Origin of the sequence: Streptomyces roseicoloratus (assembly GCF_004117935.1) — a bacterium.
In the GTDB taxonomy this organism is placed as follows: domain Bacteria; phylum Actinomycetota; class Actinomycetes; order Streptomycetales; family Streptomycetaceae; genus Streptomyces; species Streptomyces roseicoloratus.
The window spans coordinates 1-55687 of record NZ_SDOY01000135.1; the positions used below are offsets into that span (position 1 = coordinate 1).

The window sequence follows — 55687 nt, forward strand, 5'->3', positions numbered from 1 at the left end:
TATTGAGCCGGAACTGATGGGTTTCCTACTGGATCGTGTAGCGGACGTGGCGGGCGGCGAAGTAGCCGCAGACGATGTGGGGTTGCTTCTGGCGTCGCCGCAGGAAGCGGCGGGTCTCGTGGGCGAGGTCGTCGGCTGAGGTGGCTCGGGCCGCGTGGACGTGGTGCTTCAGATCGGCGTTCAACAGCTCGTCGGGATTCAGCTCGGGGCTGTATCCGGGCATCAGATGCAGTTCGACGCGCTCGGCGTTCTCGGCGAGCCAGGCCCGGACGGCTCTGCTGCGGTGGACCGGATGCCGGTCGGCGATCACGTGGACCTTGCGCCCGGCGTGCCGGGCGAGGCGGTCGAGGAACGCGCAGAACACCTGTGAGGTGAACTTGCCGGGAAAGACGGTGAACCACAGCGCCCCGCGGGAGGCGACGGCCGACATGACGTTGACCCTGAAACGGCGCCCGTTCACCCGCACCAGCGGGGTCTGCCCAGCCGGAGCCCACGAGCGTCCCGGCGGGGCAGTGTCCGAGCGCAGACCGCACTGATCAGCCCAGACCAGCTCGGCCTTCTCCCCGCTCGCCCGGGCCCGGATCGCCGGATACTCCTCCTGAAGCCACCGGCTGACCTCGTCGCCCTTCTGCCGGTAGGAGCGGCGGGCGGGCCGCTGCGGGGTGAAGCCGTGCCGGCGCAGCCACTTGCCCACACCCCGATCGGTCATCGACACCCCGCACACCAACCGGATGAGAGTCCGCACCGAGGCCCGGGTCCACATCACCCCGCTCTGCCCGAGGTCGGCCGGCGTGTAATCACGCATCGCCTGCAAGACCGCCCCACGGCCGGACTCGTCGATCAACTCACCCTTGCCTGCCCGAGGTTCACGCGCCGCCGCGAGCAGTGCCCGCCTCCCACCGGCGCGGCTGGCCCGCCACCACGTGCCCACCGACCGCTCGGAGACCCCGAACATCTCCGCCGCCTGGCCGTACGTCCGGACCCGCCCCGACTCCAGCGCGCTCACCACCCGCAACCGCAGATCCTCCTGCGCAGCGGGCGGCAGACGCCGCATATCCCCACCCTCGATCACACCCGATCAACGAGCAGGCAACCCATCAGTTCCGGCTCAATAAGTCTCCGGACTCACGTAGGCAAGTTCGGGGCCGAGGCCTGTCGCAATGAAAGTCGGCAGTCTTGTGATCCAGGTCTCAAAATCGCTTTCTCTTGAAGCGCAACCATTCCTGTTCCTGAGGGTGCCCCACGCTGACGAACAGGATGAAACGGTCCAACCCGCCGCGTCGACTGCAGGCGAGCAGGGCGTACTTGACCGGGCGTCATGGACCGGGCCACCCATGGGGCGCCCCGGTACTGAAGGGCTCGATCTGTCTACCTTCTCCGGTGGCCTGAACTCCGCCGCCGGGGGGATGCGGAATCCGCCCGCGCGATCGGCATGGCTGTCGCTGAGGGGGCGTTTCTGCGGCTTTCCTGCGTGATCGAATCGGCTTCCCGCGCCTTGGGTAGGGGCAATTTTCCAAGGGCGGGCATCGCGTGGAAATGCACCGGCCGAGCCGGGCTGAGTTGGACGACCCGGCCGCGATCCCAGTCGGACAGGTACTCTCCTGCGGCCTTCTTCCGAAGGCCGCATCAGCCGAAGTGCGACGAGCACAGTCACCAGTTGACGCCCGGATGGTTCTTGCGTACGGGCCTCCGGCCGAGCCACGGGTCCGGCCCCGGACCACCGTCAGGAGCCGGCGCCGGGCGACTTGCGGGCGGTCGACCGGCATCCGGTACCAGCGGCGACCACCGTCCCCGTGCCTGGCGTCAGCACCCCGGCTGCGGCCGGAATCCGGGCACCGGGCAGGTCCCCTTCGTGCCGCGTCGCACCCCTGGACGCACGCGGCCCCGTCCACCTGCGCACCTCTTATTTCGGCAACTCGTAGGGATTTCTGGTGACTTCTCGCGCCCGCTATCTCCTCGTCGCCGCCGTCGCACTCTCCTCGCTCGGCGCCTTCGGCGTCTATGCCTCGGCCGCCGACACCCCGCCCGCCGTGACCTGGCGGAGGGCCGACAGGCGGAGGTCGACGGCAACCCGATCCGCATCCCGTGGATGCGCGACGGCAAGCCGCCGGTGTGGATGCCGGCGTACGGACCCAAGGCCCTCGCCCTCGCGGGGCAGAAGGCCGGGGCTTCATCCTCCAGCTCGCCGAACCCCTTCCTCACCGAGTGGATGGTCAAGGCCGTCCGGCAGGCCGCCCGAGACGCCGGCCGCGACCCCGACGTCCTGACGATCTGCGTGGCCATGCTGTGGGGGAGGGTCCGCAGTGCGAACACGAACCGCAGGGGCGCGCGGTGGCCGACTTCAGCCGCCTGATCAGGGGCTGGTTCCGCGAGGCCGCGAAGTGGTGGCTGTCGGTTCAGCTGGCGACGGAGCGGTACGTGTGGTCATCGGTGAAGAGCCGGCTGGATCATCTCAAGGGGTTCCAGTGGTACATCGGCGAGGCGGGATGCAGCGGCACTCGAACGGCGCAGGGCGAGAACCTGGAGCTGCGTCGGCGCCTGGCACGTGACGAAACCGATGAGCGATGACGGCACGGGGCGAAGGTCAGCTCACGGACGCACTCCAGCCGTCTCCGGCCGCGACGCGCAGGGCGCCCTGGTGCAAGTCAAGGCTGCAGGCAGCAGTGGGCTTCCCCACCTGGACGAACGGGCCGGCTCCGCGGAACGCGCCGGTTCGGAGGTGGAAGGAGTTCGGCTCGGTGCAGCCGACGGTGCGCAGTCGCCAAGGTCCTGAAGAGTCCTCGTGGGCGCGAGGCGGCAGGGCGAGTTGGAGCTGTGCGGCGGCCGGACGCTCCGTCTGGTAGTCGGTGTGTGCCGCCGTCCAGGCGGCCATGACGAGAGCTGCCTGCGAAGGCGTACCGGACACGGGTGAGCCGTCGGCGAGGGAGGGGGGTATGCGTTCGGGAACCTGGGGTGCCTCGACGATGTCCGGCCGACCTTCGTGTTCCCTGAGGACGGCGGCGAGCCAGCGGGTGATGTCCGGGCCGCCTTGGCCGGCCCAGGCTCGGATCACGTCCTGGAAGGCCGCCTCACGGCGGCGGGCGCCGCGTTGTGACCCGGCAGCCAGGATCGCTTCGCCCGCTCCCGAGAAGGCCCGGCACAGGTCGCGCACAGGGACGCGATCCGCCCGTTCGGCATAGCGTACCGATCGCAGCTCCAACATGGCACGGTGGAGAAGCGCGGCGGCAGCGTGCGCGTCGGGGCCCAGGTCTCCGCCGGGCGGCCGACGTCGGCGACCCGACCGGCTGGTACGGGGAGGGATGACCGCGTCCGCGCGTCGACCGGCGGCCGACAGGTGCCAGGAACGGTCGTCGAGGCGGTACTCGCCACCGGCGGCGCGGAGCCGACCGCCCGGACCCAGGGAAATTCCGACCCCCCGCACTTCGGCGTCCAGGATTACTCCCCGCGTGTGCGAGAGGCCGAAGGAGATGTCGGTGATGCCATCCAGCCACACGTCCAGCAGAGCGGGCGGCGCGGGCTCATCGACAGCGAACTTACGGTCGACGACCAGCTGGAGAAAGGCCGTCAGGCAGGTACCGGCACGCTCCACCCGCAGGTGGCGGACGGACGCCGCCGCCAGATCGTAGTCGGGGACCAGCTCATCCACGTTCTGGCGCGTAAGCCGGTACTGCGGTGCCATGACGTGTCCGCGATAGTCGCGACCTGGCGTGTCCGGCCTGGCCGGTGGGAGGAGCGATTCGATGTCGTACCCGGCGATCGCGGCCTGCTCGGTCATCCATACGCGCCGCCGCTCTCCGAGACCGGCCATCCACTCCAGTACGGTCGCCGCCCTCCGCTCACGCTCGCCGGCTCTGGACGTGCCGGCGGCCCAGAACAGGGGAAACAGATTGTTGTCCCACACATCCGAGGCCGCGCGAATGGCTTCCCGGTCGAACAGGCGGGCGTCTGCCGCAGCCGCCGCCATCTGGTCCAGTGAGCGGTCCAGCAGTGCCGTCAGGACGGCCATGGCCGACGCGGGACGCATGGGCGGGCGCGGTACATCGGACGGTGGAAGGGCTGGTATGGCCACGTCGTGATCGTCGCACATCCTTCGATGGTGTGGTCGCGGTGAGGGGCAGGGTGCCGTCGACGATGAGCACGGTGTCCTTGGCGAACCGCTTGAGGGAGCGGATCGCGAGCATCGGCCGAGGTGGTCGATAGTCCGGGCCCGCCGTCGACGGCAACACCCCGACCAGCGGTACGAGCTGCCGCATGGTCAGGCTCATGCGCCGGCAGGCCGCCACAGCAGGGCCCGGTCCACCAGCGGTGGACTCCACGACCGACCCCCGCCCGTCAGACGGAGCCTGCAACGAATCATGTTTGAGCGGCAGGCATCCTGGACTCCGGTGCCCGAGTCTCGCGTGACCCGCTGGCGGGCGGCGACCCGGCTTCCTCCGCTGCCACAGGGTCCGCGTACGGTCTCCGCATGGTTGATCACAGACCCCCTTTGCCGTCGCTGTCCGACTTCGCGACCTGGGAGCCCGTGCTGCAGTTCATGCTGACCGGCGACACGGACCGGCGTGCTGCCCGGCCAGCTCGCGTGGCAGGACGCATCGGCCGGCACGGCTCCAGTCTCGCCCATCGTGGAACGAGGGGGCCCTCGGCGCGGATCGCGGTGGAGCACATTCGGGGGGCGCTCGCGCGCGGCGGGGTGGAGGAGATCGCGTTTCGGGCGGAAGTCCAGCCGAGCGGAAGGACCGTGCTTGGCCTGGTCTGGCCGAGTCCGGTCGTGGAACCGGCTGTCGGGTACCCAGACCTGGGAGTGCTTCTTCTGGCTGATGGAGCCATTCCTGAGCCCTGGCGCCGTGGTCCCGTTCCGGTGCCAGGGGCGGTGTCGGCACCATCGGCGGATCTCGAGTTGCTGGAGCGGACGCTCCGTGAGCGGCTGCCCGGCGCCGTTGGCGCGGCCGAAGAGGAGATCGCTGCCGCGGAAGCGCGCCTCGGCGTCACGTTGTCCGACGAGCTCAAGGTGCTTTACCGGGTGACACGAGTGGACTACGACGACGACTTCGAGGAGGCGGACCGCGCCGGTGCCGCGGTCGGCTGCGAGCTCTCCGGGCTGGACCACTTGTACGCCGTCGACGGGGCGGTCCGCCACCCGAGTTGGGACTTGAGCGCGACGCGCGCGGTCAATAGGGCGCCGGACGCAGCGGTGCAGGGCTTGGCCGGCTCGTCGGGCTGGATCGTCTTCGGAAGCAACGGCGGCGACGAGTTCGCGGTCGATATGACGCCCGGCCCGGGCGGATACCTCGGGCAGGTCATCCTGGTCGATCACGAGCAGAGCCTCGGTGCCGACCTCGTGGCTGATTCCCTCACCGACTTCGTTCTGGGCCGGCTGCGGGACGAACGCGGTGACCGCCGCGGAGATCAGCTTCCTGCCGCGGCCAGGGTCGGAGCCGGTCACCTTGAGAGCATCCAGGCCGCCGCCCACGCAGCCCTGGAGGTTCTGTCCATCGAGGCCTGGAACGGCGCACCGCTCAGCCTCGCACCCGTCGCCGGACTTCCCTGCCTGCGCACCCTCACCGCCTGGCCCGGAACCCTGGCCGACCCTCTGGAGGTCGCCGGGCTCACCGGACTTGAGTTCCTGGAACTCGGCGCGCAGGAATGGCGCATCCTTCTCGACGCCGGAGCCGTACCTCGTACCTTGAAGGCCGCCGCCATCAAGGTGAGGGACCAGGATCACCTGCCCGTCGTGGCCCTCGCCAACGAGATCCTGGCTCTCTGGGATCGACCTTCGATCATTCAAACGCACCTCGAAGGAGACCTCGGCCCTGCAGCCTGACCGAGATCGGGTCCGGGCTCGTCTCCACCGGGTCATCCTCGACGAGCCGGGTGGCCGCGGCCAGCTGGACTGGTCGAGATGCGCAATTGACTCCGTGAGCCTTCGAGTTGCAACGGAGGGCAGCTGACCGGACCGAATCCGACCGATCGGGGGAAGCTGGGATCGAGAATTCACCTGGTGACAGACAGAAACGGTCTGCCCTTGTCGCTGGGCACCTCCGGCGCGCACCCGCACGACAACCAGATCCTGGAGCCGTTGATCCGAGGCGTTCCGCCAATCCGCTCCCGCCGCGGACCGCGACGCCGACGCACCGTCAAGCTCCACGCCGACAAGGGATACGACGACGAAGCCCTCCGGCGGTGGCTTCGCCGCCGGGGCATCACGCCACGGATCGCCAGGAAGGGGGCAAGTCCTCCCAGTGGCTCGGCCGGCATCGTTGGGTCGTGGAACGGACCGTGTCCTGGCTGGCCGGATGCCGACGGCTCCACCGGCGTGAGGAGCGCAAGGCCGAGCACTTCCTCGGATTCGTCGGCATCGCCGCCGCGTTCATCTGCTTCCGGCGCCTTGCGGCAGCCTGACCACGAGTCAGAAGGGAGGGTGTAGATCGCCTCGGCCATCCGTGTGGGGCCCCTGGTCCCAGGGCTCCTCCCAGAGAGGCTCTGAGCCTGGGGGAGTGTGGCCCCATGCTTCAAGGGCCCTCCAGGCGATGCGACGGTTGATGACGACGCTGCTGGTCCCGAGGATGCGGCGCGCATGCGCCGCGAGGTGATCGCGGTGCGCGGCGAGTGCGGCGTGTTCGGCGAGGACAAGAACGGCGATGACAGCGGCTTCGCGCACATCCTCGTGACCGTCCTGAAGGAACGGTGTGACAGCCCGATAGAGCATCGGGCGCAGTTCCCGGAAGGCCGCCATGGTGGTGCCGGGCGCGAGGAAGCCAGGGCAGTGTTCGTGGCACCCCACGGGCCCCGGTCGCATCGGGAGCTCTGACGGCTCTGGAGTATCAGGAGGTCACCGTGCGGCGGGCTCGTACCACCAACACCAACGAGTGATCAAGTGACCAGTGCTGACGGTGGGGACCTCGAAGACGTTGAGCGCCGCCGCTCCGGATAAAGGGATCGAGTGCCCAGACGGCTCCATGAGTACGGTCGGTGCCCGCGAGGCTACCGCCACCTGCACTGTGGAAGGCCAGGATGAGCGAAGGGCATCGGTCCGGCGCTCGAGCGGACGGTGGCTCACCCCGGTTCCCACGGCCCGTCACCAAGAAATCGGGACGGCTGCGACGCCGTGATCACACCAGCCACGACCGGAGCCTCACACGGTTCTCGCCGTGGCTGGTCTGTTGATCACTTGCTGGACAGGCGAAGGCCGCCGGACCAGGTATCACACCGGACGCGGCCGGAGCCGAAGGTGATCTCCAGTGCGATCCGCCCGCTGTCCGGGGCAGTCTCTTCGCTGACTGCCAGCACCGTCTCGCCGAGGTGATCCGCGAACGGGGTCTCGCCGCTGATAGGCGCCACCTTGATGCGGCCTGACTCGGCCATGTCGTATCCCTCGAAGGGGCTCGACGTCTCCACGATCAGGCACCAGTCCGAACCGGTCGTGATGCGAGTGGCGACCGCTTCGCTGTCGATCAGCCACACGTCCAGCGGGCCGGACGGAGCCTCTGACTCGTACAAGTGCCACGAGGCGACCACTTGCTCAAGACGGCATCCGACCAGGTAATCAGGACGCACACCGATCCCGTGCAACGGGCACTCGCTTCCCCTCTTCGACTCCACGCGTCGACCGTACCGTCAGACAAACCCCCAGCTGAGTGAGTCCGATGTTCGTGCTGGTCGCGACCATGACGAAGGGCGCCCGTTGGTCAGTGTGTGAAAACAAACCTGGACGCCCTTTTGGCGGCACTGTACGTGTTCATCGACGACCATGTGGCGCCTTGTCGCCGGATCGGGCGACCCCCGAAACTCACGGACGCCGAACTGCTGTGCCAGGCGATCGCCCAGGTCCTGCTCGGCTTCCCCTCGGCCCGGCACTGGATCCGCTTCGCCCACGCCCGCCTCGGCCGCCTGTTCCGCTACCTGCCCCAGCAGTCCGCCTACAACAAGCGGCTCAACGCCGCAGGTCCGCTGATCAGCCGCGTGATCGAGGCGCTGGCCCGGCAGGTGCCGACCTGGAACGACGACCTGCGGCTGATCGACTCCACCCCACTGCCCTGGGAGGCCTCCCGCGAGACCGTCAAACGCTCCGACCTGGCAGGGCACTGTGGCTACGGCTACTGCCGCAGCCACTCCCGCTTCTTCTGGGGCTTCCGGCTCTACCTGGTCACCACCGCGGAAGGCATGCCCGTCACCTGGTGCCTGGCCAACCCCAAGACCGGCGAGCGGGAGGTGGCGGCCGCGCTGCTGGAACGCGACCACCACCTCGTCCGCCACGGGCAGGTGATCCTCGCCGACAAAGGCTTCGCCGGGAAGGAGTTCGAAGCCTTCGTCGCCGAGCGGCTGGGTTGGGCGCTCCTGTGCAACGACGAAGTTCCTGGTCGGCGGTGTCATGACCGAGATCCACCGAGCCCGGTCTGCCGTTCTCGACCGGGAGCCTGGTCAAGCCGGCCGACTTCCCGGTCGCCGAGGGGGTGTCGACGACATCGGTCTCGAGGCCTGCGCCTCGCGCTCCGCGAGGAAGGCGTCACCTTTCCGGTGGGCTGATCATGATGCACGCGGAGAACGGCGTCGCGATCGACGTCGTCCTCGTCGACAGGTCCTGGTCCGTGGCGAGACCGACCCCCGCTACCACGGCGAGGTCCGCGAGGCCCTGTTCGAGGCCGGGGCCACCCACCCTGCGACCCAGCTCACACGGGTCGCGGACTCATGTGTCGTGGTCGCCAAGGGTACGGCTGCCCCACCCGATGAGGTCAGGCGCGCCATACCTCGGCCGTGGCGACGAACGCCGACGACGACGGGCGGTCCGGCGTTCCTCCCCGGCTGATCTCGCCGGGCAGCGTGTGGCCGTCGACGGTGGCTCGGGCGCGTCCGCACGGGCCGATCACCAGGCTCAGGCTGTGTTCCACGCTGCCCAGCGGGAACCGGTCGGTGGCGAAGGCGCGCCGGTCGAGCACCTCGGCCATGCGCACGTCGATGCCTCCGCCCCAGGCGTGCAGCCCGGACGCGAGGTCGAGCCGGATCCGGACCGCCGACCGGTGGAACCGGGGTGCGGACCAGGGCAGACCCTCGAGTTCGGGGAAGTGACGGACGAACCGATCGGCCAGCCAGAGCGTGAGGTGCGGGTCCTCGCCGACGGCCCTCACGCCGTCCGGCCGCCAGAGCACGACGGCGTTCCCCGCTCCATGGGTGGACCAGTCCACCTGCCACGTGGAGATGTAGGCCGTGCAGGCGCCCGACGGGTCGAAGAGCTGGAGGCCGGGGTTGGCACCGACCAGGATCGGCTTCCGCAGGGCCGGCTCCTTGCCCGGGGCGTCGCCGGCCGCCGACGCCGGAGCGGCAGTGGCCAGGAGGCCCATCGCGCCGAGGGCGGTGCCCATGCGCATGACGCCGCGTCGGCTGACGGGGGCGGAGGGGCGGTCGCGGTCGGAGTCGAAAGGCGTTCGGTCGGTGCGCAAGGCGCCTCCTCGGTCGTGGTGACACGGTCGCGGATCACCATCCGGTGGGGGCGGCGGTGACCGCCATGGATTCGAGCCCCTTCGAATCCATCGGCCCGCGTCCCGGCGGCGGTGGGACACTCGCGGCATGGCGATGAGGGTGCAGCTGGACGCACGGGCTTGGAGCAGGTCGCGGTTCGCCACGTCCCCGGCCATGGAGGTTCTCGGCGTGCTGCGCCACCGCGGCCGGCATCCGGCCGCCCACGCACGGGAGTGGCACGCCCGTGCCCGGCGGGCACTCCCGCCGGGACAGCTGGCGCTGCTGGAAGCCCTGGTGCCCGCCGATCACAGCTACGCGCCGGACTTCCTGACACCCGTGCCGCGCCACGGCGAGTCGATGCCGGAGGTGGCCGCCCGCATCGCCGCGACCCCGGCCGAGGAGGTCGACTACCAGCTCGACATCGCGATCCGTGGCCGGCGCGTATGGCCCCACGTCCTGGCGCAGCATCCGAGCGAGGAGGCTTACGAGCGCTGGCGACGCCCGCTGCCTCCGGCGCTCGCGCGGGTGGCGCGCGACGGCGGCGCCGCCGTCGCGACCGCTGCCGCCACGGCCATGGCGACCTTGTTCGCGTCCGTACTGGCGCCGGACTGGTCGAGGGTCCGCGCGGTCCTGGACGCCGACATCGGCAACCGTGCCGACCGGATGGCCGCACACGGCGCGGCGGCGGTCCTCGACGATCTCGGCGAGCGGATGCGGTGGACGGGCACCGAACTCGTGCTGGAGCGCACCTACTCCGGTGTCATCGACTGGGCCGACGAAGGCGTGCTCTTCGTGCCGGCCACGACGCACGTCGGACCGGTGCTGTTCGCCGCCGAACGTCCGCACACGCCGGTGCTCGTCTACCGGGCGCGCGGCATCGGCGCTCTCGGGGAGCGCCCGTCGGGCGTGGCGGAACCGGCCCTGACGGGACTCGTGGGCGTGACCAGGGCCGCGCTGCTGACCACGCTCGACCAGCCCGCGTCCACGGGTGAGTTGAGCCGGAGGACCGGCTGGAGCAGCGCGACCGTCTCGTACCACCTCGGCATCCTGCTACGGGCGGGACTGGTCGACCGCTCCCGCCGCGGCCGCGTCGTCCGCTACGCGAGGACCGGCCTCGGGACGGCGCTCGCGTCGTCATCGCCGTCCGGGGACGACGCCGATTCCCTGTCCCGGGCGGGCCGGTGACGCGGGCCCGGTGCCTCCGGGCGGGCCGGCGTTGCGGGTCAAGTGTCTCTGGGCGGGCCGGTACGCGGATCCGGTGACGCGGATCCGGTGCTTCCGGGTGGGCCGGGCGGGCCGGGCGGGCGCGGCGGGCCGGCGTCGCGGGTCGGTGCCTCCGCGCGCTCCGGGCCGGCCGGCCGGTCGGCGCAGGCCCCCCGCGCGTCCCTCCCGCATCGGGCCGGCAGGAGCTCTGCGGCGCTGACGCGCACCGTCCGGACTTGCCGCTCCGGGCCGCGCCGCTCCTCCCGTCGCGCACCGTCCGGCCTGGACCCCGAACAGCGCGATGGCCTAGCCTCGCAGGCATCGAGAAGCGGTTCAGCGTCGATCACTTCGGGTCCCTTCAGCCTGCCCGGAAGGTGTTCGAGACCCCGTAACTCGCCTCCCACGGTGTCGTTTTGCGTGTACACAACGCAACGAAGGCGGTCGTCAATGTCCGGCACGCAGTCCTCCGACTACACCCAGCGGCTCGCGCGGCTCGAGACCTCGGGGATCAGGCGGTTCCTCCCCACGCAGGCTCCCTATCGATGGAACCTGAAGAGGCTCGGCCTGGGGCGGGTGATCGACATCGGCTGCGGTCTGGGGCGCAATCTGCTGAACTGCTCTCCCGACAGCGTGGGCGTCGACCACAACGCGACCTCCGTGGCCACCTGTCGTGAGCGAGGTCTGACCGCCTACACGCCGGACGAACTGGCCGAGGCGCCGGACTGCGGCCCCGGGTCCTTCGACAGCCTGCTCTGCGCGCACGTCCTGGAGCACATGGACGAGACCCTCGGGAACACGATCCTGGAGCAGTACCTGCCGCTGGTGAAGCCGGGCGGCTCGGTCGTCCTGATCTGCCCGCAGGAGGCCGGCTACAAGACCGACGCCACGCACGTGCGCTTCGTCGACTTCGACGGCATGCGCACCCACGCCGAGAAGGTCGGACTCACCGTCGGCCGCGTCTACTCCTTCCCGTTCTCCCGGCCGGTCGGCAAGGTCTTCCCGTACAACGAGTTCGTCGTGGTCGCCCGCACCCCCTTGGACGCCTGACCGGCCCCCGCATCCCGCCCAGTCGCCCGACACCCCCGAGGAGAGGCCTGACCGGCCCCGGCACCGGCCCCCCGGCCCGCCTCCCCGCTCAGGGGCGGCGCTTCGGTCGCCAGCCGGGCACGTGCTCCGTCGTGGCGCGCTCCCAGGCGGCCACGCCGCCGGCCAGCGGCCAGGCGCGGGTGATCCTGGGGGCCCGTTCGACGGCCAGCAGTTCCGCCGCGAGCTGCCGGCTCACCGTACTCGCCTTCACGCCGGCCAGCGGGCCGGGCCGCAGGGCGGCCATCCGCTCCTCGTACGCCCGCAGCGGCAGCTCCGACCACATCGCGACATGGCCGGCGTCCACCGCCCCGGACAGCAGCAGGACGGTCGGACGCCCGCCCTCGGCGAGCGCCGCGACCAGCCGATCGTGGCCGTCGAGGACGACCGGGCTCTGGAGCCCGCTGATCCACCACAGCACGACGGGCGGCAGCAGGCCCTCACGGTACTGCCGCCGGTACGCCTTCACGCGCGGCGCGTCCGGGGCGGACAGCGCCCGCAGCGGCAGCAGGTCGCGGGCGTCCTCGTCCGGGTCGCCGTAGCCGAACCAGGTGAGATGGCCCCGGTCGGTGTCGTGGGGGAGGAGCTTGGCCCAGTGGGACTCCACGAACCAGTCCGGGGTCATCGGGGCCAGGTGCCAGTCGCCCTCGTGCAGCGGTCCCTCGGCGGCCCCGCACAGCTCCTCCCGCGCGTGCGCGGCCCAGCGGTCGGTCCACGCCTCGGAACCCGGCGGGGCGAAGTCCGCGAAGGCGCGGGCCGTGGCGGCGCGCACCGGTGCCAGCGGGGAGACGTACGTCCCGGTCCTGGCGTAGTGCACGCCGTGGTGCGTGACCCGCTGCCGCGCGAACAGCACCGGCCGCTCGCCCTGCACCAGGACCAGCCGCCCACCGTCCGCGCTCTCCATCCGCAGCCCGGGCCGCACCGGGTGATCCACAGCGATCCGCATGCCGTCAGCCTACGGGCCGCGCCACGCGCCCCTGCCCCGGGCGACGAGGAGGTCCGACCGGAGGAAGCGGGCCGACCGGAGGAAGACGACCGACTGGACGAAGAGGACCGACCGGAGGAAGCGGGCCGGGCGGAGAGACGGAGCGGCCGGGCGAGGAAGAGGGCCGGCCGGAGGGACCGGCCGGCCGGAGAGACGGACCCTGCGCGGGCACGCTCGCTACGGCATCCGGACCCTGCGCGGGCACGCCCGCTACGGCACCCGGGCCGTCCACTCCCGCGTCGCGAACTTGGACTCCGCCAGGTTCTCGGCCAGGGCCAGCTCCTCGTCCGTGACCCGGCCCTCCGTCAGGCCGTAGCGGTCGCGGAACGAGGCGATCATGCGCTCGATGACCGCCTCGCGCGGCAGGCCGGTCTGCCGGCGCAGCGGGTCGACCCGCTTCTTCGCGCTCGTGGTGCCCTTGTCGGAGAGCTTCTCGCGGCCGATCCGCAGGACCTCGGTCATCTTGTCGGCGTCGATGTCGTACGCCATCGTCACGTGGTGCAGCACCGCGCCCCCGCCCGCGACCACGCGCTTCTGGGCGGCGCCCGCGATCTTGCCGGCGTCGGTGGCGATGTCGTTCAGCGGCTGGTACCAGGCCTTCACGCCCATGTCGCCGAGCGCGCCGAGCACCCAGTCGTCCAGATAGGCGTAGCTGTCGGTGAAGGAGAGGCCCTGGACGAGGGCGCCGGGAACCGACAGCGAGTACGTGATCGTGTTGCCCGGCTCGATGAACATGGCGCCGCCGCCGCTGATCCGGCGGACCACCTCGATGCCGTGCCGCGCTGCCGCCTCCGGGTCCACCTCGTTGCGCAGCGACTGGAAGCTCCCGATCACCACGGCGGGCGCGGCCCACTCCCACACCCGCAGCGTCGGCGGGCGCCGGCCCGCGGCCACCTCGGCCGTCAGCACCTCGTCGAGCGCCATGTGCAGCGCGGGGGAGCGCGGCGGCTCGTGGACCAGCTGCCAGTCGTAGTCCGTCCAGTCCGTGGCGTGCGCGAGCGCCCGCCGGACCGCGACCCCGATGCCCTCCGTGGTCAGGCCGAACATCTCCGTGCCGGGCGGCAGCGCCTGGTCGATCCGGGCCGCGAGACCGGCGGCGTCGGTGTCCGCGGGGGCGCCTTCGAGGGCCCGGTCGACGGCCAGGATCGCCTCGTCGGGTTCGAGGAAGAAGTCGCCCGCGACCCGGACCCGGCGCAGCACGCCGTCCTCCACGTCGAGGTCGACGACGACCAGCTTGCCGCCCGGGACCTTGTACTCGCCGTGCACGAGCCCTCCCTGGAAGGTCGGTGGAGCTGACGGGTGACGGGGTCGACCCTTCCAAGATCACAGCGTACTCGTGTTCCGCGGGCCCCCGCCCGTCCTCACGCCGGTCGCCCCCGGGCCACCCGGGGGCCGCCGCGTTGTCGGAGGCGTGTGGTGGGATGGACACATGACGGAACGCAGCGTGACCGGAACCGGAGCCGACGACTTCCTCGCCCATGTCCTCGCCGGTGGCACCGGCGAGGTGGAGGAGGCGGTGCGCAAGGCCGCCGCCGCCGAGATCACGCCGCGCTTCCGGCAGCTCGCCGAGGACGACATCGTCGAGAAGAACGGGCCGCACGACCTGGTGACCGTCGCCGACCGGGCCGCCGAGGCCCACCTCACCGCCTCCCTCACGGCGTTGCTCCCCGGCTCGGTGGTGGTCGGCGAGGAGGCCGTGCACGCCGACCCCGCGGTCTACGAGGCACTCAAGGGCGACGCCCCGGTGTGGATCGTCGACCCGGTGGACGGCACCCGCCAGTTCGTCCACGGCGAGGCCGGATTCTGCACGCTCGTCGCCCTCGCCCGGCGCGGCGAGGTCCTCGCCTCCTGGACCTACGCCCCCGCCCTGGACCAGCTCGCCGTGGCGGTGCGCGGCCGCGGCGCCACCCTGAACGGCGAACCGATACGGTCGGGCGCGCCCGCGCCCGGTGCGGTCCTGGAGGTCGCCGTCTCCCACCCCGACTACACCACGCCGGACCAGAAGCGCGCCCTGCTCGGACTGACCGCGGAGGGCGTCCGCCCGCGTCCCTGCGGCTCGGCGGGCCTCGAGTACCTGGCCGTCGCCCGGGGCGGCCTCGACGCCGTCGCCTTCTCCTGGGAGTACGCCTGGGACCACGCCGCCGGACTGCTGCTGGTCGCGGAGGCCGGCGGCGCGGACCTCACCCTGACCGGCGAACGGTTCCGGATCACCGGTGGCAACACCCTGCCGTTCACGGCCGCCCGCGACGCGGCCACCGCCGCACGGATCCGGTCACTCCTCGGGGCGCGGTAAGTCCCGTACGGGGCCGGGAATATGCTGGGTTCCTGGCCCGCCGACCGAAGGAGTCCCAGGTGCCGTCGATGCTCGATGCCGTCGTCGTGGGTGCGGGGCCCAACGGACTGACCGCCGCCGTGGAGCTCGCCCGGCGCGGGTTCTCGGTCGCCGTGTTCGAGGCGAAGTCCACCGTCGGCGGCGGCGCCCGCACGGAGGAGCTCACGCTCCCCGGCTTCCGGCACGACCCCTGCTCGGCCGTGCACCCGCTCGGCGCCGCCTCGCCCGTGTTCAGGACCATGCCGCTCCAGCGGCACGGACTGGAGTGGCTGCATCCCGAGCTGCCCATGGCCCACCCCTGGGACGACGGCACCGCCGCGGTCCTCTCCCGCTCCGTCGCCGAGACCGCCGCCTCCTTCGGCCCGCGCGACGCCGGCACCTACCGGCGGCTCGTCGCTCCCTTCCTCGGCCGATGGGACAGCCTCGTCGCGGACTTCATGCAGCTTCCGCTCACCGCGCTGCCCCGCGACCCGGTCACCCTGGCCCGCTTCGGCCTGGCCGGACTCCCGCCCTCCACCTGGCTGATGCGCCGCTTCCGCGACGAGAAGGCCCGCGGCCTGTTCGCCGGGCTCGTCGGCCACGTCATCGCCCCGCTCGGCGGCATCGCCACCGGAGCCGTCGGCCTGGTCTTCGCACTCGCCGCGCACACGGGCGGCTGGCCGCTGCCCCGGGGCGGCTCCCAGTCGATCTCCGACGCCCTCGCCGCGTACCTGAAGGAACTCGGCGGCGCCGTCCACACCGACTTCGAGGTCAAGCGGCTCGACGACCTGCCGCCGGCCCGCGCCTACGTCTTCGACACCTCGCCCACCGCTCTGGCCCGGATCGCCGGACTCGGCTCCGCCTACGACGGCTACCGCTACGGCGCCAGCTGCTTCAAGATCGACTACGCGCTCTCGGGACCCGTCCCGTGGACCTCCGACGCCGCCCGCCGGGCCGGCACCGTCCAGGTCGGCCCCACCATGGGCGAGATCGCCACCGCCCTGAACCAGGCGTCCTCCGGCACCGCCCCCGACACCCCGTTCCTCATCACCGCCCAGCCCAGCCTCGTCGACCCCGGCCGCGCCCCCGACGGCAAGCACGTCTTCTGGGCCTACGGCCACGTCCCCAACGGCTGGCGCGGCGACCTCACCGAGGCCGTCGAGCGGCAGATCGAGCGCTTCGCGCCCGGCTTCCGCGACCTGATCCTCGCCCGTGCCACCGCCGGACCGCCCGAACTCGCCGAGCGCAACGCCAACTACGTGGGCGGCGACATCGCCTGCGGCGCCGCCGCAGGCCTCCAGCTCCTGCTCCGCCCGAAGCTCTCCCTCTTCCCCTACGGCACGCCCCACCCGGCCGTCTTCCTCTGCTCCTCCGCCACCCCGCCCGGCCCCGGCGTGCACGGCATGTCCGGCCACAACGCGGCCAAGGCGGTCTGGCGCCGGCTGCGGGTCCCCGCCGGAAACTGAGGTGTCGTCCGCCCCCGGCGGCGCGAGGATGGGGACATGACCACCCGACCCGAGATCGTGCTCGTCCGCGGCGACATCACCCGGCAGGACACCGACGTCATCGTCAACGCCGCCAACTCCTCCCTCCTCGGCGGAGGCGGCGTCGACGGGGCGATCCACCGGCGGGGCGGACCCGCCGTCCTCGACGCGTGCCGCACGCTCCGGGCCGGCCACTACGGCCGCGGCCTGCCGACCGGCCAGGCCGTCGCCACCACCGCCGGAAACCTCGCCGCCCGCTGGGTCGTCCACACCGTCGGCCCCGTCCACAGCACCCGGGAGGACCGCTCCGGGCTGCTCGCCTCCTGCTACCGCGAGTCCCTGCGGATCGCCGCCGAGCTGGGCGCCGGGACCGTCGCCTTCCCCGCGATCTCCACCGGCATCTACGGCTGGCCCATGGACGACGGGGCCCGCATCGCGATCCGCGCGGTCCGTGAGGCCGCGGCCGGGTCCGTACGGGAGGTCCGGTTCGTGCTCTTCGACCAGCCGGCGTACGACACCTTCGCGAAGGCCCTGGCCGAGGACGAGGCCACCGGACGTTGATGTCGTTTTCCCGCCAGCCCCGCCCGCCCGCGGTCACCGATCCTTGAGGCATGCACACCGACACCGAGCGCTGCGTGCGGGCCGTCCGTTCGAAGGACGCCCGCTTCGACGGCGTCTTCTTCACCGCCGTCCGCACCACTCGGATCTACTGCCGGCCCAGCTGCCCGGCCGTGCCGCCCAAGCCCGGGAACATGGAGTTCCACCCCACCGCGGCCGCCTGCCAGCGCGCCGGATTCCGGGCCTGCAAGCGCTGCCGGCCCGACACCAGCCCCGGATCGCCCCACTGGCACGTACGGGCCGACGCCGTCGCCCGCGCCGTGCGCCTGATCCAGGACGGGGTCGTCGACCGCGAGGGAGTGCCCGGCCTCGCCGCGCGGCTCGGCTACTCCACCCGGCAGATCGAGCGGCAGCTGCTCACCGAGCTCGGCGCCGGTCCGCTCGCGCTCGCCCGCGCCCAGCGGGCCCAGACCGCCCGGCTGCTCATCGAGACCACCGCCATGCCCATGGCGCGGATCGCCTTCGCGGCCGGATTCTCCTCGATCCGCACCTTCAACGACACCGTCCGCGAGGTCTTCGCCCTCACCCCCGGCGAGCTCCGCGCCCGCGCGAACGGCTCCGCCGGATCGCACCCACCCACCACCGCCACCACCCGTGCGACGGCCACCCCCGGCACCCTCACCCTCCGGCTGCCGTTCCGCGCCCCGCTCAACCCCTCCAACCTCTTCGGCCACCTGGCCGCCACCGCCGTCCCCGGCGTCGAGGAGTGGCGCGACGGCGCCTACCGCAGGACGCTCGCCCTCCCGTACGGGCACGGCATCGTCGCGCTCACACCGCGCCCCGACCACGTCCTCTGCCGGCTCTCGCTCACCGATCCCCGCGACCTCACCCTCGCCATCAGCCGCTGCCGCCGGCTCCTCGACCTCGACGCCGACCCCGTCGCCGTCGACGAGCAGCTGCGCGCCGACCCGCTCCTCGCACCGCTCGTCGACGCCGCGCCCGGCCGGCGGGTGCCGGGCACCGTCGACGCCGCCGAGTTCGCGGTACGGGCCGTCCTCGGCCAGCAGGTGTCCACGGCCGCCGCCCGCACCCACGCGGCCCGCCTCGTCTCCGCGCACGGCGTCCCCGTCGAGGACCCGGAGGGCGGCCTCACCCACCTCTTCCCGACGCCCGAGGCACTCGCCGGGATCGACCCGGCCACCCTCGCCCTGCCGCGCAGCCGCCGTACGACCCTGCTCACCCTGGCCACGGCCCTCGCCGACGGCAGTCTGGCCCTCGGACCCGGCAGCGACCGGGACGAGGCCCGCGCCAACCTCCTCGCCCTGCCCGGCTTCGGTCCCTGGACCACCGAGATCATCGCCATGCGGGCGCTCGGCGACCCCGACGCCTTCCTCCCCGGCGACCTCGGCGTCCGCCGAGCCGCCCAGGGCCTCGGGCTGCCCGCCACGCCCGCCGCGCTCACCGACCGGGCGGCACGCTGGCGCCCCTGGCGCGCGTACGCCGTGCAGTACCTGTGGGCCACCGACGACCACCCGATCAACCACCTGCCCGCGTAAGGAAGTCCCCATGCCCCCCACCGTCCGGCACACGGTCGTGGACAGCCCCTACGACGCGCTGACCCTGGTCGCCGTCGACGGGGTCCTCAGCCGCATCCACATGACCGGCCAGCGCCACCGCCCGCCGCAGGAGACCTTCGGCAGCCCCGACCCGCGGCCCTTCACCGAGGCCGTACGCCAGCTCGACGCGTACTTCGCCGGCGAACTCACCGAGTTCGACCTGCCGTTGCACCTCGTCGGCACCCCGTTCCAGCTCCGCGTCTGGGAGCGGCTGCGCCGCATCCCGTACGGGGAGACCCGGACGTACGGCGAACTCGCCGAGGCACTCGGCAGCCCCGGCGCGTCCCGTGCGGTCGGACTCGCCAACGGCAGGAACCCGGTGGGCATCGTCGTCCCCTGCCACCGCGTGATCGGCGCGGGCGGCGGGCTCACCGGCTACGGCGGCGGCCTCGACCGCAAGCGGCGTCTGCTGGCCTTCGAAGCGGGCGCCTCCGCCAACGCCCTCTTCTAGCGTGGGCGTTCGCGACCGGCGACTCGACCGGAAGGCGCGGCCCCGCCGTTCAGCGGAGACGTTCGAGCAGCGAGGGCAGCGCCGTGCCGATCGGCTCGCGCACGACCTCGTCCGCGATCGCGTCGTACGGCGTCGGCTCGGCGTTCACGATGATCAGCCGGGCGCCGTTCTCCGCCGCCATCCCGGCGAGCGAGGCCGCCGGCTGCACCTGGAGGCTGGTGCCGACCGCGACGAACACCTGCGCGGCCTTCGCGATGGACATCGCGTCGCCCAGCACCTTCGGATCGAGACGCTGCCCGAACATCACCGTCGCCGCCTTCAGGATGCCGCCGCACGTCCGGCACGCCGGGTCGTCCTCGCCGGCCGTCACCCGCTCCAGGGCCTCGTCCATCGACGAGCGGGCGTGACAGGCCGTGCACACCACCGACCGTGCCGAGCCGTGGAGTTCGAGCACCTTGCGCTCCGGCACACCGGCGGCCTGGTGCAGACCGTCGACGTTCTGGGTGATCACCCGCAGCGCGTTGCCGGTCTTCTCGTAGGCCGCGACGGCGTGGTGCGCGACGTTCGGCTCGGCGCGGAGGGCCGACAGGTCGAGCCGCATCCGCCACGAGCGGCGGCGGATCTCCGGGTCGGCCATGTAGGGCCCGTAGGTGACGAGCCGCTCGGCCTCGGGGTCACGGCGCCACATTCCGGCGGGTCCCCGGTAGTCGGGAATGCCCGAGTCCGTGGAGATGCCGGCACCGCTGAGAATCGCCACCATGGTCATGCCGCGAGGGTAGGCGGGCCGACGGGGCTCCCGCGAGGCGGTTTCCTGGTGCTAGGTTCGCCCGCATGGCCAAGGTCAGCATCTCCCTCGACGCCGAACTCGTGGTCGAGGTCATGGTCCTCGCCGGCATCGGCAACCCGCAGGACGCCGTCGAGACGGTCGTCCGCGACTACATCGCCCGCGGACACCGCACCGAGGCCCGCACCGCCTCCCGCGACGAGTCCGTGCGCACCGGCCGCCTCGTCCCCCCTGAGCCCGAGCAGGGCTGAGCCCGCCCGGGCGGGCTCCCTCGGACCCCGGTCACGATCCACGAGCGACGGCCTACGCCCGCACCGGCCTGCCGTTCTCCAGCTCCACCGGGCCGCGGCCGTCCTTGAGCGCACCCAGGGCCGCGCTCACCCGCAGGGCCAAGCCGTTCGGCAGATGGGCGGACAGCTCCGACGGTTCCACCAGCTTCCAGGAGAGCAGCTCCTCCTCCTGGAGCCGGATCGCCGCGAGCCGCTCGCCGGACAGCACCCCGCCGTCGTACAGGTACGCCACGATCGGCGGACGGCCGGGGCCCGGCGCCCAGTCGACCACGAGCAGTGCGCCCGGCTCCACGTCGAGGCCGATCTCCTCGGCCGTCTCGCGCCGGGCGCCCGCGCGGGGCGTCTCGCCCGCGTCGGACTCGATCGTTCCGCCCGGCAGGGCCCAGCCCTCCCGGTAGTTCGGCTCGACGAGCAGGACGCGGCCGTCCGCGTCCCGGAAGAGGGTGGCGGCAGCGGCCAGGATCCGGGGGAGTCCCGCGATGTACGTGGCGTATTCGGAGGTCGTCATCCCGTCAGCGTAGCCAGCCGTACCGTCCGCTCCGCCAGCTCGCTGATCCGGGAGCCGTCGAAGCCCGCCACCGCGCTGCGCACCCGGTCCCGCAGCGGCTCGGACCATTGCGGCGGGATCGCCGCGGCCCCGCACAGCACCCCGGCCACGGACCCGGCCGTGGCGCCGTTGGAGTCGGTGTCCAGGCCGCCGCGTACGGTCAGCGCGATGGTGCGGGTGAAGTCGCCCTCGCCGTACAGCAGTCCGGCGGTGAGCACCGCCGCGTTCGGGACCGTGTGGATCCAGCCGAGGGAGCCGGTCTGCCGGGACAGCTCGGCCAGCGCCTCGGACCACTCCACGCCCGCCTCGTGCAGCGCCATGGTGTGCCGCACGGTCCTGGCGAGGCGGCTGCCCGCCGGGACGCGTTCCAGCGCGACGGACAGCGCGGAGCGCACGTCGGGCGCCGTGAACGCGGCGGCGACCAGGGCCGCCGCCCACATCGCGCCGTACACCCCGTTGCCCGTGTGGGAGAGCACCGCGTCGCGCCGGGCCAGCGACGCGGCCCGGCGGGGGTCGCCCGGCGAGGTCCAGCCGTACACGTCCGCCCTGATCAGGGCGCCGATCCACTCCTGGTACGGGTTGTCGTAGGTGGCGGTCAGCGGAGGCTTCAGACCGTTGGCGAGGTTGCGGTAGGCCACCCGCTCCGCCGTGAACGTCTGCAGGTACGGCAGCCGCAGCAGCCAGTGCTCGCCGACCTGTTCGGTGCTGAACGCGAAGCCGCGGGTCTCCAGGAGGTGCAGGCCCAGGATCGTGTAGTCGATGTCGTCGTCCCGGCAGCTGCCGTTGACCCGGCCGCGCACGCACTGCGGCCACTCGGGGCGCAGCTCGAAGCCGTCGGCGCCGGCGGCGGGAGGCGGAGGCAGGTAGTCGGTCAGCGGCAGGGCGTCGGTCAACCGCAGATAGGAGTCGATCCGCTCGGGCGTCCAGTGGTCGCCGCGTTCGACCGGCTTGCCGAGCATGTTCCCGGCGATCCGCCCCGTCCACCCGCCGAGGATCCGGTCGGCGAGTTCACTGTGCTTCAGCTGCCCCATGGGTCCGGTCTAGCCGACCGGGCGCCGGGCCGCGCGCCGACCCGCCCACCGGGCCCGTGCGATCACTCGCCCTCCGCCCGGCCGGCGTCCGCCGGCGGACGCTCGCCGGCGGACACCTCCCCGACGGGACCGCCGCCGGCGGGCACCTCCCCGACGCGACCGCCGCCGCCGGACACCGGAGCGCTCACCGGTCGCCGCTCCCGCCGCGTTCCCGCTCCTCGTCGCCCTCGGAGCGCCAGCGCTCCGCCGCGCGGCGGAGCCGGTGGTGGCGGGCGGGCCCCTGCCCGCCGACCGCGTCGCCGACCATCGCCCGCACCGCGTCCCCCATGCCGTGCAGCGCGTGGTGCCGGGCCGGGCCCGCGCCCGGGTCGGCGCGCAGCTCCTTCAGGAGGGCCCAGCACAGGCCCAGCATGACGAGCACGAAGGGCAGCGCCACCAGGATCGTCGCCGTCTGCAGCGAGTTCAGACCACCGGCGACGAGCAGGACGGCGGCGACGGCGGCCATCAGGACGCCCCAGACGACCACCAGCCAGGTCGACGGGTGCAGCGCGCCGCGGCTGGTCAGCGAGCCCATCACCAGCGAGGCCGAGTCCGCGCTGGTGACGAAGTACGTCATCACCAGCAGCATCGCGACGTACGAGGTGACCGTGCCGATCGGCAGGGCGTCCAGCATCGCGAAGAGCGAGGCCTCCGCGCCGTCCTTCACCGCGCCCGCCAGGTCGGCCGCGCCCGTCGACTCGAGCCTGATCGCCGTGCCGCCCATGACGCAGAACCAGAAGACCGTGGCACCGGAGGGCACGAGCAGCACCCCGACGAGGAACTCGCGGACGGTGCGGCCCCGGGAGATCCGCGCGATGAAGGTGCCGACGAACGGAGCCCAGGACAGCCACCACGCCCAGTAGAAGATCGTCCAGGCGCCGAGCCACTCCGGGTCCGAGAAGGCGCCCGTGCGGCTGGCCATCGGCAGCAGCTGGTGCAGATAGCCGCCCACCGAGGCCGGGATCGTGTCCAGGACGTACACGGTCGGGCCGAACAGGAACACGAACACCATCAGCGCGGCCGCGAGCGCGATGTTCAGCGTGGACAGCCACTTCACGCCCCGGTGCAGCCCCGAGAACGCCGAGAGGACGAAGGCCGCGGAGAGCGACACGATGATGATCAACTCGGTGCTCGTGGAGGCCTCCACGCCCAGGGTGATGTCGAGGCCCTCCGCCACCTGGAGCGCTCCGAGACCCAGGCTGGTCGCCGTGCCGAAGACCGTCGCGAACACCGCGAGCAGGTCGATCGCCTTGCCCGGCCAGGACCGCGCCCTGCGCTCGCCCATCAGCGGCACGAACGCCGCGCTCAGCGTGTTGCCGCGGCCCTTGCGGAAGCCCGCGTAGGCGAGGGCGAGGCCCGCCGTGCCGTAGATGGCCCACGGGGTGAGGGTCCAGTGGAAGAACGAGTACTCCATCGCGGTCCGGGCCGCGGCGCCGGTCCCCGGCTCGATCCCGGAAGCGGGCGGCGGGCTCAGATAGTGCTGCAGCGGTTCGCCGACGCCGTAGAACATCAGGCCGATGCCCATGCCCGCGCTGAACATCATCGCGATCCACGCCAGGTTGGTGAACTCGGGCTCCGAGTCGTCCGCGCCGAGCCTGATCCGGCCGAACCGGCTCAGCGCGATCACCACGCACAGGACGAGGAAGACGTCCGCCGCCGTCACGAACAGCCAGGCGAAGTTGTCGAGGACCCAGCCCAGGGCCGTGTCCGAGGCGTCGTCGAAGGAGTCCTTGCCGAGCGCCGCCCAGGCCACCACGGCCACGACGGCGGCCATGCCGACGCCGATGACCTTCCGGTCCGGCCCGGGGTCCGGCGCGCTGCTCGGTCCGGAGGTTCGATCGATCGGTTCCGTGCTCATGTGGCCCCACTATGGTGCGGAATATCGCCTTATCAGGGGGTGGCACGCCGTCTTGCCCTACGGATAGGGTCGGCCTCGGCGCGACTGCCTGTTCGAAAGCAAGGGATGCAAGGTGACGGACGGAGCAGTAACTGAGGTCGCACGCGTGCTCGTCGCGGCCGACAAGTTCAAGGGTTCGCTCACGGCCGTACAGGTCGCGGAGCGGGTCACAGCAGGGCTGCGACGGGTCGTCCCGGAGCTCGAGGTGGAGACGCTGCCCGTCGCCGACGGCGGCGACGGCACCGTGGCGGCGGCCGTCGCGGCCGGGTTCGAGCGGCGAGAGGTCACCGTGACCGGCCCGGTCGGCGACACCGTCACGGCCGCGTTCGCGCTGCGCGGGACCACCGCGGTCGTCGAGATGGCCGAAGCCTCCGGCCTCCAGCTGCTGCCCGCCGGGGTCTTCGCCCCGCTCACCGCCACCACGTACGGCTCCGGAGAGCTGCTGCGCGCCGCCCTCGACGCGGGCGCCACCTCGATCGTCTTCGGTGTCGGCGGCAGCGCCACGACCGACGGCGGCGCCGGCATGCTGGCCGCGCTCGGCGCGCGTTTCCTCGACGCCGACGGCGAGCCGGTCGGCCCCGGCGGCGGAGCCCTCGCCGGGCTCGCCTCCGCCGACCTGTCGGGGCTGGACCCGCGCTTCGCCGACGTCGAGCTCGTCCTCGCCAGCGACGTGGACAACCCGCTGACCGGCCCGAAGGGCTGCGCCGCGGTGTACGGCCCGCAGAAGGGCGCCTCCCCGGAGGACGTCGAGACCCTCGACGCGGCCCTCGCCCACTACGCGCGCGTCCTGGAGAAGGCGATCGGCCCCCAGGCCGCCGAGCTCGCCGCGTCCCCGGGCGCGGGCGGCGCGGGCGGCATCGGCTACGGCGCGCTGCTCATCGGCGCGAGCTTCCGCCCCGGGATCGAGCTGATGCTGGACGTGCTGGGCTTCGCCCCGGCCCTGGAGCGCGCCACCCTGGTCATCACCGGCGAGGGCTCCCTCGACGAGCAGACCCTGCACGGCAAGGCCCCGGCGGGCGTCGCCGCGGCCGCCCGCGCGGCCGGCAAGGACGTCGTCGCGGTCTGCGGCCGCCTCGCGCTGGCCCCGGAGGCCCTGGGCGCCGCCGGCATCCGCCGCGCCTACCCGCTCTCCGCCCTGGAGCCGGACCCGGCGAAGTCCATCCCGAACGCGGGCCCGCTCCTGGAGCGGGTCGCCTCGGACATCGCCCGGGACTTCCTGTCGTAGCCCCCGCCGGGGGCGCGGCGACATCCTGCCGTAACACGCCGGTGCGAGCCTCGGGCACATGAACGACGCTCGCACCGAAGAGATCGAAGAGATCGAAGAGCACAAAGAGATCGAGAAGATCGAGAAGATCAAGAAGATCGACGAGATCGAAGAGCACGACGGGCCGCCGGGCCGTGCGCGCACGGCCCGGATCCGGCGTCTGACGCCCCAGGAGGTCCGCGAGCGGGCCTCTAGCGGGCTGGACGCGCTCCTGGTGGACGCGGTCGCCGGCGGGGCCTCCGTCGGCTTCCTGGCGCCTCTGGAACCCGCGGAGGCCGCCGCCTGGTGGACCGGGGTCGCGGACGGCCGGGAGGTCTGGGCCGCGTACGGCGCCGGGGGCGAGGTCCTGGGCGCCGTGACCCTGGTCCGCGACACCAGGGCGAACGGGCGGCACCGCGGCGAGATCGCCCGCCTCGTGGTCCACCGCGACGCCCGCGGCCGGGGCCTCGGCGCCCGGCTGCTCGCCGCCGCGGAGGCGCACGCCGCCGCGACCGGCCTCCGGCTCCTCGTCCTCGACACCGAGACCGGCAGCCCCGCCGAGCGGCTGTACCGCACGGCCGGGTGGACCGCCGCGGGTGTCATCCCCGACTTCGCCGCCGACCCGGGCGGCACCCTGCGCCCCACGACCCTGTACTACAAGCGGCTCGGCGCCGTCTGAGCCGCCCTCCGCGCGCACGCGAAGGGCCCCGGACGCTTCCCGCGTCCGGGGCCCTTCCCGTATGTCGTGCGTACCGCTACGGCAGCTGCGCCGCCTGCGCCTGTCGCGCCTCCCGGCTCTCGCGCCGGTTGTCGCGGAAGGTGTTCACCCGACGGGCCGTCGCGAAGAGGGGGATCACGGCGCCCATCACCACCTGCAGGGCGCAGCCGGTCTGGAGCAGGAAGGCTCCGCCCGGCGCGTCGAAGGCCCAGGCCGCCAGCATGCCCATCGCGCCGATGATCCAGCTGAGCATCGCCACCGCGAGGATGCCCCGCGGCTTCGGGTACTCGACCCGGCTCACCATCAGCCACGCGACCCCGATGATCGCGAGCAGCGTCGGGATGAACGGCAGCTCCAGGAGCACGATCGAGACGACCGTGAGCGCGCCGAAGGGGCTCGGCATGCCCTGGAACATGCCGTCCTTCATCGTCACGCAGGAGAACCGCGCGAGCCTGAGCACCACGGCCAGCAGCACCACGATCGCGGCCACCGCCGAGACCTTCTGCTGCGCGCCGGGCGTGACCATGCCGTACACGAGGACGAAGTAGGCCGGAGCCAGACCGAAGCTGATCAGGTCCGACAGGTTGTCCAGCTCGGCGCCCATCGGGGACGAGCGCAGCTTGCGCGCCACGATGCCGTCGAACAGGTCGAAGATCGCCGCGGCCAGCATGAGGATCACGGCGGTGGCGGCGCTGTTGCGCGCCATGCCGGTCTCCGTGCTGCCCGTGAGGTGCGGGATGAGGATGCCCGTGGTGGTGAAGTACACCGCCATGAAGCCGCACGTGGCGTTACCGAGGGTGAGGGCGTCCGCTATGGACAGCCTCATCGACAGCGGCATCTCCTCGGCGTCGTCGACGCCGTCCTCGTCCGCCTCGGCGACCCATTCGGCCGCCCGTGTGTCGGGATCAATCACGGTCAATGCGAGTCACCCCCGCGGTCGTGGGCTGACCGACCTCGACCGCGACCTCGACACCCTCCGGCAGGTAGATGTCGACACGCGAACCGAAGCGGATCAGTCCGATCCGGTCACCCTGCTCGACCTTCGTCCCCTGCGGGATGTACGGCACGATCCGCCGCGCCACGGCACCCGCGATCTGGACCATCTCGATGTCACCGAGCTCGGTGTCGAAGTGCCAGACAACGCGCTCGTTGTTCTCGCTCTCCTTGTTGAACGCCGGCACGAAGCCGCCGGGGACGTGCTCCACGGACGTCACCGTGCCGGCCAGCGGCGCGCGGTTGACGTGGACGTTCAGCGGGCTCATGAAGATGGCGACGCGGGTGCGTCCGTCCTTCCACGGCATGATGCTCTGCACCACGCCGTCGGCGGGCGAGATGACCCGGCCCTGAGCGATCTCCCGCTCGGGGTCGCGGAAGAACCACAGCATGCCGGCCGCGAGAGCGGTGGCCGGCACGGCGACGGCCTTGGCGGCGGTCGACTTGCGGGCGCGCGCCAGGCTCAGCGCCGCGGTGGCGACGGTCGGCAGAAGCCACGGCGATGCTCCGCGTGCGATGCGTGCGCCCTTGAGGCTGTCGCGGTGTGCAGAGGTTTGGCTGTGGGGCATGGATGACCTTCGTAGCGGATGATGCCGCACGGGCAACGGGGGACGGCGGCTTTCCGGCGATGCTATCGGTTGCGGGCCGCAACTGGGCAAGCCAGAAGCCGAGTCGGAGGCCGGAAGCCGAACACAGGGTGTGATCTTCTTCGCGGCCAAACCGACTCAAATGCCGCAATCAACCCTGGAAGCGGTACTCCTCGAGCAGCCGACGACCAATGATCATTTTCTGGATCTCGGCGGTACCTTCGCCGATGAGCAGCATCGGCGCCTCGCGGTAGAGACGCTCGATCTCGTACTCCTTGGAGAAGCCGTATCCGCCGTGGATGCGGAAGGCGTCCTCGACGACCTCCTTGCAGTATTCGGACGCGAGGTACTTCGCCATCCCTGCTTCGAGGTCGTTTCGTTCCCCGGAGTCCTTTTTGCGTGCTGCGTTCACCATCATGGCATGAGCGGCCTCGACCTTGGTAGCCATCTCGGCCAGCTTGAACTGAATCGCCTGGTGCTGGGCGATCGGCTTTCCGAAAGTGTGACGCTGTTGGGCATACTGGACGCCCAGCTCGAAGGCACGCTGCGCGACGCCGCAACCACGGGCCGCCACGTTGACGCGGCCGACCTCCACGCCGTCCATCATTTGGTAAAACCCTCGGCCGGTGACCCCGCCGAGGACGCGATTGGCCGGAATGCGCAGTCCGTCCATGATGAGTTCGGTCGTGTCGACGCCCTTGTAACCCATCTTGTCGATCTTGCCGGGGATGGTGAGGCCGGGGCGGACCTCTCCGAAGCCGGGCTCCTTCTCGACGAGGAAGGTCGTCATCGACTTGTGCGGGGCGGTGCCCTCGGGGTGTCCTTCGTCACTTCGGACGAGAACGGCGACCAGCGTTGACGTGCCACCGTTCGTCAGCCACATCTTCTGGCCGTTCAGGACGTACTCGTCGCCGTCCTTCACCGCCTTCGACGTGATCGCCGACACATCCGAGCCGAGACCCGGCTCCGACATCGAGAAGGCACCGCGCACCTCGCCGGCCGCCATCCGCGGAAGGAAGTACTCCTTCTGCTCCTGGGTGCCGTGCTGCTTCAGCATGTACGCGACGATGAAGTGGGTGTTGATGATGCCGGACACCGACATCCAGCCGCGGGCGATCTCCTCCACGCACAGCGCGTAGGTGAGCAGGGACTCACCCAGGCCGCCGTACTCCTCGGGGATCATCAGACCGAAGACGCCGAGCTCCTTGAGCCCGTCGACGATCTGCTGGGGGTACTCGTCGCGGTGCTCGAGCTCCGTGGCGACCGGGATGATCTCCTTGTCCACGAAGTCGCGGACCGTGGAGAGGATCTCCTGCTGGACGTCGGTCAGACCGTGGGTCTGGGCGAGTCGCGCCATGACTACTTCCCCTGTTCCTTCAGCTCCGGCCGGCCGGGCTGTTCGCCGCCGCGCGCGTCGATGTACTCGGCGGTCGGGACCATGACCTTGCGGCGGAAGACGCACACCAGGGTGCCGTCCTGCTTGTAGCCCTTGGTCTCGACGTAGACGATGCCGCGGTCGCTCTTCGACTTCGACGGCGTCTTGTCGAGGACGGTGGTCTCGCCGTAGATGGTGTCGCCGTGGAAGGTCGGCGCCACGTGCCGCAGCGACTCGATCTCCAGGTTGGCGATGGCCTTGCCGGAGACGTCCGGCACGGACATGCCGAGCAGCAGCGAGTAGATGTAGTTGCCGACGACGACGTTCTTCTTGAAGTCCGTCGTGTTCTCCGCGTAATTCACGTCCATGTGAAGCGGGTGGTGGTTCATCGTCAGCAGACAGAAGAGGTGGTCGTCGTACTCGGTGACCGTCTTTCCGGGCCAGTGCTTGTAGACGGCGCCGATCTCGAACTCTTCGTAGGTGCGGCCGAACTGCATCGGACTCAGGCCTCCGGGATCTCGAACTTGCTGGTGCGCTGCATGCCGGCGGCGCGGCCCTTGCCGGAGATGACCAGGGCCATCTTGCGGGAGGCCTCGTCGATCATCTCGTCGCCGAGCATCGCGGAGCCCTTCTTCCCGCCGGCCTCGGACGTGTAGTAGTCGTACGCGTCGAGGATCAGCTCGGCGTGGTCGAAGTCCTCCTGCGAGGGCGAGAAGATCTCGTTCGCCGCGGCGACCTGGTCCGGGTGCAGCACCCACTTGCCGTCGAAGCCGAGGGCGGCGGCGCGCTGCGCGACGGCCTTGTAGCCCTCCGGGTTGCGGATCTGCAGGTAGGGGCCGTCGATCGCCTGGAGGTTGTTGGCGCGGGCGGCCATCAGGATGCTCATCAGGATGTGGTGGTACGCGTCCGCCGGGTAGCCGGGCGGCTGCTCGCCGACGACCAGCGACTTCATGTTGATGGAGGCCATGAAGTCGGCCGGGCCGAAGATGATCGTCTCGACGCGCTGCGAGGCCTGGGCGATCGCGTTGACGTTGACGAGGCCCTGGGCGTTCTCGATCTGCGCCTCGATGCCGATCTTGCCGACCTCGAAGCCCATGGTCTTCTCGATCTGGGTCAGGAGCAGGTCGAGCGCGACGATCTGCTGGGCGTCCTGGACCTTCGGCAGCATGATGCAGTCGAGGTTCTGGCCGGCGCCCTCGACCACCGTGACGACGTCGCGGTAGGTCCAGTGGGTCGTCCAGTCGTTGACCCGCACGACCCGGGTCTTGCCGGTCCAGTCGCCCTCGTTGAGGAACTTCACGATGGTGTGCCGGGCCTCCGGCTTGGCCAGCGGCGCGCAGGCGTCCTCGAGGTCCAGGAAGACCTGGTCGGCCGCCAGGCCCTGGGCCTTCTCCAGGAACCGCGGGTTGGAGCCGGGCACCGCGAGGCACGAACGACGCGGGCGCAGGCGGTTCACGGGGGAAGCGGGCGTGCTGGTCATGCGGGGACCTCCGTACTTTCAAGGGGGCTGAGCTGGTTGGCTTTGCGGATCTCGTCGACGATACGGCCGATGATCCCGGTGATGCCGAAGTCCTTCGGGGTGAAGACGGCGGCCACGCCCGCCGCCCTGAGCTCCTCGGCGTCCGCGTTCGGGATGATCCCGCCCACGACGACCGGGATGTCCGCCGCGCCGGCCGTCCGCAGGCGGTCGAGGACGTCCGGTACGAGCTGGGCGTGCGAGCCGGAGAGGATCGACAGGCCGACCGCGTGCACGTCCTCCTCCAGGGCCGCGTCCACGATCTGCTCCGGCGTCAGCCGGATGCCCTGGTAGACCACCTCGAACCCGGCGTCGCGGGCCCGCACGGCGATCTGCTCGGCGCCGTTGGAGTGGCCGTCCAGGCCCGGCTTGCCGACCAGGAAGCGCAGCTTGCCCACGCCCAGGTCCTGCGCGGTGCGGTCCACCTTGCGGCGGACCTCGGCGAGCGGCGAGCCCGCCTCGGCCGGGACGGCCACCGGGGCGGAGGAGACACCGGTCGGGGCCCGGAACTCGCCGAAGACCTCGCGCAGCGCCCCGGCCCACTCGCCGGTGGTGACGCCGGCGCGGGCGCACTCGAGGGTGGCCTCCATGAGGTTGTCGGTGCCCTTGGCGGCCTCCTTCAGCCGCTCCAGGGCCTTGCAGGGCCGCGGATGGTTGAAGGGCGGCTGGTAACGGGTGTCGCGCCAGTTCTTCAGGGCGGACACGACACGGGCCTCGACCGCCGGGTCGACCGTCTGGATGGCGGTGTCCAGGTCGGCGGTGAGCGGGTTGGGCTCGGTCGTCTCGAAGATGTTGACGCCGACGATCTTCTCCTCGCCCGACTCGATCCGGGCGCGGCGCTCGGCGTGCGAGGAGACCAGCTGGGCCTTGAGGTAGCCGGACTCGACGGCGGCCATGGCGCCGCCCATCTCCTGGATCCGGTCGATCTCCGCCAGGCACTCGGTGACCAGGGAGTCCACCTTGGCCTCGATGACGTGCGAGCCGGCGAAGATGTCCTCGTACTCCAGGAGGTCGGACTCGTGCGCGAGCACCTGCTGGATGCGCAGCGACCACTGCTGGTCCCAGGGGCGCGGCAGGCCGAGCGCCTCGTTCCAGGCCGGCAGCTGGACGGCACGCGCGCGGGCGTCCTTCGACAGCGTGACGGCCAGCATCTCGAGGACGATCCGCTGGACGTTGTTCTCCGGCTGGGCCTCGGTCAGGCCGAGCGAGTTGACCTGGACGCCGTAGCGGAAGCGCCGCTGCTTGGCGTTCTCGATCCCGTACCGCTCGAGCGTGATCTTGTCCCAGATGCGGCCGAAGGCGCGCATCTTGCACATCTCCTCGACGAAGCGGACGCCCGCGTTCACGAAGAAGGAGATACGGGCGACGACCTCGCCGAAGCGCTCCTCGGGCACCTGACCCGAGTCGCGCACCGCGTCGAGCACCGCGATCGCGGTGGACATCGCGTACGAGATCTCCTGGACCGGAGTGGCGCCCGCCTCCTGCAGGTGGTAGCTGCAGATGTTGATCGGGTTCCACTTCGGGATGTGGTTGACCGTGTACGCGATCATGTCCGTCGTGAGGCGGAGCGAGGGGCCGGGCGGGAAGACGTGCGTCCCGCGCGACAGGTACTCCTTCACGATGTCGTTCTGGGTGGTGCCCTGGAGCCGGGTGATGTCCGCACCCTGCTCCTCGGCGACCACCTGGTAGAGCGCCAGCAGCCACATGGCGGTGGCGTTGATGGTCATCGAGGTGTTCATCTGCTCCAGGGGGATGTCCTGGAACAGCCGCCGCATGTCACCGACGTGCGAGACGGGAACCCCGACGCGGCCGACCTCGCCACGGGCGAGGATGTGGTCCGGGTCGTAGCCGGTCTGCGTGGGCAGGTCGAACGCGACCGAGAGGCCGGTCTGGCCCTTGGCGAGGTTACGCCGGTAGAGCTCGTTCGACGCCTCGGCGGTCGAGTGACCGGCGTAGGTCCGCATGAGCCACGGCCGATCCTTCTGACGCTCTGTCATCTATGGTCCCTGGGTCAGAGGTTGCGGTGTCAGATGTTGCGGAAGCGGTTGATGGCGTCGATGTGCCGGGCGCGCATCTCCGGGTTCCGCACGCCGAGGCCCTCCTGCGGGGCGAGCGCGAGCACGCCGACCTTGCCCTGGTGCAGGTTGCGGTGGACGTCGTAGGCGGCCTGGCCGGTCTCCTCCAGGGAGTAGACCTTGGACAGGGTGGGGTGGATCTTGCCCTTGGCGATCAGACGGTTGGCCTCCCACGCCTCGCGGTAGTTGGCGAAGTGCGAGCCGATGATGCGCTTCAGCGACATCCACAGGTAGCGGTTGTCGTACTGGTGCATGTAGCCCGAGGTCGAGGCGCAGGTGGTGATGGTGCCGCCCTTGCGGGTGACGTAGACCGAGGCGCCGAAGGTCTCGCGCCCGGGGTGCTCGAAGACGATGTCGATGTCCTCGCCGCCGGTGAGCTCGCGGATCTTGGAGCCGAAGCGCTTCCACTCCCGCGGGTCCTGGGTGTTCTCGTCCTTCCAGAACTTGTAGCCCTCGGCGTTGCGGTCGATGACCGCCTCGGCGCCCATGGACCGGCAGATGTCGGCCTTCTCGGGGGAGGAGACGACACAGATCGGGTTGGCGCCGCCGGCCAGCGCGAACTGGGTGGCGTACGAGCCGAGGCCGCCGCTCGCGCCCCAGATCAGGACGTTGTCGCCCTGCTTCATCCCGGCGCCGTTGCGGGAGACCAGCTGGCGGTACGCGGTGGAGTTCACCAGGCCGGGGGCCGCGGCCTCCTCCCAGCTCAGGTGGTCCGGCTTGGGCATCAGCTGGTTGGACTTGACCAGGGCGATCTCGGCCAGGCCGCCGAAGTTGGTCTCGAAGCCCCAGATGCGCTGCTCGGGGTCGAGCATCGTGTCGTTGTGGCCGTCCGAGGACTCCAGCTCCACGCTCAGGCAGTGCGCGACGACCTCGTCGCCGGGCTGCCAGGCGTTGACGCCCGGGCCGGTGCGCAGGACGACGCCCGCGAGGTCGGAGCCGATGATGTGGTAGGGCAGGTCGTGGCGCTTGGTGAGCTCCGAGAGGCGGCCGTAGCGCTCCAGGAAGCCGAAGGTCGACACCGGCTCGAAGATCGAGGTCCACACCGAGTTGTAGTTCACGGAGCTGGCCATGACGGCGACGAGGGCCTCGCCCGGGCCGAGCTCGGGCAGCGGGACCTCGTCCAGGTGGAGCGACTTGCGCGGGTCCTTGTCGCGGCTGGCCACCCCGGTGAACATCTCCGCCTCGTCCTTGTGGACGGTCACGGCGCGGTACGACTCGGGGAGCTTGAGGTTGGCGAAGTCGGCCGAGGTGGAGTCGGGCGACTGGATCGCGTCCAGGATGTCCTTCACGGGATGCCTCCGGCGGTGCGGCGTCCGGGGGGACGCGCTGAGGGTTACGTCGGGGTGTGGTGCTGTGGAGGTGTGCCGTCGGTTCGGCGCGGTGGTGCTGTGGCGGCGCCGTGGTGGGGCGCAGGAGGTGCCTGTGACGCAGGCGTCCGGGCGCACGAGCAGGATCGCTTGTGGGGACAGCCGGCGCACGAGGTGATCTCTGCGCGCCGGCCGCCCGGACAGCATCAACGTATGGCACGCCGTGTCACCTGACAAGGCACTGCGTGCCAACAATTTCACTCAGATGCCATCTGCCGGTCACGGATGAGCGATGATCGATCGAAAATGCCCCTGAACTGGGCGTATACGCCGCCGGACGCGACGAGGGCCGCCCCCGGAATCCGGGGGCGACCCTCGTCGTGGAGCGGTGTCGCGGGCGGTCAGCCCTTCTTCAACGCCTCCTGGATGGTCCGCATCACCTCGTCGAGCGATGCGTCCGTTCGGGCGACGGCGACCACCACGTCACCCGTCGTGGAGGCGGTGGCGGCGGGGCCGGACGGGACGGCCGGAGCCGGGGCGGCCGGCTCGGAGGCGGCCGGACCGCCGGGCGCCGCCGGCCGGGCGCCTATGCCCGAGCCGAAGGTCTCCCGCACGATCGCGAAGGCGTGGTCCAGCTGCGCCTCCACGTCGCCCTGGCCGCCCGCACGCAGCCAGCGCCGCAGCACGTGGTTGTGCGCGGTGACCACCGCGGAGGCGGCCACCTCCGCGAGCAGCGGGTCGTCGTTGCCGTCGTGGTGGTCGCGCTCGTCGAAGTGACCGAGGAGATAGCGGGTGAACAGGCGCTCGTAGCGGGCCACCGAGGCGATCTCGCGCTCCCGCAGCGTCGGGACCTCGCGGGTGAGCCGGTACCGGGCCACGGAGACCGCGGGCGAGCCCGCGTACATCTTCATGACCTCCTTGATGCCCCGGCACACCGTGTCGAGCGGGTGCTCGTGCGGCGAGGCCGCGTTCAGCACCGCCTCGGCGCGCACCAGGGTGTCGTCGTGGTCCGGGAAGATCGCCTCTTCCTTGGAGCGGAAGTGCCGGAAGAAGGTCCGCCGGGCCACCCCGGCCGCCGCCGCGATCTCGTCGACGGTCGTGGCCTCGTAGCCCTTGGTGGCGAACAGCTCCATCGCCGCGGCGGCCAGCTCCCGGCGCATCTTCAGCCGCTGCGCGGCGGCGCGGGTCCCCGCCGAGCTCTCCGGGGAGTCGGGCGTGGACGTGGCACGGGGTGTCTTCGCGGCCTTGGACATGTCCCGAACGTACTGCATCGGAGCGGAAGTGTGCCCAGGTGGGGGAGGGGAGCCCGGCCCGGCACCCGCGGTGCCCGACGGGCTGAGCAGCCCTCCCCATCCCCCGTACGACCCGTCGGCGGCTTCAGCGGCGGGCATATTCGCGGAAGCCGCGCCCCGTCTTCCGGCCCAGGCAGCCCGCGGCCACCAGGTGCTCGAGCAGCGGAGCCGGGGCCAGACCCGGGTCGCGGAACTCGCGGTGCAGCACCTTCTCGATGGCGAGCGAGACGTCCAGGCCGACCACGTCCAGCAGTTCGAACGGACCCATCGGGTAGCCGCCGCCCAGCTTCATCGCGGTGTCGATGTCGTCCAGGGTCGCGTAGTGCTCCTGGACCATCTTGACCGCGTTGTTCAGGTACGGGAACAGCAGCGCGTTGACGATGAACCCGGCCCGGTCGCCGCAGTCCACGCCGTGCTTCCTGATCTTCGCCGTGACCTCGCGGACGGTCGCGTGGACGTCGTCCGAGGTCAGGACGGTGCGGACGATCTCCACCAGCTTCATGGCCGGCGCCGGGTTGAAGAAGTGCATCCCGATGACGTCCTGCGGGCGCGAGGTGGCCCGGGCGCAGGCGACGACGGGCAGCGAGGAGGTGGTGGTGGCGAGCACTGCGCCCGGCTTGCAGATCTTGTCCAGGCGGGCGAACAGGTCCTGCTTGATCTCCAGGTCCTCGGCGACCGCCTCGACCGCCAGGTCGACCTGGGCGAAGGCGTCGAGCGAGCCCGCCGGGAGGATCCGGGCCAGCGTCTCGTCGCGGGCCTCGCCGGTCATCCGGCCCTTGTCGACGGAGCGCGCCAGGGACTTGGCGATCCGCGCCTTGGCGGTGTCGGCCTTCTCCTGGGAGCGGGCCGCGAGGACGACCTCGTAACCGGCCTTCGCGAAGACCTCGGCGATGCCGGAGGCCATGGTGCCCGAGCCGGCCACGCCGACCGAACGGACCTCACGGCCGCCGCCGGCGGCGGACGAGTCCGCTGGGGTGAGCGCGTCGGGAACCACGGTGGCCGAGCCGGGGCCCTCGTAGGTGTAGAAGCCGCGGCCGGACTTCCGGCCCGTCAGGCCCGCCTCGCTGAGCTGCTTGAGGATCGGGGCCGGAGCGTGCAGCCGGTCCCGCGAGGAGGCGTACATCGCCTCCAGGACGGTACGGGCGGTGTCGATGCCGATCAGGTCGAGCAGCGCCAGCGGGCCCATCGGCAGGCCGCAGCCGAGCCGCATGGCCGCGTCGATGTCCTCACGGGAGGCGTACCTGGCCTCGTACATGGCGGCGGCCTGGTTGAGGTAGCCGAAGAGCAGCCCGTCGGCGACGAATCCGGGCCGGTCGCCGACCGCGACGGGCTCCTTGCCGAGTTCCTGCGCGAGCCGGGTGACGGCGTCGACGGCCCGCGGGTCGGTCAGCACCGAGGAGACCACCTCGACCAGCTTCATCGCCTGGACCGGGGTGAAGAAGTGCAGTCCGAGGACCCGCTCCGGGTGCGCGGAGTCGGCGGCGAGCCGGGTCACCGAGAGCGCGTTGGTGCCGGTGGCGATGATCGCGTCGGGCCGGACGATGCCGTCCAGGGCCCGGAAGACCTCCTGCTTGGTCTCGTACGCCTCGGGCACGACCTCGATCACGAGGTCGGCGTCGGCGGCGGCCTGGAGCTCGGAGTAGGTGCGGAACCGGGCGAGGACGTCCTGCCGCTCCTCCTCCGTGATCCGCTCACGGGCCACCGCACGGGCGGTGGAGGCCTCCAGGGCGGCGACGGCCTTGGCGGCCGCGGTCTCGTCGATGTCGATGCCGACGACCTCACGGCCGGCCCGTGCCAGGACATCGGCGATGCCCGTGCCCATGGTGCCGAGACCGACGACGGCGATGGTGGAGAGAGGGGTGTCCATCAGGGGACTCCTGGGAGGAAGAGTGACGACTGAAGGCAGCGCGCGGGAAAGGGAAAGGCGCGATGGGGCCCGGGGGCGATGGGAGCCCGCAGGGCACGGGAAATGAGGAGACGGACCCTGTCCCGGAGTCACGTCGGAAACTGCCGAACCGAACAGACACTCACGGCGGCTGCGTCACCAGGCCGTCGTGAGGAGTGCGGGGGGTGACCCGCTCACCTGAGATTAACCGCCCGGTAACGAGCACGCCAGTCCTGGGAAGTTGGGAAAGTGTGATCTGGATCGCGGATAGCCTCGGATTCATGGAAATCGCCGCGGAACTCGCCCGGGAACCCGAATTCTGCTCGATGATCGATCGTTTGCGGGAAGAGATCCGGAATGCAGAAGGGGTTGTTCCCCTCCTATTCGAAGAACTCGCCGGGCCGCTCGGCGCGGAGGAACTGCACGGCGTGCTGACCGCGCCGGCGCGGCCGCTCTGGGCCCGCGAGATCGCCGCCTTCCGGCTCGGCCTGGCGGGCGACCCGCGTGCCTTCGAGGCGCTCGTCCTCCTCCTCAACCACCGCGACCCGGAGCGCTGCGTCTCCGCCGCCCACGCCCTCACCCGCCTCGGCGACCCCCGTACCGCTCGGGCCGCCGCCGCGCTCGCCACGAACGAACTCCGCGTCGCCTACGCCCTGCTGCCCGTCCGGCTGCTCACCGGCCTGCGGGCACCGGAGAGCGTCCCCGCCCTCGTCACGGTCCTCCGGCGCAGACTCGCCCCCGGCGACCCGCACTGGCGAGTCGGCCTGGCCTGCGTCGAAGGGCTCGGCACCCTGGGCGACCCGGCCGCCCGCACCGTCCTGGAGGCGGCCCTGCCGCACCCGAGGTTCGGCGGAGCGGCCCGGGAGGCGCTGGGACGGCTGGGCGAACAGCCGTAGCCGGCGCCTCCCGGGGGAGCCGGGAGCCGGGGGCCGGACGGGCGTTCCTCCTGGGAGCGGGAGACGGACGGTTCCTCTTCCTGGGGCGCGGGGGCCGGACGGTCGCTCTTGCTGGGGCGCGGGGGCCGGACGGTCACTCCTCCTGGGGCGCGGGGGCCGGAGGGTCGCTCTTCCTGGGGCGCGGGGGGCCGGACGGGCGTCGGCGCACGGGCCCGGGAGTGGGCCGGGCGGTTGCAGCGGCGTCAGCGCACGTGGCCCAGCATCCCGTGGAGGGTGGCTCCGGCGTCCGGGGCGGTGCCGCGGGTCGCCGTGGTCTTGGCCTTGGCGGGCCCCGGTTCCGGCTCCGGCAGGGAATCGCAGACCGCGTCGGCCTCCGAGCCGTCCGCGCCGCGCGGCACCTTTCCGGTGGAGAGGTACGTGGCGAGGTGCTCGTCCATGCAGGGGTTCCCGGCGAGCGTCACACCGTGGTTGCCGCCGCCCTCCTCGACGACCAGGCTGGAGCCGCGGAGCATCCGGTGCAGGGCGACGCCGCCCTCGTACGGCGTGGCCGCGTCGTCGGTGGCCTGGAGCACGAGCACCGGGGGCAGCCGGTCGTTGGTGACGTCCGGCGGCGTCAGCGAGTCCACCGGCCAGAACGCGCACGGCGCGTTGTACCAGGCGTTGTTCCAGGTGGAGAACGGCGCCTTGGCGTGGGCGTCCCAGTTGTCCTTGCGCCAGACGTTCCAGTCCCGCGGCCAGGCCGCGTCCCGGCACTGGACGCTCGCGTAGACCGAGTAGCCGTTCTCGGCGGCGGTGTCCGCGGCGGCGAAGTCCTCGTAGGCCTTCACCAGCGGAGCGCCGTCCCGCTCGTTGACGTACGTCGAGAACGCGGCGGCGAGCTCCGGCCAGTAGCCGTTGTAGTAGCCGCCCGGCAGGAAGGTGTCCTCCAGTTCGCCGGGGCCGACCTTGCCGCTCGCGGGCTTCGCGCGCAGCTCCTCCCGCATCGCGTACCAGGCGGCCTCGACGGCCGCCGGGTCGGTGCCGAGCCGGTAGGCGTCGTCGTTGCGGGCCACCCAGGCGGCGAAGTCCTTGTGCCGCGTGTCGAACGCGTAGTCCTGGGCGAGGTTGTCCTCGTACCAGACGCCGTGCGGGTTGACGACGGAGTCCAGCGCCATGCGCCGCACCCGCTCCGGGAAGAGCCGTGCGTACACGGAGCCGAGGTAGGTGCCGTAGGAGTAGCCGAGGTAGCTGATCCGCGGTGCTCCGAGCGCCGCGCGGATCGCGTCCATGTCGCGGGCGGTCGAGACGGTGTCGATGTACGGCAGCACGTCGGCGTACTTGTCGCCGCAGGCCTTCGCGAAGGCCCGGGCACGCTCGACGCCGGTCCGCTCGTTGTCGGAACCGCGGGGCACGGAGTCGGGCCGTACGGGGTCGAAGTGGCCGGGGAGGCAGTTCAGGGCGGGTTCGCTCCTGCCGACGCCGCGCGGGTCGAAGCCGATGACGTCGTACTGCGCGGCCACCTTCCGGGGCAGCGCGGCGGCCACGTACCCGGCCATGCCGCGCCCGCTGCCGCCGGGGCCGCCCGGGTTGACCAGGAGCGGGCCCTGGGAGGTCTCGGCGGTGTGCGCGACACGGGTCAGCGCGAGCGTGATGCTCCGCCCGGCCGGGCGGGCATGGTCGAGCGGCACCTTCAGGGTGGCGCACTGGAGCTTCGGATACGCCTTGGTCGGACAGTCCTTCCAGGCGAGCGGGGCGGCGGGGCGGGCGGCCGGTTCGGTCGCGGCGGTGGCCGTGGCGGTGGCGGGCAGGACGGTGACCGTCCCGGCGACCAGCGCTCCAGCGGCGATCAGTACTCCTGCGCGGGGTCTCATACGGCGTCCGTGCCCCGTACGCGGCGCACCAGGACCGGTTTCGCCGAGAGTTGACCCGTTCGGAGGACGTGACGCACCGTCAAGGTAGTGGCGTTCAGAGGAGGGTGAGCTGCACGGGGCCGGGGTCGGGGCCGGGCGCCTGCGCGTGGTGGTCGGGCAGGGGTGTCCCGCGATGCGACCGCGGCTGGGACCGCGACGCCTCCCGGCGGCCGGGTCCTATGCCGAACTCGTCCGCGAACTCGTGCACCTGACGGGTGATCCGGCGCTGGTACCAGGTCGGCGCGTAGGCCCCGGCCGCGTACATCCGCTCGTAACGGCCGACGAGGCCGGGATGGTGGCGGCCCAGCCAGGACATGAACCATTCGCGGGCACCGGGCCGCAGGTGGAGCACGAGCGGGGTGACGGAGGTGGCGCCGGCCTCGGCGATGGCGCGCACCGTGGCGCGCAGCTGCTCGGGCCGGTCGCCGAGGAAGGGGATCACCGGGGCCATCAGCACCCCGCAGCCGATGCCGTGCCCGGCGAGCGTGCGCACGACGTCCAGGCGGCGCTCGGGCGCCGGGGTGCCGGGTTCCACGGTGCGCCACAGCTCGTGGTCGGTGAAGCCGACGGAGACGGAGACGCCGACCTCGGTGACGTCGGCGGCCTGCCGGATCAGGTCCAGGTCGCGCAGGATCAGCGTCCCCTTGGTGAGGATCGAGAACGGGTTGGCGTGGTCCCGCAGCGCCTCCAGGATCCCCGGCATGAGCCGGTAGCGGCCCTCCGCCCGCTGGTAGCAGTCGACGTTGGTGCCCATCGCGATGTGCGCGCCCTGCCAGCGAAGGGAGGCGAGCTGTGCGCGCAGCAGCTCCGGCGCGTTCACCTTGACCACGATCTGCGAGTCGAAGCCGATCCCGGTGTCGAGGTCCAGATAGCTGTGCGTCCTGCGGGCGAAGCAGTACACGCACGCGTGCGTGCAGCCGCGGTACGGGTTGACCGTCCACTCGAACGGCATGCGGGAGGCGCCCGGCACCCGGTTGACGATGGACCGGGCCCGTACCTCGTGGAACGTGACGCCGCGGAACTCCGGGGTGTCGAACGTACGGGTGGTGACCGCGTCCGTACCGAACAGCGCGATGTCGGCGGGAGCGGCGGAAGCGGGGGAGGCCGCGGGAGTGCCGGCCAGATGGTCCCAGCGCATGGACGCCTCCTCGGTGACGGGTGGAGGTCCAGATTAGAACACATGTTCCCTTGATCGCCGCAACCCGGATTTCCTCGCCCCGGCCCCCAGGTGATTGGCTGGGGTCACATCCCCGAGAGATCAAGCTGGAGGAAGTGCCATGGCGCAGGTCGAGGCCACGACGGAGCGGATCATCGCCGCCGACGCGGAGACGGTGTTCGACACCCTCGCCGACTACTCCGGGGCGCGCGCGAAGCTGCTCCCCGAGCACTTCAGCGAGTACGAGGTGCGCGAGGGCGGCGACGGCGAGGGCACCCTGGTCCACTGGAAGCTCCAGGCCACCAGCAAGCGCGTCCGCGACTGCCTCCTGGAGGTCACCGAGCCCACCGACGGGCAGCTGGTCGAGAAGGACCGCAACTCCTCCATGGTCACCACCTGGACCGTCACGCCGGCCGGCGAGGGCCGCTCCAAGGCCGTCGTCACCACCGTCTGGAACGGCGCCGGCGGCATCGGCGGCTTCTTCGAGCGGACCTTCGCGCCCAAGGGCCTCGCCCGCATCTACGACGCGGTGCTGGACAGGCTCGCCGCCGAGGTCGAGAAGAAGTAAGGCCCCGGAAAGCGGGGCCGGGAGGGCGCGCGGGGGTCCTCGACGAATCGGCGGATCCCTCACCGGTTCGGGTGGATTCCGCGCGGCCGGAAGCGGCCCGGAAAGGGCCCGGAAAGGGCCCGGAGAAGGCCCGGAAAGGGCCCGGAAGAAGGTGCCGGGGCGCCGGCGAGGCGCCCCGCACCGTGACTCAGGACGAGGCGGCGCCGCCGACGGGCGCGGCGGAGACGTCGTCGATCGCCGCGGAGTCGCCGATGGCCGCCGCATCGGCGCCGGTGGTCGCCGCGGAATCGCCGGTCGTCGTGGTCGCCTTGCGCAGGGCGCTGATGCAGGCGCCGATCGCCTCCTGCAGCGCTTCGAGGCGCTGCAGCATGTCCTCCTCGACGACGTCCTCTTCCAGGACCTCGTCGAGGGTCAGCTCCTCGAAGACCTTCGTCGCCTTCTGCAGGCTGTTGTAGAACTTCGTCCGGCGCTCCTGGACCCGCAGCCGCGGGTCCGCCTCGACGGCCCGGGCGACCATCGACCGCACGGTGTCGTAGGCCTCGCCGGCCCACTCGCCGGCCTCCTCCGAGTCGTCCAGCTCGTCGATCAGCGACAGGTGCCGCTCGGCCTCGGCGCGCAGCTCCGCCGGCGCCGCCACGGTCTGGCCCGCGGGCGTCCTGATCTGCCCGCCTTCGGCGATCTGCCGCACGTACTCGATCCGGTCCGCCGCCTTCGCCTCCTGCGCCACGGCCTTCTTCAGGTCGCCGGTGCGGGCGATGGCCCGGGCCATCTCGGTCTGCAGCGCCGGGTCCTCCTTCATGCGGTCGAGCAGCGCGCCCCGCGCCGCCTCCGCGGTGCCCGGGTCGGCGAGGATCGCGGCGCGCAGCGCGGTCGGGTTCTCCGCCACCTCCAGCGCCTTGGTCGCCTTGATGCCCTCGGCCTCGGCAGCCGCCGTGATCGCGTGGCCGCGCACGGAGGTCGCGCTGTTGCGGGAGGAGTAGTACGACAGCCAGACGTCGGCCTCCGGGAGCTCGATGTCCTCGCCCGGCCGCAGGGCCTCGAACTGCGGCACCAGACCGTCGTCGGCGGCCGCGTCCCAGGCCTTGTAGTAGCGCATGACCCGGTCGGGGGAGCAGCCGGCGAGCTCGGCGAAGGCCTTCGCCGAGATCTTCTCGGAGCCCTCGGCCTGCTGCCCGCCGGGACGCACGCTGCGGGCCACCTTCAGCGCGAAGGCCCAGCCGCCGGTCCGCGCGTACACCCCGAAGTCACGGGCGTCGCGCACCACGGCCTCGGCGACGGACTGCGCGGCGGGTTCGACCCACTCGCCGGTGTCGACGGGAGCGGGGATGCCGGACGGGGCGAACGAGGTGGTCACCGAGGGGTCTCCTGGGGTACGCGGGACGACGAAAACTGCGCCCGTCAGCCTATACGTACGTGATGAAAGGATTCGCCCGAATCACCGGTGTCCGGCGGCACCACCGGTCCACGCCTCCGACAGTTATCCACAGGGGTGGTGGGGGTCACGGGGCGGCGCGTACGGTGCCAGACATGAAGATCCTCATCAGCGCCGACATGGAAGGGGCCACGGGCGTGACCTGGCCCGCCGACGTGCTGCCCGGCACCCCGCAGTGGGAGCGGTGCCGCTCGATGTTCACCTCGGACGTGAACGCGGCGGTGCAGGGCTTCTTCGACGGCGGTGCCGACGAGGTGCTGATCAACGAGGCGCACTGGTCCATGCGCAATCTGCTCCTGGAGCGGCTCGACGAGCGGGCCGAGATGCTCACCGGCCGCCACAAGTCGCTCTCCATGGTCGAGGGCGTGCAGCACGGGGACGTCGACGGCATCGCCTTCGTCGGCTACCACACCGGCGCCGGCGCCGAGGGCGTCCTCGCCCACACCTACCTCGCCAACTCCATCACCGGCGTCTGGCTGAACGGCGAGCGCGCGAGCGAGGGACTGCTCAACGCGCACGTCGTGGCCGAGTTCGGCGTCCCCGTCATCCTCGTCACCGGCGACGACCTGACCTGCGAGGACGCGATCCAGTACGCGCCGGAGGCCCACAAGGTCGCCGTCAAGGACCACGTGTCGCGGTACGCGGCGGTGTGCCGCACGCCCGCCAGGACCGCCGCCGCCATCCGCGCCGCCGCCAAGGAGGCCACCGCGCTGGCCGTGCGTCACGATCCGGTGCGCGGCGGGCCGTTCACGGTGGAGCTGGAGTTCGACGCCGAACACCTCGCCGCCGCCGCGACGGTGGTCCCCGGCGCCGAGCGGAGTGGCGAACGGCGCGCCGCCTACACCAGCGCGACGATGTACGAGGCAATTCGCACGTTCAAGGCGGTGACCACGATCGTGTCCGCCGCCGTGGAGGAACAGTATGGCTGAGCAGCACCACGGCCCGGACACGACGGCCCTCGACGAGGTCGTCACCTTCACCTCCGAGCTGATCCGCATCGACACCACCAACCGGGGCGGCGGCGACTGCCGCGAGCGGCCCGCCGCCGAGTACGTCGCCGAACGGCTCGCCGACACGGGCATCGAGCCCACCCTCCTGGAGCGCGCACCGGGCCGCACCAACGTCGTCGCCCGGATCCCCGGCACCGACCCGACCGCCGACGCCCTCCTCGTCCACGGACACCTCGACGTCGTGCCCGCCGAGGCCGCCGACTGGACCGTGCACCCGTTCTCCGGCGAGGTCCGCGACGGGATCGTCTGGGGCCGGGGCGCCGTCGACATGAAGAACATGGACGCGATGGTGCTCGCCGTCGTCCGCTCCTGGGCCCGGCAGGGCATCCGGCCGCGCCGCGACATCGTCGTCGCCTACACCGCCGACGAGGAGGCCAGCGCCGAGGACGGCTCCGGCTTCCTCGCCGACCGTCACGCCGTCCTCTTCGAGGGATGCACCGAGGGCATCAGCGAATCCGGCGCCTTCAGCTTCCACCCCGACCCCGCCACCAGGATCTACCCGATCGCCGCAGGCGAGCGCGGCACCGCCTGGGTCAAGCTCACCGCCCGCGGCCGGGCAGGCCACGGCTCCAAGGTCAACACGGCCAACGCGGTGACCCGCCTCGCCGCGGCCGTCGCCCGCATCGGCGAGCACGAATGGCCCGTCCGGATCACCCCGACCGTGCGGGCCGCGCTCACCGCGCTCGCCGCCCTCTACGGCATCGACACCGACCCCGGCGCCCGCGACTTCGACGCCGACCGCCTCCTGGAGAAGCTCGGACCGGCCGCCGCCCTCGTCGCACCCACCCTGCGCAACAGCACCAACCCGACGATGCTGGACGCCGGTTACAAGGTCAACGTCATCCCCGGCCAGGCCGTCGCCTACATCGACGGACGCATGGTGCCCGGCGGCGAGGAGGAATTCGCCGCGACCATGGACCTGCTCACCGGGACCGACGTGGACTGGGAGTTCCACCACCGCGAAGTGCCGCTGGAGGCACCGGTCGACTCGCCGACCTTCGCCCGGCTGCGCGCCGCCGTCGAGCGCTTCGACCCGGACGGCCACGTCATCCCGTTCTCCATGTCCGGCGGCACCGACGCCAAGCAGTTCTCCCGCCTCGGCATCACCGGCTACGGCTTCTCACCCCTGAAGCTGCCGCCGGACCTCGACTACGGAGCGCTGTTCCACGGCGTCGACGAACGCGTCCCCGTCGACGCCCTGCACTTCGGCGTCCGCGTCCTCGACCACTACCTGCGCGACGCCTGACCACACCGCTCCAAAGCACGACCGTCACACCCGCACGACCGTCACACCCGCACGACCGTCACACCCGCACGACCGTCACACCCGCACGACCCGTACAGGGGGGATCCCGATGGCACCCACGGCCACCTACGGCAGCTGGCCGTCACCCATCGACGCCGCGCTCGCCGCCGCACACGACGGACGGCCCGAGTACGTCGGCTTCGTCGGCGACGAGGTGTGGTGGACCGCCCCACGACCCGCCGAGGGCGGACGGCGCGCCCTGGTGCGCCGCCGCTCCGACGGCACCGAGGAGTCGGTGCTGCCGGCCCCGTGGAACGTCCGCAGCCGGGTCATCGAGTACGGCGGACAGCCCTGGGCCGGCACGGTGCGGGCCGACGGCACCCCGCTCGTCGTCTTCAGCCACCACCCCGACCAGCGGCTCTACGCCTGCGAGTTCGGCGCCCCCGGCGGCCCGGAACCCCGCCCGCTCACCCCCCTCTGCGGCGCCGGCGACGGACTGCGCTGGGCCGACCCGGTGCTGCTGCCCGAGCGCGGCGAGGTCTGGTGCGTCCTGGAGGAGTTCACCGGACCCGCGCCCACCGACGTGCGCCGCGTCATCGCCGCCGTGCCCCTGGACGGATCCGCCGCCGCCGACCGCTCCCGGATCCGCGAACTCACCGACGACACCCACCGCTTCGTCACCGCGCCCCGCCTGTCGCCGGACGGCGGGCGCGCCGCCTGGATCGCCTGGGACCACCCGCGCATGCCCTGGGACGGCACCGAGGTCCTGCTCGCCGAGATCACCCCCGAAGGCACCCTCGGTGCCCCGCGCGTCGTCGCCGGCGGCACCGACGAGTCCGTCCCCCAGATCGCCTGGACCGCCGACGGACAGCTGCTCCACCTCGGCGACCGCACCGGCTGGTGGAACCTCTACCGCGCCACCGGCGAGGACGGCGAACCCGCCGCCGCACCCGTCCCGCTCTGTCCCCGGCCCGAGGAGTTCGGCGGACCGCTGTGGAAGATCGGCCTCAGCTGGTTCCAGCCGCTGGAGAACGGGCTGATCGCCGTCATCCACGGCAAGGGCACCACCGCCCTCGGCATACTCGACCCCGACAGCGGCGAACTCGTCGACGCCGCCGGACCCTGGACGGAATGGGCCGCCACCCTCGCCGTCCACGGCACCCGCGTCGTCGGCGTCGCCGCCAGCCCGCGCAGCGCCTACGAGGTCGTCGAACTCGACACCCGCACCGGCCGCGCCCGCGTCATCGGCTCCCCGCACCACGACCCGGTCGACCCCGCCTACTACCCCGAACCCCAGATCCGCACCTTCACCGGCCCCGACGACCGCGAGATCCACGCCCACGTCTACCCGCCCCACAACCCCGACCGCACCCCGCCCGGCGACGAACTCCCGCCCTACGTCGTCTGGGCCCACGGCGGCCCCACCGGCCACGCCCCGCTCGTCCTCGACCTGGAGATCGCCTACTTCACGTCCCGGGGCATCGGCGTCGCCGAGGTCAACTACGGCGGCTCCACCGGCTACGGCCGGGAGTACCGCGAACGGCTCCGCGAACAGTGGGGCGTCGTCGACGTCGAGGACTGCGCCGCCGTGGCCCGCGCCCTCGCCGACGAAGGCACCGCCGACCCCGCACGGCTCGCCGTCCGCGGCGGCAGCGCCGGCGGCTGGACCGCCGCCGCCTCCCTCACCCGCAGCGACGTCTACGCCTGCGGCACCGTCATCTACCCCATCCTCGACCCCACCGCCTGGGCCACCGGCGAGACCCACGACTTCGAATCGCAGTACACGCGTTCCCTGATCGGCCCGCTCGACGAGGTACCCGCCCGCTACCGCGACCGCTCCCCACTGGAGAACGCCGAGAAGATCACCGCGCCCTTCCTCCTGCTCCAGGGACTCGACGACGTGATCTGCCCGCCCGCCCAGGCCGAACGGTTCCTCGCCCGCATGGCCGGCCGCGGCGTTCCGCACGGCTACCTCGCCTTCGCCGGCGAAGGCCACGGCTTCCGCCGCGCCGACACCATGACCCGCGCCCTCGAAGCCGAACTCGCCCTGTACGTCCACACCTTCGGCCTCGACCGGTCCGACGTCACCGCACCGGAGCTCAGGTCATGACCCACGGACTCCCGCCCCACGGACTCGTCCGCCCGCCCCGGCTGCGCCCCGGCGCCCGCGTCGCCGTCGTCGCGCCCAGCGGGCCCGTACCGGAGGACCGCCTCCAGGCCGGGCTCGACCTCCTGCGCGGCTGGGACCTCGACCCGGTCGTGGCACCCCACGTCCTCGACACCCACCCGGCCCTCACCCATCTGGCCGGCACCGACGCCGACCGGGCCCGCGACCTCACCGAGGCCTGGTGCGACCCGGACGTCTCCGCCGTACTGTGCGCCCGCGGCGGCTACGGGGCCCAGCGCATGGTCGACCTGCTCGACTGGACCGCGATACGGGCCGCGGGCCCCAAGGTGCTCGTCGGCTACAGCGACGTCACCGCCCTCCACGAGGCCTTCGCCGTCCGCCTCGGGCTCGCCACCCTGCACGGCCCGATGGTCGCGGCGGCCGCCTTCCTCAAGGACGCCCGCACCCAGGAGTCCCTCCGGGCCACCCTCTTCGAGCCCGAGTCGGTCCGCACCATCGGCCTGGACACCGCCACCGCCCTGGTACCGGGCCGCGCCCACGGCGTCACCCTCGGCGGCTGCCTCGCCCTGCTCGCCGCGGACCTCGGCACCCCGCACGCCCGGCCCTCCGCCCGGGGCGGGCTGCTGCTCCTGGAGGACGTGGGCGAGGAGCCGTACCGCCTGGACCGGATGCTCACCCAGCTGCTCCGCTCCGGCCGACTGGACGGCGTCGCCGCGATCGGCCTCGGCTCCTGGGAGGAGTGCGGCCCGTACGACGAGGTCCGCGCGGTGCTCGCCGACCGCCTCGGCGGCCTCGGCGTCCCGGTCCTGGAGCACATGGGCTTCGGCCACCACGAAAGCGCACCGACCGTGCCCCTCGGCATCCCGGGCGTCCTGGACACCGAGACGGGCACGCTCACCCTGGACGTACCGGCACTGCGCTGAGACCGACGGCCGGCCCGACGCCCCCGACGGCACGGGGACGCCGTCCCGGCCCGCCCTGCCCGACGTCAGAGCGCCGCGTATCCCGGGCGGACCACGGCGTCGATCAGCCGCCGCCGCTCCGGCAGCGGCAGGAAGGCGGCCTCCAGAGCGGCGACCGTGAACTCCTCGAAGACCTCCGGGCCGTACCCGAAGGCGTCCGCCATGTGCTGGAACTCCTCGCTCATGGTGGTGCCGGACACCAGCCGGTTGTCCGTGTTGAGCGTGATCCGGAAGCCGAGCCGGCGCAGCTCGTCGATCGGGTGCGAGGCGTAGTCCTTGGCCGCGCCCGTCTGGAGGTTGGAGGTCGGGCAGACCTCCAGGGCGATGCGGTTGTCCCGCACGTACGAGGCCAGGCGGCCCAGCGTGCCGTCCTCGGCGATGTCGTCCGTGATCCGCACACCGTGCCCGATCCGCTCGGTGCCGCACACCTGCACGGCCTCGTGGATCGACTCCGCGCCGACGGCCTCGCCCGCGTGGATGGTGAAGTGGCAGTTCTCCCGCTTCAGGTGCTGGAAGGCGGGCAGGTGACGGGCCGGCGGGTTGCCGATCTCGCCGCCGGCGATGTCGAAGCCGGCCACACCGCTGTCGCGGTGGGCGACGGTCAGCTGCGCGATCTCCAGCGAACGGTCCGTGTGCCGCATGCCGGTGAGCAGCGCGCGGACGGTGATCCGGCCACCCGTACGGCGCTCGCCCTCGCGGAAGCCGGCGTTCACGGCCTCGACGACCTCGTCGAGCGTGAGGCCGCCCTCGAGGTGCTGCTCGGGCGCGTACCGCACCTCGGCGTAGACGACCCCGTCGGCGGCCAGGTCCTCGGCGCACTCCGCCGCGATCCGCTCCAGCGCCTCGCGGGTCTGCATCACCGCGCAGGTGTGGGCGAAGGTCTCCAGGTACCGCTCCAGCGACCCGGAGTCGGCGGCGTCCCGGAACCAGACCGCCAGCTCGGCCGGATCCTCGGTGGGCAGCCCGGTGTAGCCGCACTCGCGCGCCAGCTCGACGATCGTGGCCGGACGCAGCCCGCCGTCGAGGTGGTCGTGCAGGACGGCCTTGGGAGCCTTGCGGATCCAGTCGGCGACGGCAGGGGAGGCGGAGTTGTCAGACAAGTGCATGGCGGGGAAGTGTACGCCACCACGGACACCCGCCGGTGTGACACCGGCGACAGCGCCCGCCGACGACGGGCGAAGCCCGGAATCCTTCCCGGACCCGCGAGAGCGGAGGGCGGCGGGCAGGGTCGGGAAACCGAAGCGGACCCGCAGCCGACGACGGCGTGGGAGGGGGCGAGGCCGGGGCCGGGGCCCCTGCTCGGCGACCACCGGGTCGCGGTCTCCGCACGTGGCGGCCTCCTCCATGAGCGAAGCGCACTGGAGGCGGCGGCCCGGACGCCCCACCCGCGGGCGAGCGCGGCGCGGATCCGGCCGGGCGAGAAGCCCCGGCGCCGTCCAGGGGTTCTCCCGTCCGGGCAGACCTCAGCGGCGAGCCGCCGACACCCGCTCCGGGCACGTCTCGCCCTTCTTCACCACGCCCACCACCACCCGCCCGCGCGCCCGGCGCTGCACCCCCGGTGCCGGGTACTGCGTACAGACCCACCAGTTCGGCGGCCACAGCACCCGCCTGTCCCGTCCGCCCACGTCGTGGACGTCCAGCCGGGTCCGCGGCGCCAGCACGGTGAAGACCCGCCACAGCCCGCGTCCCAGCAGGTCGGGCATGGGCTGGCGCCCACCGGTGCGCTCCGTGCCCGCCGCGTGCCCCGCACCCTCGACGCCCTTCGTCCGCTCCGCGGCCTCCTCGTCGCTGACCGCCGGCTCCGCCGAGCTCACGGCCACCGCGGCGAGCGCGAGCACGGCACCGGCGCCGAGCAGCGCCGCCCGCCTCACTTGCGCCTCCGGGCCGCCGCGAAGTAGCCGCAGACGGCGCTGAGCAGGGCGGTCACGAGGAGCGCGAGGTAGAGCGGCATCGTGACCTCGGGGATGAGCAGTCTGATCCGCACCTTGCTCGTGTTCTCGAAGATGAACACGAGCAGGAGGATCACGAGGATCCCGATCGCGATCCGGCCGGGAGTGAGGACGCGGCCCGCCCGGCTCCCCTCCGTGCTCGATGTCTCCCTGCGACTCATGGGCCGGACCTCTCCTCCGTCGTGCGTTCCCCCAGGATGGGCCGATTCCGCGGATTCGGCGGCGGCGAAGGCGGCCGTACGGGTGACTTGTCAGACAACGGCGGGCGGCTACGGTAGACACGGCGGACGTGGCCGCGCACCTCGTCGGGTGCGGGTACCAGCACGAGGAGGACCGATCCGTGGCAGCCGGAGGACCGCGACGACGCCCCGTCGTCGCACTCTACGAACGGATCGCGGACGCCATCCACGACGGCACCTACCCCCCGGGCTCCACCCTCCCGTCCGAGCCGAAGCTCGCGGGCGAACTCGGCGTCAGCCGACCGGCCCTGCGCGAGGCGCTGCTGCTGCTCCAGGAGGACGGGCTGCTCACGGTTCGGCGCGGGGTGGGCCGCACGGTCAACGCCCATCCGCCGCGGCGCGGCTTCGAGCAGATCCAGGCGCTGGAGGAGCTGCTCGGCACCGGCACCGGCGCCGGCGGTCCGCTGCGGGTACGGGGGCTGCTGCGCAGCGTCGAGGAGCCCACCGACTTCACGACGCAGCATCTGCTCGCCCCGGCCGGCGCGGAGCTCCGCTTCTGGGAGTCCGTCCTGGTGGGAGAGGCGGGGCCGGCGGTCCTGAGTCACGAGTGGGCGGCGCCCGTCGAAGTCCTGGAGCGGGCGCATCCGGCCTTCGCCGAGGCCCTGCGCGCGGCGGCCGCGCCCGAGCGGACGTCGATGCTGGGCATCCTGGCGGGGGCCTCCCGGGGTGTTCCGCTGGCGGGGCACAGCGCGGTGACGGCGACGCTGCTCGGTCGGCGGAGGGGTGAGCAACTGGGGCGGGCGGCGGACACGCCGGCGGTGCTGGTGACGCAGGTGGTGCGGGTGGAGGAGACGCCGGTCCTGGCGGCGAAGCACATGCTGCCGACGGGGGCGCCGGGGCTGGCGGTCCTGCAGTCGAACTGAGTCCGGGGGCCGCCCCGGGCCAATGCAGTGGCCTTTGCGCTGCGGGGATCGCTGCCCCGAGCATGACGGGGTGGGGCGCGGGCCAACGGGTGCGGATCGGGATCCTGACGAAGGTGTTCACCGCTTCGGATTCCCCCAGGTCAGGGCGGTGGTCCTCGCCGAGATCGGAACGCACGGAGTCCTCGATGCCCGCCTCGGCGGCTACCACGATGGAGAACGCAGCCTCGCCTACCCGCCGGCCGGCTCCACCGGCCGCAGCATCCCGTCCCGACGTGGATCGACCGCCACCAAGCTCACCCGCTCCTTCACCGAAGCCGGGCGGGAGGCACGTGCACGCCTCCTGCCGCCCCGGCGCGGCCGGGACTGCCCACGCGCGATCAAGAAACCGAACCGGTGGCCTGTGCTGAGGACCCGAGCCAGACGCGGCACGGTCCAGCCCGGTCGCTGGGCGCACGACCAGACTTCGAAACCGAAGAGCAAATGCCGGGCCGGGAGGCCGGTGCTCAAGGGAACGCACGCCCGGACCTCGCCCTAGATGTCAGCGTCTGTCATACGCCCATCAGTCACTGCGGCGGCAGTCAGTGCCACAAGGTTGTCGGTCCAGCAATCGGACTCTTTCGTCGCTACCTCAACGCCGCATCCGCCGCAGACGAGATGGGGCCCGTCCTGGCCCGCGAGCCCGCAGCAACCACTGACACGCTGCGGGTCGGGGTGGAGCACCGTCCCGGGAACGTCGTCCGGGTGGAAGATCAGAAGGCTGCCGTCGAAGTTGGTCGTGAAGGTCCCCAGAGCCATCCGCGGCGGAGCGACCTCGTGGCCCGGCGGCCGCTCGGGACCCCTCGTTGGTTCCCCCGACACCACTTCACGGGTCACGGGCTGCTGACAGTGGCACAGCGGAAAATGGTCATGCCGTCATTCTCTCGGGCTGCACGCGGCGCCTGAGGCCGGGACGTTATGGCAACTGCATGGGCCGCCCCAGGCCCCTGAACCCGGGTGGGTGGTGCGGGGGCCGGTGCCTGGGGCCCCGGTGGGGGCCGCCGGGCGGGAGGTTCAGTGCTTGTAGTTGATCTTCATGGTGTCCATGTCGGTGACCGAGGAGCGCAGCGTGCCGAAGCCGTGTCCCTGTTCCTTCAGGGCCCGTTCCACCCGGTCCTCCGCGATCGCGCCGGCCATCTCCTCGCCGTCCTCCGCGTCCGACACGACGATCACGCGGAACGAGAAGTGCTTGAGCGTCCGGTCGTAGGCGAGCGAGCCCTCCTCGGTGAACCGCATCGCCGACATGCCGTGCTCGTCCGCCTCGGCGAGCAGCCGGCTCCGGCTCTCCTCCGACAGTCCGTCGAACGTGCCCCGTACGATCACCCGGTACGTGTGCTGCGTGCCCATTTCCTGGCGCCCTTCGTCCGTAAAGGGTTCAGCCTAGGGCGGTCGGTGCACGGCGCAACGGAATTTCCCGGTCAAGGCTTCGGAGGCTGTTGTCCACCCTCTGGCCAGGGATGGTTCCGGCGTGTTCCATGGTCGGCATGACGACCGTACGACGTGCCGTACTCACCCTGCCCGCGGCGCAGTTGGGCCCGGACAACCCCCTGCCCGCCCTCCGTCGCATCGGTGGAATCCCCACGGTCGACGAGCGGGACCGGGCCGAGCTGCCCCGTGACATGGCCCGCCGACTGGGGCACGCCCCGCTGCGCACCACGCTGCCCACCCGGATGCGCGACGGGTACGGACGCGAGCGTGTGCCCACCGTCCTCGAGACGATCGAGATCGAGAACGACCGGCTGCGCGTGACCGTGCTCCCCGGACTCGGCGGGCGCGTCCACTCGATGGTCCACAAGCCGACCGGGCGTGAACTGCTGTATCGCAATCCGGTGTTGCAGCCTGCGGCCTTCGCCCTCAACGGTGCCTGGTTCTCCGGCGGCATCGAGTGGAACATCGGGGCCCGCGGCCACGGCACCCTGTCCTGCGCGCCGCTGCACGCGGCGGTCGTCCCCGCACCCGACGGCGGCGAGATGCTGCGGCTGTGGGAGTGGGAGCGGCTGCGCGACCTGCCCTTCCAGGTCGACCTGTGGCTGCCCGACGACGCCGAGCACCTGCGCGTCGGGATCAGGATCCGCAACCCGCACGAGCGTGCCGTGCCGTTCTCCTGGTGGTCCAACACGGCCGTACCCGAGGACCGCAGGGTCCTCGCGCCCGCCGACACCGCCTGGCACTTCGGCTACACCCAGGCCCTGCGCCGGGTCCCGGTGCCGCGCACCGAGGACGGCACCGACCGCACGTACCCGCTGGAGAGCGTCCACGCCGGCGACTACTTCTACGCGCTGCCGGACGGGCAGCGACGCTGGATCGCCGCATTCGACCGCGACGGTGCCGGTCTCGTGCAGACCTCCACCGACGGGATGGTCGGCCGCAAGCTCTTCGTGTGGGGCACCGGGCCCGGCGGGCGCCGCTGGCAGGAGTGGCTGACGGAGCCCGGCACGCCCGGATACGCCGAGATCCAGGCGGGCCTCGCCCGCACCCAGCTGGAGCACCCGACGCTGGAAGCCGGGGAGGAGGTGTCCTGGCTGGAGTCGTACGGGCCGCTGGACGCCGATCCGGCCGTGGTCCACGGCGAGGACTGGGCGGCGGCCCGCGAGGGCGTCGAGCGGGCGCTCGCCGCGGCCGTGCCGCGCGCCGAGGTCGATGCGGCGTACGAGCGGTGGCGGGCCGCCGCCGACGCCGAGCCGGGGCGGCGGCTGGGGATCGGCTCGGGCTGGGGTGCGCTCGAAGTGCTGCGCGGACACTACGAGTTGCCCGGCACGCCGTTCGAATTCTCGCTGCTCGGAGCCGAGCAGCGGCCGTGGCTCGAGCTGCTCCGTACGGGCGCCCTGCCCGCCGCGGAACCGGGCGCCGCGCCCGGCCCCACGCTGGTCTCCGACGCGTGGCGCGACATGCTGGAGACCGCGTCCGCCGACCCGGTGACCGAGTACCACCTGGGCGTCGCCCAGTGGGCGGCGGGCGACCTGGCCCAGGCCGTGCGGAGCTGGGAGCGCGGACTGAAGAACGCCGCCGAGCGCTGGCCGCTGCTCTACTGCCTGGCCGTGGCCGACCGGGAGGACGGGCACCTGGAGCGGGCCGCCGAGCGCTGCGCCGAGGCGTTCGACGACCAGTACGGCGGCGACCCGCTGGTGACCGCCGCTCTCGGGCGCGAGACGGTCACGGTCCTGCTCGCCGCCGCCCGGCCCGCCGAGGCGCGCGCCGTGCTGTCCCGGCTGCCGGAGGAGGTCCGGGCCCGCGGCGCCTTCCGCCACCTGGAGGCGCGGCTGCTGCTGGCGGAGGGCCGCACCGCCGAGGCCCGCGCCGTCTTCGACGAGGGCTTCGAGGTGGCCGACCTCAAGGAAGGCGCCGAGGAACTGGGCGAACTGTGGTCCCGTCTCACCGACGAACCCCTGCCGCACGCCTACGAGTTCCGCATGCGCCCGCACTGAGCCGGGCGCGCCGGGGGCGGGCGGCCGCGCACCGTCCGCTCCCCGGCCTCCTCCGGAGCGCCCCTGGCGGACCGTCACCTCACGCGCGGCACAGGATCTCGCCGTGCGGCACCATGAACCAGGCGTCCTCGTCGCTGCCCCAGGAGCGCCACGCCCGGGCGATCTCCGTCAGCTCCTCGCGGCTCGCGTGACCGCCGTCGACCGCCAGCTCGGCGTAGACGGACTCGGTCGTGCGGTCCGCCCACAGGCCGCTCCACCAGGTCCGTTCGTCCGGGCTCGCGAAGCACCACGCGCCGGCGGAGGCGGTGACGTCGGTGAACCCGGCCCGGCGGGCCCAGGACAGCAGCCGGCGGCCCGCGTCGGGCTCGCCGCCGTTGGCACGGGCCACCCGCCGGTACAGGTCCTGCCAGCGGTCCAGGACCGGCGACGCCGGGAACCAGGTGAAGGCGCCGTAGTCGCTGTCCCGCACCGCCACCACCCCGCCCGGCCGGCACACCCGCCGCATCTCGCTCAGCGCCCGCACCGGGTCCCCGACGTGCTGCAGCACCTGATGGGCGTGGACGACGTCGAAGGAGTCGTCGGGGAAGTCCAGCGCGTGGACGTCGGCCACCGCGAACTCGACGTTGTCCACGCCCTGTTCGGCCGCCGCCGCACGCGCCTGCGCCAGTACGCCCTCGGCCGCGTCCACCGCCGTCACCCGGCCGGGCGCCACCCGCCCGGCCAGGTCGGCGGAGATCGTGCCCGGCCCGCAGCCGACGTCCAGGACGGCCAGGCCGGACCGGAGTTCGGGGATCAGATACGCGGCGGAGTTCTCGACGGTGCGCCAACTGTGCGACCGCAGAACGGACTCGTGGTGTCCGTGGGTGTACGTGGCGGTCTCGCGGGCGGGTGTGGACGACGGCATGACCGGGCTCCTTCGCGTGGAGAGGGTGGGGCGTTCGCGTGCGCACCACCGTACGCCGATCATTCATATCCTGAGATTCGATTCTCAAAGTGTGGACACACTGAAGGACCGGTCTGGTGGCCCGGTGGCCGACCGACCTGACGAACGCACAGATGACGGCCGCGTGAACGGGCGGTCACCACCCGCCCTCCGCCCCTAGGGTGTGGCCGACCCGCCCACCGACGTGCCGAGGAGACCTCCGTGTCCGACCGCCGCACCCTG

At 72.2% G+C, this 55687-nt stretch carries 49 protein-coding genes and 5 pseudogenes (1 of these 54 cut by a window edge); 26 read left to right on the forward strand and 28 right to left on the reverse strand.

Translation table 11 applies throughout. From position 1 onward, the window contains the following. Positions 1-25 precede the first annotated feature (25 nt). The gene (locus tag ESG85_RS20655) at positions 26-1054 is read right to left on the reverse strand and encodes an IS630 family transposase (RefSeq protein ID WP_128978155.1); all 1029 of its coding nucleotides are present in this window, start codon (positions 1052-1054) and stop codon (positions 26-28) included. A gap of 909 nt (positions 1055-1963) precedes the next feature. Between ESG85_RS20655 and ESG85_RS36075 the strand changes: the two are divergent. Continuing rightward, positions 1964-2281 (forward strand): annotated as a pseudogene (locus ESG85_RS36075) (LLM class flavin-dependent oxidoreductase); the annotation flags it as partial. 50 nt (positions 2282-2331) lie between these two features. After that, on the forward strand, positions 2332-2568 hold the full coding sequence (locus ESG85_RS20665) for a hypothetical protein (protein WP_128981405.1): 237 nt from the start codon (positions 2332-2334) through the stop codon (positions 2566-2568). 16 nt (positions 2569-2584) lie between these two features. On the opposite strand, the gene ESG85_RS20670 is transcribed toward ESG85_RS20665, so the two are convergent. Then, positions 2585-4006: a hypothetical protein gene (locus ESG85_RS20670; RefSeq protein WP_128981407.1), complete on the reverse strand. Its 1422-nt coding sequence runs from the start codon at positions 4004-4006 to the stop codon at positions 2585-2587. An 86-nt stretch (positions 4007-4092) separates the two neighbouring features. Beyond that, positions 4093-4324 (reverse strand): annotated as a pseudogene (locus ESG85_RS36080) (IS5/IS1182 family transposase); the annotation flags it as partial. A 141-nt stretch (positions 4325-4465) separates the two neighbouring features. Here ESG85_RS36080 and ESG85_RS20675 point away from each other — a divergent pair. The 3 genes and pseudogenes from ESG85_RS20675 to ESG85_RS35065 all read left to right on the forward strand — a co-directional run bounded on the left by ESG85_RS20675 (position 4466) and on the right by ESG85_RS35065 (position 6808). Continuing rightward, positions 4466-5821 carry an SMI1/KNR4 family protein gene (locus ESG85_RS20675; protein WP_181019077.1) on the forward strand — a complete coding sequence of 452 codons (1356 nt, stop codon included), beginning with the start codon at positions 4466-4468 and terminating at the stop codon, positions 5819-5821. Further along, positions 5757-6399, forward strand: a pseudogene (locus ESG85_RS36085) (IS5 family transposase); the annotation flags it as partial. The gene ESG85_RS20675 and the pseudogene ESG85_RS36085, both read left to right, overlap by 65 nt. A gap of 175 nt (positions 6400-6574) precedes the next feature. After that, positions 6575-6808 (forward strand): hypothetical protein, encoded by a 234-nt coding sequence (locus ESG85_RS35065; protein WP_164986285.1) that lies wholly within the window; start codon positions 6575-6577, stop codon positions 6806-6808. Between the two features lie 356 nt (positions 6809-7164). On the opposite strand, the gene ESG85_RS20690 is transcribed toward ESG85_RS35065, so the two are convergent. After that, positions 7165-7599: a hypothetical protein gene (locus tag ESG85_RS20690; RefSeq protein WP_128981409.1), complete on the reverse strand. Its 435-nt coding sequence runs from the start codon at positions 7597-7599 to the stop codon at positions 7165-7167. A 93-nt stretch (positions 7600-7692) separates the two neighbouring features. Between ESG85_RS20690 and ESG85_RS20695 the strand changes: the two are divergent. Next, positions 7693-8346: pseudogene (locus tag ESG85_RS20695) on the forward strand (transposase); the annotation flags it as partial. Between the two features lie 164 nt (positions 8347-8510). Continuing rightward, positions 8511-8713 (forward strand): annotated as a pseudogene (locus ESG85_RS36090) (dihydropyrimidinase); the annotation flags it as partial. A 16-nt stretch (positions 8714-8729) separates the two neighbouring features. On the opposite strand, the gene ESG85_RS20705 reads toward ESG85_RS36090, so the two are convergent. Further along, the gene (locus tag ESG85_RS20705) at positions 8730-9434 is read right to left on the reverse strand and encodes a hypothetical protein (RefSeq protein ID WP_219825207.1); all 705 of its coding nucleotides are present in this window, start codon (positions 9432-9434) and stop codon (positions 8730-8732) included. A 127-nt stretch (positions 9435-9561) separates the two neighbouring features. Here ESG85_RS20705 and ESG85_RS20710 point away from each other — a divergent pair, with 127 nt between their 5' ends. Then, positions 9562-10638 carry a winged helix-turn-helix domain-containing protein gene (locus tag ESG85_RS20710; protein ID WP_128981411.1) on the forward strand — a complete coding sequence of 359 codons (1077 nt, stop codon included), beginning with the start codon at positions 9562-9564 and terminating at the stop codon, positions 10636-10638. Positions 10639-11103: 465 nt separating this feature from the next. Beyond that, on the forward strand, positions 11104-11703 hold the full coding sequence (locus tag ESG85_RS20715) for a class I SAM-dependent methyltransferase (RefSeq protein WP_128981413.1): 600 nt from the start codon (positions 11104-11106) through the stop codon (positions 11701-11703). An 88-nt stretch (positions 11704-11791) separates the two neighbouring features. Here the strand turns inward: ESG85_RS20715 and ESG85_RS20720 are convergent, their stop codons facing one another. Both ESG85_RS20720 and lplAB read right to left on the reverse strand, forming a co-directional pair. Beyond that, positions 11792-12685 (reverse strand): hypothetical protein, encoded by an 894-nt coding sequence (locus tag ESG85_RS20720; protein WP_128981415.1) that lies wholly within the window; start codon positions 12683-12685, stop codon positions 11792-11794. Between the two features lie 249 nt (positions 12686-12934). Continuing rightward, positions 12935-13990, reverse strand: a complete 1056-nt coding sequence (gene lplAB / locus ESG85_RS20725; protein ID WP_128981417.1) for a lipoate-protein ligase LplAB — start codon at positions 13988-13990, stop codon at positions 12935-12937. A gap of 163 nt (positions 13991-14153) precedes the next feature. Here lplAB and ESG85_RS20730 point away from each other — a divergent pair, with 163 nt between their 5' ends. The 5 genes from ESG85_RS20730 to ESG85_RS20750 are packed head-to-tail and all read left to right on the forward strand — an operon-like array spanning position 14154 to position 19144. Next, the gene (locus tag ESG85_RS20730) at positions 14154-15017 is read left to right on the forward strand and encodes an inositol monophosphatase family protein (protein WP_128981419.1); all 864 of its coding nucleotides are present in this window, start codon (positions 14154-14156) and stop codon (positions 15015-15017) included. 59 nt (positions 15018-15076) lie between these two features. Then, positions 15077-16501: a phytoene desaturase family protein gene (locus ESG85_RS20735; protein WP_128981421.1), complete on the forward strand. Its 1425-nt coding sequence runs from the start codon at positions 15077-15079 to the stop codon at positions 16499-16501. A gap of 36 nt (positions 16502-16537) precedes the next feature. Next, positions 16538-17080, forward strand: coding sequence for an O-acetyl-ADP-ribose deacetylase (locus tag ESG85_RS20740; RefSeq protein WP_128981423.1), 543 nt, complete (start codon positions 16538-16540; stop codon positions 17078-17080). A 50-nt stretch (positions 17081-17130) separates the two neighbouring features. Continuing rightward, positions 17131-18633, forward strand: a complete 1503-nt coding sequence (locus ESG85_RS20745; protein ID WP_128981425.1) for an AlkA N-terminal domain-containing protein — start codon at positions 17131-17133, stop codon at positions 18631-18633. A gap of 10 nt (positions 18634-18643) precedes the next feature. After that, complete coding sequence (locus tag ESG85_RS20750) at positions 18644-19144, forward strand: methylated-DNA--[protein]-cysteine S-methyltransferase (protein ID WP_128981427.1); 501 nt, start codon at positions 18644-18646, stop codon at positions 19142-19144. A gap of 49 nt (positions 19145-19193) precedes the next feature. On the opposite strand, the gene ESG85_RS20755 is transcribed toward ESG85_RS20750, so the two are convergent. Then, the gene (locus ESG85_RS20755; RefSeq protein ID WP_128981428.1) at positions 19194-19910 is read right to left on the reverse strand and encodes an SIR2 family NAD-dependent protein deacylase; all 717 of its coding nucleotides are present in this window, start codon (positions 19908-19910) and stop codon (positions 19194-19196) included. 65 nt (positions 19911-19975) lie between these two features. Here ESG85_RS20755 and ESG85_RS20760 point away from each other — a divergent pair, with 65 nt between their 5' ends. Beyond that, on the forward strand, positions 19976-20179 hold the full coding sequence (locus ESG85_RS20760) for a DUF2191 domain-containing protein (RefSeq protein ID WP_128981429.1): 204 nt from the start codon (positions 19976-19978) through the stop codon (positions 20177-20179). 52 nt (positions 20180-20231) lie between these two features. Here the strand turns inward: ESG85_RS20760 and ESG85_RS20765 are convergent, their stop codons facing one another. From ESG85_RS20765 to ESG85_RS20775, 3 genes are all read right to left on the reverse strand, one after another. Then, entirely contained in the window at positions 20232-20726 is a 495-nt protein-coding gene (locus ESG85_RS20765) for an NUDIX domain-containing protein (protein WP_128981431.1), read from the reverse strand. After that, a complete protein-coding gene (locus ESG85_RS20770; RefSeq protein ID WP_128981433.1) occupies positions 20723-21796 on the reverse strand; it encodes an ADP-ribosylglycohydrolase family protein in 1074 nt (357 codons plus the stop codon). The genes ESG85_RS20765 and ESG85_RS20770 overlap by 4 nt, the downstream gene beginning before the upstream one ends. A 184-nt stretch (positions 21797-21980) precedes the next feature. Further along, the gene (locus tag ESG85_RS20775) at positions 21981-23693 is read right to left on the reverse strand and encodes a BCCT family transporter (RefSeq protein WP_128981435.1); all 1713 of its coding nucleotides are present in this window, start codon (positions 23691-23693) and stop codon (positions 21981-21983) included. A 112-nt stretch (positions 23694-23805) separates the two neighbouring features. Between ESG85_RS20775 and ESG85_RS20780 the strand changes: the two genes are divergently transcribed. Together ESG85_RS20780 and ESG85_RS20785 are read left to right on the forward strand one after the other, a co-directional pair. Continuing rightward, positions 23806-24957, forward strand: coding sequence for a glycerate kinase (locus ESG85_RS20780; protein WP_128981437.1), 1152 nt, complete (start codon positions 23806-23808; stop codon positions 24955-24957). Positions 24958-25015: 58 nt separating this feature from the next. Continuing rightward, positions 25016-25654 carry a GNAT family N-acetyltransferase gene (locus tag ESG85_RS20785; protein ID WP_181019078.1) on the forward strand — a complete coding sequence of 213 codons (639 nt, stop codon included), beginning with the start codon at positions 25016-25018 and terminating at the stop codon, positions 25652-25654. Positions 25655-25730: 76 nt separating this feature from the next. Here the strand turns inward: ESG85_RS20785 and pssA are convergent, their stop codons facing one another. From pssA to ESG85_RS20830, 9 genes are all read right to left on the reverse strand, one after another. Further along, complete coding sequence (gene pssA, locus ESG85_RS20790) at positions 25731-26606, reverse strand: CDP-diacylglycerol--serine O-phosphatidyltransferase (protein ID WP_128981439.1); 876 nt, start codon at positions 26604-26606, stop codon at positions 25731-25733. Continuing rightward, entirely contained in the window at positions 26599-27255 is a 657-nt protein-coding gene (locus ESG85_RS20795) for a phosphatidylserine decarboxylase (protein WP_128981441.1), read from the reverse strand. Before ESG85_RS20795 ends, pssA begins: the two co-directional genes overlap by 8 nt. 169 nt (positions 27256-27424) lie before the next feature. After that, positions 27425-28630, reverse strand: coding sequence for an acyl-CoA dehydrogenase family protein (locus tag ESG85_RS20800; RefSeq protein ID WP_128981443.1), 1206 nt, complete (start codon positions 28628-28630; stop codon positions 27425-27427). A gap of 2 nt (positions 28631-28632) precedes the next feature. Further along, the gene (locus tag ESG85_RS20805; protein WP_128981445.1) at positions 28633-29145 is read right to left on the reverse strand and encodes a MaoC family dehydratase; all 513 of its coding nucleotides are present in this window, start codon (positions 29143-29145) and stop codon (positions 28633-28635) included. Between the two features lie 5 nt (positions 29146-29150). Then, the gene (locus ESG85_RS20810; protein WP_128981447.1) at positions 29151-30128 is read right to left on the reverse strand and encodes an HpcH/HpaI aldolase/citrate lyase family protein; all 978 of its coding nucleotides are present in this window, start codon (positions 30126-30128) and stop codon (positions 29151-29153) included. After that, on the reverse strand, positions 30125-32161 hold the full coding sequence (locus ESG85_RS20815; protein WP_128981449.1) for a protein meaA: 2037 nt from the start codon (positions 32159-32161) through the stop codon (positions 30125-30127). The genes ESG85_RS20810 and ESG85_RS20815 overlap by 4 nt, the downstream gene beginning before the upstream one ends. Positions 32162-32190: 29 nt before the next feature. Further along, the gene (ccrA, locus tag ESG85_RS20820; RefSeq protein ID WP_128981451.1) at positions 32191-33528 is read right to left on the reverse strand and encodes a crotonyl-CoA carboxylase/reductase; all 1338 of its coding nucleotides are present in this window, start codon (positions 33526-33528) and stop codon (positions 32191-32193) included. 419 nt (positions 33529-33947) lie between these two features. After that, positions 33948-34799, reverse strand: coding sequence for a TetR family transcriptional regulator (locus ESG85_RS20825; RefSeq protein ID WP_181019079.1), 852 nt, complete (start codon positions 34797-34799; stop codon positions 33948-33950). Between the two features lie 124 nt (positions 34800-34923). Next, the gene (locus tag ESG85_RS20830; RefSeq protein ID WP_128981455.1) at positions 34924-36705 is read right to left on the reverse strand and encodes a 3-hydroxyacyl-CoA dehydrogenase family protein; all 1782 of its coding nucleotides are present in this window, start codon (positions 36703-36705) and stop codon (positions 34924-34926) included. Between the two features lie 299 nt (positions 36706-37004). Here ESG85_RS20830 and ESG85_RS20835 point away from each other — a divergent pair, with 299 nt between their 5' ends. After that, entirely contained in the window at positions 37005-37619 is a 615-nt protein-coding gene (locus ESG85_RS20835) for a HEAT repeat domain-containing protein (RefSeq protein ID WP_128981457.1), read from the forward strand. A gap of 242 nt (positions 37620-37861) precedes the next feature. Here the strand turns inward: ESG85_RS20835 and ESG85_RS20840 are convergent, their stop codons facing one another. Together ESG85_RS20840 and ESG85_RS20845 are read right to left on the reverse strand one after the other, a co-directional pair. Next, entirely contained in the window at positions 37862-39469 is a 1608-nt protein-coding gene (locus tag ESG85_RS20840) for an alpha/beta hydrolase (protein ID WP_128981459.1), read from the reverse strand. 94 nt (positions 39470-39563) lie between these two features. Continuing rightward, positions 39564-40646, reverse strand: coding sequence for an Rv2578c family radical SAM protein (locus ESG85_RS20845; RefSeq protein ID WP_128981461.1), 1083 nt, complete (start codon positions 40644-40646; stop codon positions 39564-39566). A gap of 139 nt (positions 40647-40785) precedes the next feature. On the opposite strand from ESG85_RS20845, the gene ESG85_RS20850 reads away from it, so the two are divergent. Then, a complete protein-coding gene (locus ESG85_RS20850) occupies positions 40786-41232 on the forward strand; it encodes an SRPBCC family protein (RefSeq protein ID WP_128981463.1) in 447 nt (148 codons plus the stop codon). Between the two features lie 187 nt (positions 41233-41419). Here the strand turns inward: ESG85_RS20850 and ESG85_RS20855 are convergent, their stop codons facing one another. Further along, positions 41420-42586 (reverse strand): hypothetical protein, encoded by a 1167-nt coding sequence (locus ESG85_RS20855; RefSeq protein WP_246095197.1) that lies wholly within the window; start codon positions 42584-42586, stop codon positions 41420-41422. 173 nt (positions 42587-42759) lie between these two features. Between ESG85_RS20855 and ESG85_RS20860 the strand changes: the two genes are divergently transcribed. The 4 genes from ESG85_RS20860 to ESG85_RS20875 all read left to right on the forward strand — a co-directional run bounded on the left by ESG85_RS20860 (position 42760) and on the right by ESG85_RS20875 (position 47971). Then, positions 42760-43593 carry a M55 family metallopeptidase gene (locus ESG85_RS20860; RefSeq protein WP_128981465.1) on the forward strand — a complete coding sequence of 278 codons (834 nt, stop codon included), beginning with the start codon at positions 42760-42762 and terminating at the stop codon, positions 43591-43593. Beyond that, the gene (locus ESG85_RS20865; protein WP_128981467.1) at positions 43586-44920 is read left to right on the forward strand and encodes a M20/M25/M40 family metallo-hydrolase; all 1335 of its coding nucleotides are present in this window, start codon (positions 43586-43588) and stop codon (positions 44918-44920) included. The genes ESG85_RS20860 and ESG85_RS20865 overlap by 8 nt, the downstream gene beginning before the upstream one ends. A 109-nt stretch (positions 44921-45029) precedes the next feature. Beyond that, positions 45030-47030 (forward strand): S9 family peptidase, encoded by a 2001-nt coding sequence (locus ESG85_RS20870; protein WP_128981469.1) that lies wholly within the window; start codon positions 45030-45032, stop codon positions 47028-47030. Next, positions 47027-47971, forward strand: coding sequence for a S66 peptidase family protein (locus tag ESG85_RS20875; protein WP_128981471.1), 945 nt, complete (start codon positions 47027-47029; stop codon positions 47969-47971). Before ESG85_RS20870 ends, ESG85_RS20875 begins: the two co-directional genes overlap by 4 nt. Positions 47972-48036: 65 nt before the next feature. On the opposite strand, the gene ESG85_RS20880 is transcribed toward ESG85_RS20875, so the two are convergent. From ESG85_RS20880 to ESG85_RS20890, 3 genes are all read right to left on the reverse strand, one after another. Continuing rightward, the gene (locus ESG85_RS20880) at positions 48037-49116 is read right to left on the reverse strand and encodes an adenosine deaminase (protein WP_128981473.1); all 1080 of its coding nucleotides are present in this window, start codon (positions 49114-49116) and stop codon (positions 48037-48039) included. Between the two features lie 357 nt (positions 49117-49473). Further along, a complete protein-coding gene (locus ESG85_RS20885; protein ID WP_128981475.1) occupies positions 49474-49881 on the reverse strand; it encodes a hypothetical protein in 408 nt (135 codons plus the stop codon). Continuing rightward, on the reverse strand, positions 49878-50120 hold the full coding sequence (locus ESG85_RS20890) for a LapA family protein (RefSeq protein ID WP_128981477.1): 243 nt from the start codon (positions 50118-50120) through the stop codon (positions 49878-49880). Before ESG85_RS20890 ends, ESG85_RS20885 begins: the two co-directional genes overlap by 4 nt. A 179-nt stretch (positions 50121-50299) precedes the next feature. On the opposite strand from ESG85_RS20890, the gene ESG85_RS20895 reads away from it, so the two are divergent. Beyond that, positions 50300-51061: a GntR family transcriptional regulator gene (locus tag ESG85_RS20895; RefSeq protein WP_128981479.1), complete on the forward strand. Its 762-nt coding sequence runs from the start codon at positions 50300-50302 to the stop codon at positions 51059-51061. Between the two features lie 1050 nt (positions 51062-52111). Here the strand turns inward: ESG85_RS20895 and ESG85_RS20900 are convergent. Further along, positions 52112-52444 carry a DUF6204 family protein gene (locus ESG85_RS20900; protein ID WP_128981480.1) on the reverse strand — a complete coding sequence of 111 codons (333 nt, stop codon included), beginning with the start codon at positions 52442-52444 and terminating at the stop codon, positions 52112-52114. Between the two features lie 137 nt (positions 52445-52581). On the opposite strand from ESG85_RS20900, the gene ESG85_RS20905 reads away from it, so the two are divergent. Beyond that, positions 52582-54522 carry a DUF5107 domain-containing protein gene (locus ESG85_RS20905; RefSeq protein WP_425471259.1) on the forward strand — a complete coding sequence of 647 codons (1941 nt, stop codon included), beginning with the start codon at positions 52582-52584 and terminating at the stop codon, positions 54520-54522. A 79-nt stretch (positions 54523-54601) separates the two neighbouring features. On the opposite strand, the gene ESG85_RS20910 is transcribed toward ESG85_RS20905, so the two are convergent. Next, positions 54602-55426 (reverse strand): methyltransferase domain-containing protein, encoded by an 825-nt coding sequence (locus tag ESG85_RS20910; RefSeq protein WP_128981484.1) that lies wholly within the window; start codon positions 55424-55426, stop codon positions 54602-54604. Between the two features lie 240 nt (positions 55427-55666). On the opposite strand from ESG85_RS20910, the gene ESG85_RS20915 reads away from it, so the two are divergent. Beyond that, positions 55667-55687 carry the beginning of a sulfite oxidase gene (locus ESG85_RS20915; RefSeq protein ID WP_128981486.1) on the forward strand. Its footprint extends 1188 nt past the window's final position, so only the first 21 of its 1209 coding nucleotides appear in the window; it begins with the start codon at positions 55667-55669; the stop codon falls past the right edge of the window.

Bases quoted from the DNA above. Each gene is read 5' to 3' on its own strand.
- ESG85_RS20655 (WP_128978155.1), bottom strand. From the start codon at position 1,054: ATGCGGCGTCTGCCGCCCGCTGCGCAGGAGGATCTGCGGTTGCGGGTG.
- ESG85_RS20670 (WP_128981407.1), bottom strand. From the start codon at position 4,006: ATGGCCGTCCTGACGGCACTGCTGGACCGCTCACTGGACCAGATGGCG.
- ESG85_RS20675 (WP_181019077.1), top strand. From the start codon at position 4,466: ATGGTTGATCACAGACCCCCTTTGCCGTCGCTGTCCGACTTCGCGACC.
- ESG85_RS35065 (WP_164986285.1), top strand. From the start codon at position 6,575: ATGCGCCGCGAGGTGATCGCGGTGCGCGGCGAGTGCGGCGTGTTCGGC.
- ESG85_RS20710 (WP_128981411.1), top strand. From the start codon at position 9,562: ATGGCGATGAGGGTGCAGCTGGACGCACGGGCTTGGAGCAGGTCGCGG.
- ESG85_RS20715 (WP_128981413.1), top strand. From the start codon at position 11,104: ATGTCCGGCACGCAGTCCTCCGACTACACCCAGCGGCTCGCGCGGCTC.
- ESG85_RS20720 (WP_128981415.1), bottom strand. From the start codon at position 12,685: ATGCGGATCGCTGTGGATCACCCGGTGCGGCCCGGGCTGCGGATGGAG.
- ESG85_RS20730 (WP_128981419.1), top strand. From the start codon at position 14,154: ATGACGGAACGCAGCGTGACCGGAACCGGAGCCGACGACTTCCTCGCC.
- ESG85_RS20740 (WP_128981423.1), top strand. From the start codon at position 16,538: ATGACCACCCGACCCGAGATCGTGCTCGTCCGCGGCGACATCACCCGG.
- ESG85_RS20745 (WP_128981425.1), top strand. From the start codon at position 17,131: ATGCACACCGACACCGAGCGCTGCGTGCGGGCCGTCCGTTCGAAGGAC.
- ESG85_RS20750 (WP_128981427.1), top strand. From the start codon at position 18,644: ATGCCCCCCACCGTCCGGCACACGGTCGTGGACAGCCCCTACGACGCG.
- ESG85_RS20755 (WP_128981428.1), bottom strand. From the start codon at position 19,910: ATGACCATGGTGGCGATTCTCAGCGGTGCCGGCATCTCCACGGACTCG.
- ESG85_RS20760 (WP_128981429.1), top strand. From the start codon at position 19,976: ATGGCCAAGGTCAGCATCTCCCTCGACGCCGAACTCGTGGTCGAGGTC.
- ESG85_RS20765 (WP_128981431.1), bottom strand. From the start codon at position 20,726: ATGACGACCTCCGAATACGCCACGTACATCGCGGGACTCCCCCGGATC.
- ESG85_RS20770 (WP_128981433.1), bottom strand. From the start codon at position 21,796: ATGGGGCAGCTGAAGCACAGTGAACTCGCCGACCGGATCCTCGGCGGG.
- ESG85_RS20775 (WP_128981435.1), bottom strand. From the start codon at position 23,693: ATGAGCACGGAACCGATCGATCGAACCTCCGGACCGAGCAGCGCGCCG.
- ESG85_RS20785 (WP_181019078.1), top strand. From the start codon at position 25,016: ATGAACGACGCTCGCACCGAAGAGATCGAAGAGATCGAAGAGCACAAA.
- ESG85_RS20795 (WP_128981441.1), bottom strand. From the start codon at position 27,255: ATGCCCCACAGCCAAACCTCTGCACACCGCGACAGCCTCAAGGGCGCA.
- ESG85_RS20800 (WP_128981443.1), bottom strand. From the start codon at position 28,630: ATGGCGCGACTCGCCCAGACCCACGGTCTGACCGACGTCCAGCAGGAG.
- ESG85_RS20805 (WP_128981445.1), bottom strand. From the start codon at position 29,145: ATGCAGTTCGGCCGCACCTACGAAGAGTTCGAGATCGGCGCCGTCTAC.
- ESG85_RS20810 (WP_128981447.1), bottom strand. From the start codon at position 30,128: ATGACCAGCACGCCCGCTTCCCCCGTGAACCGCCTGCGCCCGCGTCGT.
- ESG85_RS20815 (WP_128981449.1), bottom strand. From the start codon at position 32,161: ATGACAGAGCGTCAGAAGGATCGGCCGTGGCTCATGCGGACCTACGCC.
- ESG85_RS20825 (WP_181019079.1), bottom strand. From the start codon at position 34,799: ATGTCCAAGGCCGCGAAGACACCCCGTGCCACGTCCACGCCCGACTCC.
- ESG85_RS20830 (WP_128981455.1), bottom strand. From the start codon at position 36,705: ATGGACACCCCTCTCTCCACCATCGCCGTCGTCGGTCTCGGCACCATG.
- ESG85_RS20835 (WP_128981457.1), top strand. From the start codon at position 37,005: ATGGAAATCGCCGCGGAACTCGCCCGGGAACCCGAATTCTGCTCGATG.
- ESG85_RS20840 (WP_128981459.1), bottom strand. From the start codon at position 39,469: ATGAGACCCCGCGCAGGAGTACTGATCGCCGCTGGAGCGCTGGTCGCC.
- ESG85_RS20845 (WP_128981461.1), bottom strand. From the start codon at position 40,646: ATGCGCTGGGACCATCTGGCCGGCACTCCCGCGGCCTCCCCCGCTTCC.
- ESG85_RS20850 (WP_128981463.1), top strand. From the start codon at position 40,786: ATGGCGCAGGTCGAGGCCACGACGGAGCGGATCATCGCCGCCGACGCG.
- ESG85_RS20860 (WP_128981465.1), top strand. From the start codon at position 42,760: ATGAAGATCCTCATCAGCGCCGACATGGAAGGGGCCACGGGCGTGACC.
- ESG85_RS20865 (WP_128981467.1), top strand. From the start codon at position 43,586: ATGGCTGAGCAGCACCACGGCCCGGACACGACGGCCCTCGACGAGGTC.
- ESG85_RS20870 (WP_128981469.1), top strand. From the start codon at position 45,030: ATGGCACCCACGGCCACCTACGGCAGCTGGCCGTCACCCATCGACGCC.
- ESG85_RS20875 (WP_128981471.1), top strand. From the start codon at position 47,027: ATGACCCACGGACTCCCGCCCCACGGACTCGTCCGCCCGCCCCGGCTG.
- ESG85_RS20880 (WP_128981473.1), bottom strand. From the start codon at position 49,116: ATGCACTTGTCTGACAACTCCGCCTCCCCTGCCGTCGCCGACTGGATC.
- ESG85_RS20890 (WP_128981477.1), bottom strand. From the start codon at position 50,120: ATGAGTCGCAGGGAGACATCGAGCACGGAGGGGAGCCGGGCGGGCCGC.
- ESG85_RS20900 (WP_128981480.1), bottom strand. From the start codon at position 52,444: ATGGGCACGCAGCACACGTACCGGGTGATCGTACGGGGCACGTTCGAC.
- ESG85_RS20905 (WP_425471259.1), top strand. From the start codon at position 52,582: ATGACGACCGTACGACGTGCCGTACTCACCCTGCCCGCGGCGCAGTTG.
- ESG85_RS20910 (WP_128981484.1), bottom strand. From the start codon at position 55,426: ATGCCGTCGTCCACACCCGCCCGCGAGACCGCCACGTACACCCACGGA.